The following is a 53,308-nucleotide window of genomic DNA, read 5'->3' on the forward strand; positions in this document are numbered from 1 at the left end:
CGGTCTTTCCAGTCCACCGAGAAATTGTCTGGCATACGCCGAAAAAGTTTCGATATATCTTCGCTGACCTTCCGCAAAAATCGTATCAAAAGCCAACGATGATTTCCCACTTCCTGAAAGCCCGGTGATTACGACCAGTTCATTGCGCGGAATTTTAACATCGATATTTTTTAAATTGTGTTCACGGGCTCCGTAAACTTCTATATATTCTTTAGGATCTTTCATTTTTAAACCTCGAAATTTGAATTTTCGGGATTGGCAAAAATACGGAATTTTTATAGGATAATAAGTTAAGAATTCTAGATTGAATTTTAATTTAGAATTAAAAATAATGAATTAAAGCAGCCTCAAAAAATTAATTTAAGAATTGATTTCCACTCCATTTAACCGAATTAAAAAAACATGATCGAGTTTCCCGGGCGATTTAGAAATTGCAGAATCCGCAGACCTGCATCATATCAAAAATATTACCGAAAAAAAACCTGAACGCACCGCGATGGTTTGGAATACTATGGAAAATTTTAAGCTAAAATCCCTTTATATTGATGGAGAAAAAAAATCAAAACTAATGTTAGTGACTGTTATGATCATTTACCTAGTATTTCTTCAGCAAAAGGAATGCATATCGAAAACAGTGAAAATTTACGGGCTTGAGCTCATCACATTATTAAAACAAAGAAAGTGTCTCAATACTCCAACTAACCCTCAGAGATTCTAATATTTGAACCCTATGCTCGAACAGGAGTCCGTGAGAAAACCATAAAAAAAGCCGTTTCATATAGTTATGAGACGGCTTCTTTTTTGTGGAGGATATCGGGATCGAACCGACCACCTTTAGACTGCCAGTCTAACGCTCTAGCCAGATGAGCTAATCCCCCATTTTAAAATCCAAATTTTACAAAGTAAATTTCGGATTTGCAATGATACAAATTTTTGTGATTTAAAAGCAACATTTCTGTATTTATTTTTTTTCGGCAACCAGGGAATATACGAGCGGAATTCTATTTTCAAATTGTGGGATTTGATATTTTCCTTTTTCGACTTCCTCAATATGCCGGAAACACGGATATGGAGACCAATTGTATTCCTGAAAGCTTTGCAGAAGGAGATCCTCACTTGATAAACTGGTAAAAACTTCTGAAAGGGAATGATTCCAACTCACTTCTTCATTCATCAAATCGGCACGTGGATCGGCATATGTTCCCTGATTGGTTTCAATAATCTGTTCATTATTAAAATAACTGTGTTTGACAAAAGTGAAGTCGTCATCATACATCCAAACCACGGGATGAAATTCTACGAAGATCAATTTACCCCCAGGTTTTAGAAAATGAGCAATCACTTCGGCCCACTTCTGCAAATCGGGAAGCCAGCCAATTGTGCCATAAGTCGCATAAACAATATCGAATTTTTGATGTAAAACATTTGGCAAATCATAGACATCTGAAACTAAAAACTGAGTATCTGTTTCACACTGTTGCGCTAATTTCTTTGCTGCCTCAATCGATTTATCCGACAGATCGATTCCTGTAACTTTTGCTCCTAAACGGGAAAGTGAAATAGAATCCTGTCCGAAATGACATTGCAGATGAAGAATGTTTTTGTCTTTGATATCGCCTAAAAGCTCCAGTTCAATGGAGTTTAAAGAAGTTCGTCCTTTTACAAACTCATCTACGAAATAGAAATCAGATTTTAAATGCGAATCTACTTTTGCATTCCATAATTTACGATTGATATCGAGATAATTTTCCATTATTTCCAGATTAAAAATAAAGTTCCGGCGATAATTAAAGAAGCGCCGACTGCTGTTTTCCAGGTTAATGTTTCGCCTAAAAATATGATGGCAAAAATTATAGTCAACGCCAAACTGAGTTTATCAATCCCGGCTACTTTTGAGACTTCGCCCATTTGCAAAGCTTTAAAATAAAAAATCCAGGAAAAACCGGTTGCAAATCCCGATATGATGAGGAAAATCCAGTTTCGTGACGAAAGTTCTCCGAGCGCTTTATATTCATTTCGGAAGAAAACGATCATCCAAATCATGATTAAAACAACGACTGTTCGGATAGCAGTCGCCAGATTAGAGTTTACATTTTCTACACCGACTTTAGCAAAAATCGCTGTCGCTGCTGCAAATAAGGCAGAAAGTAAAGCGTAGATCCACCACATTTTTTGAGTTATTAATTCTGTAACCGTGACAAGATTCTGAATCTTGTGGTTACCTTTGTTTAATCTAAAAATTCTTCTACCGACTGAATAATCTGTTCACCCGTTTTTAAATTCTTAATGGTTATTTCCCTGTCTGAAATTTCCTGTTCTCCGTAGAAAACCAAATTGGGAATTCCCTTTTTCTCAGCGTATGTAAATTGTTTTTTCAGTTTTGCAGATTCCGGATATAATTCTGCAGAAATGCCTTTTGACCGAAGTTGACCAATCACTTTCATGGCCGCTAAAGATTCGTTTTCGCCATAGTTGGCAAAAAGATATTGCACCACGTTTATAGAATCCTCAGGAAATAAACCAAGTTCTTCCATGACCAGATAAATTCGGTCTAGACCGAAAGAAATCCCAATTCCGGGAATGTTTTTCACACCGAAAACTTCGGTTAAATTATCATATCTGCCACCGCCGCCGATGGACCCCATCGCAACATCAGTCGCTTTCACTTCGAAAATTGCGCCGGTATAATAATCGAGCCCACGTGCTAAAGTAATATCGAATTTTAAACTTTCTTCAGAAATCCCCAATTCAAAAGATTTCGTCAATACAAATTCCAACTCCTCTACGCCAGCCGTTCCGATTTCATTTCCCTGAAATTTCTCTTTTAACTGTGCTAAATTCTCCAGTGCTTTTTCACTTTGATTAAAAAGAAAATCCAGTTTATCTATAGAGTCCTGACTGATGTTTTTTTCTAAAAGCTCTTTAACAACTCCCTCTTTTCCAATTTTATCGAGTTTGTCGAGCGCCACCGTAAAGTCGATCAGCTGATCTGAAATCCCGGCAAATTCTGCCAGACCAGAAAGAATTTTTCGGTTGTTCAAATGAAGAACAACATTCACTTTAAGTTCAGCAAATGACTTTAAATACAGTTGAACCAACTCTATTTCCTGCCATAAGCTCACGCTTCCCACCACATCCGCATCGCATTGGTAGAATTCGCGGAAACGTCCTTTCTGAGGACGGTCTGCGCGCCACACCGGTTGAATCTGATACCGCTTAAAAGGAAAAGTCATTTGACCGTGATTCATGGCAACATATCTGGCGAAGGGCACCGTTAAATCATAACGCAATGCTTTTTCGGAAATTTGCGAAATTAACTTTTGCGAGTTTTTGGCCAACCAGTCTTCGTCTTTTGTTTTCGACGCAAAGTCACCGGAATTCAGAATTTTGAAAATCAAACGGTCGCCTTCTTCGCCGTATTTTCCGGTTAAAGTGGAAAGGTTTTCGAAACTTGGTGTTTCTAAAGGCTGAAAACCAAACAGTTCAAAATTCTTTTGTAAAATATTGATAATAAACTTTCTCCGGTAAACTTCTTCGGCGGAAAAATCTCTGGTTCCTTTGGCTAAACTGGGTTTCATAGGTATCGTAATGAATAATAGGTGTTGATTAATTATGCTGGCAATATACTTGCATCAGTCTGCAAAAATACGGAAATATTAATCTAAATCCCTAAAAATGCCTGATCATCCAAAGGTTGCAGCCGCTATGTCCCGAATTGCCCAATGGTTTTTCTAAGTAAGTGAAACCCTGCTTTTCATAGATGGAAACTGCGGTAGAAAATTCGGGTAAACTTTCAATATAAATGGATTGATAACCCGATTTTTTTGCAAACTCAATACTTTTTTCCATTAATTTTTTGCCCAATCCTTTTCCACGACAATCTTGATGGATATAAAACTTAACGAGTTCACCACATTTTTCCGGTAAACCTTCGGTAGGGAAAATCCCGCAACAACCGCATAATTTGCCGTCTAATTCTGCGACAAACAATGCTGAGTTTTCTTTGCTGAACAACTCGTATAAATGATCTGTCGCTGCATCTTCATAAACAGTTCCCGGTGTAGGAACTTCAAAATCATGAAAGCAACTTCGTATTATTATTGCCAAAGCGCCATTATCTGATTTCTGAATTTTTCTAATAATTGTTTCCATTTTATAAATTTAATAAAACTTGCTGATTTAGTACCCTAAAAAAGAGTCTCGATCTGAGGAATTTACAAATCAAAAAAACCGAAGAAAATTTCTCCGGTTTTTGAAAATATATAGTTTTTGTGTTTTTAAACGGTTTCTAAAATCTCAATAATTTCCTGGCCGTAGTTTTCGATTTTATGTTTACCGAAACCTTTGATTTCGAGCAACTCTTCTTTTTTGGCAGGCTTGTATTTCGCAATTGAGAAGAGTTCTTTATTGGTTGCGATAAAATAAACCGGCAGTTTTTGATCTTTTGCTTTTTCCGACCGCCATAATTTGAGCGAGTCGAGAATTTTTATTTCATCTATGGAGAGTTCTACTTCCTTTTCTACACTGTATTTTTCAGATTTCGGTTCATTGATCTGCAATTCCAATTCTTCGAAATAAAGAACAACAGACCAATAACTTTCTTCGTCTTTTACAAAAGCGGTTTCGTACTTCAGAATGGTGTTTTGCTGGAGAAAACGGTCGAGCCTTTTTTGATCATTGTAAATGAATTCATCTGATAATCTGATTTTAAATATTTGAATTTTCATGGTATTTGTGTTTTTAATATTAATTTTCAAAAGGGAAAGCAAGCCGGATTTCCAGATTTCATGGGGAAAATCCGGTTTTGCTTATCCCTTCTATCTACTGCCCAAAAGCAAAAGTTCTAAAACCCGAACTTCCGTAATGTAGCGTTTCTGGCCATCTTTATCATCATAGTTTCGGTATACGATTTTTCCTTCCACGGCGATTTCCTTTCCTTTTTCGACGTATTTTTCCATAATATCTGCTGTTTTTCCGCTGCAGACCAAGTTGTGCCATTGTGTTTCTTCTACTTTTTCACCCATGGCATTGGTGTAATGATCGGTAGTTGCCAAACTTACTCTGGCCAACTTTCCGTTTTCAAATTGTACAATTTCTACGTCTTTTCCTGTTCTACCCACTAGGGTAATTTTGTTTCTTAGTGACATGGCATTAGATTTATATAATTAAACATTAGAAACGAGTCTCACTGTCTTTCCCGAATCTCTACTGCAAAGGTTCACAAGCTTTCAAAAATTAGTCGGTACGGAACCGCTTACTATCGTTTGTATCCATTTGCATCGGATAAAACACTATTTACCAATATTATACAAAAAGTATTTTTTGAGGAAAAAGCTCAAATGTTTTTTAAGAATTCAAAAGACCAAAAAATTGGCTCACCAATTCCAAATGGAGATTTTAATATTCTAAATGCGTTAAATGTTTAAAAAAGGAGAAGAATTTAAAGTTTAAAACCACAAAATTTCCAATCTGCGAAACCGAAATTGCGTTTTAAGTAGAATTTTACAGGAAATTTTATGTCTTTGCGTTTGTCTGTAATTTTAATTTTAAAAAAAATATTCAGCTCAAAATTTAATTTTCCGTACAAAATCAAGAGCCCAATTTTTAATTATAAGAAAACTGATTCTCCGGGAAAATGTCGAATTCGGTTGAAGCGTTTGCTGTCGAACGGTACTTTTTACGAAGAATTTTATTGATATTTTTAAGTGCGCCTGTGGTTCCTATTTTGATGGAATTTTCTGCAGAACCCAGAAGGCGACCGTTCTTTCTGTAGGTATCATAAGAAGTCTCTGCGAGTAATTCACCAGTCGAACTGTAAATTTTCATGCTTACAATCACCTGATTAGAAAAAACATACTTCCCAAATCCTACTTTAAAATATTTTACTTTCGGAACTACCGCATATTGGGCATTATTATTTTCACAAAACTCACTAATCAGCTTCGTTTCTGCATCGTCATAAGGAATATTATAATCTACCCGCAGCAATTTGCTGTTTTTAGAAGAACTTAACTGATCAGACAGTGCTGAGAAAAAAGCGGAATAAGTAGGTTCTTTTATTTCTTCAATATCAGGGAAAACTTCAGGATTGAAATAAAGTATCTGATGAATTTTGGTATCTCTACTCAACAAACCAATCTGGGCAGAAACTACACAGCAAGAAGTTAACAGTAAGAAGACTGTAAAATGTGTTTTAATTAAGTAAAGATTTTTCATGTGTTTTGTACTGCAAAGATACTGCCATCCAATCATATAGACAATAGAATTTTAAGATTTATTTAACATTTGTTATTAAATTTCTGATTTACAAAAGCGATAATGCTTTCAAGATTAAATAATTAGTTGTACTTTTGCACCCGTTACATAATAATCATTAAAACAATATTGGAATGTACTTAACAACTGACAAGAAGAAAGAAATCTTCGGAAAACATGGAAAGTCTGACACAGACACTGGAAGCGCAGAGGGACAGGTTGCCCTTTTTACTTACAGAATTAACCACCTTTCAGGTCACCTGAAAAGAAACCACAAAGACTACGCAACAGAGCGTTCTTTAGTACTTTTAGTAGGAAAAAGAAAAGCACTTTTAGATTATCTTAAGAAAAAAGATATTAATCGTTACAGAGCTATTATTGCAGAACTTGGTTTAAGAAAATAATCATTTTCCAGACAAAATTAAAGCAACTCGAATTCGGGTTGCTTTTTTTATGCTTAAGAGCCAGTAGATTTGCTTTAAAAACCACAAAAGGCACAAAAGTGATATTTTTTTAAATCTTTCAAAAGATCAAAAAAGGAAACTATCGTAAGAAATTTCCTTTTTTGCTCTTTTGGAGACTGTCCTTTTTGGGATTTTCTTTTATGACATCCGGTTTAAAGATTTATCATTTTTAAACCGGTGCTAAGTTTTTAAAAATAAATTTTTAAAGGATTATTTCTTTTTTTTCGCTTTTGATTTTGCTTTTTCCTGTGCTCGGTTGGCTCCAATTTTTTTCGGAATCTTTCTGGCATGAGGACCACCCCAGTTTTCTTTTTTGTTTTTGTCTTTCTTCTCGTGAAATGCGCCACCACCATCTTCCAGCTTTACCGTATGGGCATTTTTCATCACCACTTCATCTTTTTCAGAAGCGATTTTCACCGGATTGATTTTAACTTCAGCCGGAAAATCTTTGATGATTACCGCTTTATCCATTAAAATTTCTATATCTAATAAGTGGCTGTCTTCATTTTTAGTCACAAAAGAAACAGCTATACCATTTTTATCTGCACGACCGGTTCTACCAATTCTGTGGATATACTGCTCTGGAACTTCTGGAATTTCAAAATTAATAACGTGGGTAATATCTGAAATATCTAAACCACGCGCCATAATATCGGTAGTAATCAATCCGCGGACTTCCTGGGATTCGAAACTTTTCATCGCATTCAAACGGTAATTCTGTGATTTATTAGAGTGAATTACATCGAACTGATCCGGGAAAAGTTCTTCGATTTTGGTATAAAGTAAATCGGCATGCTTCTTATTATTACAGAAAATAAGAACTTTCGAAAAGTCTTTATCTGTTTGTAAAAGATGTTGCAGCAAATTGATTTTGGTATTAAAGTTTTCCACTTTATAACCAACCTGTTCAATTTTCTCCAGCGGCGTTCCTGATTTCGCCAATGAAATTTCCATCGGACCGGAAAAATATTCGTAGAGCAAAGCATCTACTGCTTCGGTCATGGTCGCAGAAAAAAGAATATTCTGTCTTTTATCTTTCATCATCTGGAAAATGTGTGTCAACTGCGCTTTGAAACCAAGATTCAGCATTTCATCAAATTCATCGATGATTAATTTATTCACTTCTTTTAATGAAATTGCATTATCAATCGCCAAATCCATTACTCTTCCGGGCGTTCCTACGAGGATATCGCAACCGTCTGCGAAAAGTAACTTTTGAGTTTTAATATTTTTTCCACCATAAATCCCGATGACTCTGGCCGTAATATTTTGGGTTAAATGCTCAACAATTCCAGCAACCTGAACGACCAGTTCACGGGTTGGTACAAGGATAAGCACTGTTGGGTTGCCCGTTTTATTGTATTTCCAGGTTTTAAGAACCGGGAGGAGATACGCCAAAGTTTTTCCGGTACCAGTTTGCGCAATTCCCATCACGTCCCGTCCTGAAAGAATCGGGCTCAGGGTTTTCTGTTGAATCGGTGTCGGTTCAAATAAATTAGAATCCGCTAAAACATCAAGAATTTTTTCGGGAAGATCGAAATCGGCAAAGGTCATTTTTTCCATTTTGCAAAGATAGTTTTTTTGAGAGGATTAGAATATATCTAATTTTTTTATAAAGCATTAAAAATTTTTATATATGTCTGCTCTCAATCATAATGCAAAGTTTTAACACAAAGTTCGCAAAGATTTTATTTACATACCTTGTGTTTTACTTGTGTTTTTAAGATTCACAAAGGCGTTTCATTTAGCAAGGGAGAAGAAGTTTTAACAATATTACTAATTACGGATATGCATAAAAGTTTTAAAATAAAAAATTGGGTGTTCTTATGTTTTCTTTGTGTTTTTTATCTGACATAAGTCTTTTTTATTTCAATATTTATTAGAATAAAACAGAGTAAAAAGTTTTTTTACTCTAAAAACTATCTTTTTAGTACTCTTAAAAAAATGACAATCATTAGAACAATTGAAAGTATAGAATTCAAGACAATCAAAAGCGGGATATCTCCAACATTATAAGCACTTGCTGAATTCCAGAGAATCGCCGCAGCAATTATATTGGCACACAATATCATGGCTAAAATAAGATTGACAATACTGGATTTTATGAGTTGATGCGTTTTGTCAATATTTTTAATTTCGCTGGTAATGGTAAATTTATTTTCATCTAACTTTTGTAGAAGTGAGCGCAATTCTTTTGGGATTTCTTCTAAATTTTCACTGAGCTCCAAGAGTTTCTCAGAGCCGGATTTCACGAGTTTTTTCGGTGAGATTTTATTAAAAATTATTTTTTTAGTAAAAGGTTTCAGGCTCTTTACAATATCTAAATCCGGATTAATGCTTCTGCCAACTCCTTCTATTAAACTAATCCCTTTCAAAAGCAGGTATAAATAATCCGGCATATTGATTCGGTTATTCTTTAATGTATGGATCATTTTACCGACCAATTTCGGAACATCAATGTTTTTCAGAGAACCGCTGTGTACAAAATTGAGAACCTCTTCCACATCATTTTGAAAAGCTTTGTCATCCGGAATCTCATAACTCACCGCCATTTTTTTCAAATATTTAACAATCTTCGCGGCATTCTTCGACACAAAAGCCACAATTAATTGTTCCAGAATTTCTTTATCATTGGGCTGAATTTTTCCGACGGCACCGAAATCAATGAAAACTATTTTACCGTCTTTCTTCACCAAAACATTGCCCGCATGAGGATCTGCGTGAAAAAATCCGTAATCTAAAATCTGGGAAACAAAGACGCGCAAACCAACTTCCGAAATTTTCACCGGATCAATTCCATTCTCTAAAAGCTCTTGTTTATTGGTGATCTTTATTCCATCAATAAATTCCATGCAGAGGATATTGTTACTGCAAAACTCCTCATAAATTTTCGGGACATACGTTTCTTTATTATTTTTAAAATTGAGCGCAAACTGTTGGATATTATTCTTTTCATTGGTTAAAGAAATTTCTTCCAACAAAGATTTTTCGAAGGTAGAAACGGCGCTCTTTAAATTGAGTCTCGCTCCAATGTCGGAATAGGTTGTAATTACTTTTATCAAATCGTAAATCAGCAATAGATCATCCTGAATATTTTCCTGAACATTTGGCTTTTTAACTTTTAGAATTACTTCTGAACCGTCATTTAAAACCGCTTTATAGACTTGCGCAATCGAGGCCGTGGCCATAGGTTTTTTCTGAATTTTCCGAAAATATTCGTCCGGTGAAATATTGAATTCAAGTTCTAAAATCTCTTCCAGATTCAGATCGACTTCTTCGACTTTGTCCTGAAGTTTCTGCAATTCTACAATTAGTTCGGGAGGCAACAAATCTTCGCGGCTAGAAAACGTTTGACCCAATTTCACAAAAGTAGGTCCCAATTCCTCCAAAGCCATTCTTATTCTTTCATAAACGGAATTGGTCAGCACGATTTCATTTTCATCGACAGAAGGTTCATTGTTTTTCACAAGATTCATTCTGGCTAAAATATCTTTGAACCCATATTTGCTAAAAATAGAAATTAATTTTGCGGATCGCCTCAATTTTCTTTGCTGTTTATCGAACATAAAAATGTTTTACAATTACTTTCAAAAAGTATTCCCCAATTATTAAAAAAAGGGGAATAGTTATACGATATTATTTCAGTAAAATTGTCAAATTACTCCCACTCGATCGTCGCTGGTGGTTTGCTTGAAATATCGTAAGCAACGCGGTTTATCCCACGAACTTCATTGATAATTCTATTGGAAATGGTATCCAAAAATTCGTACGGAAGTCTGCTCCAGGTTGCGGTCATAAAATCGGTGGTATTGGCAGAACGAACAACCGCGGTATATTCGTAAGTTCTTTCGTCGCCCATTACTCCGACAGATTTTACAGGAAGTAAAACTACAAATGCCTGGGAAACTTTATCGTATAAATCATTCTTGTATAATTCCCCGATAAAAATATCATCAGCTTCCTGAAGAATTCTTACTTTATCTTCATCCACTTCGCCTAAAATTCTGATTCCCAATCCGGGGCCTGGAAAAGGATGACGGTGAACCAAATGATGAGGGATACCGAGCTCCTCGCCTACTTTACGAACCTCATCTTTGAAGAGTTCGCGCAAAGGTTCAAGCAATTCAAAATCCATTTCTTCGGGAAGCCCGCCGACATTATGGTGAGATTTAATTACAGAAGACGGTCCTTTTACACTCTGGCTTTCGATGACATCCGGATAAATCGTTCCCTGGGCCAGAAACTTCGCTCCTTCAATTTTATGTGATTCTTCATCAAAAACCGCGACAAATTCGTTTCCGATTACTTTTCGTTTTTGCTCAGGATCAGAGACCCCTTTAAGTTTAGACAGGAATCTTTCTGAAGCATCGATCATTTTAATTTTTAAATTGAAATGTTCGCCGTAATTTTCCATTACTTTTTTGCCTTCGTCTTTTCTCAAAAGTCCGGTATCAACGAAGATACATTGCAGCTGATCGCCGATCGCTTTATGAATTAAAACAGCAGCCACCGATGAATCTACCCCTCCGGAAAGTCCGAGAATTACTTTTTGATCACCTACTTTTTCTTTAATTTCCGCAATAGTTGTGTCGATATAATTGGTCAGCTTCCAGTTTTTTGGTGATTTACAAATATTGAAAACAAAGTTCTCCATCATTCTGGTACCTTCTTCGGTATGAGAAACTTCGGGGTGAAACTGCACACAATAGATTTTCTTCGATTCGTCGGAAATTGCAGAAATAACATCGGTCATTCCGTTGATGACAAAACCTTCGGGCAAGGTTTCCACTTCGTCGAAATGGCTCATCCAAACGGTAGAGAAGCGACTTACGCCAGAAAGTAAAGCGTTTGATTTTTGAATTTGAAGTTTGGCTTTTCCATATTCTCCTTTTTCTCCTTTTTTCACTTTTCCACCCAATAAATGAGTCGTTAATTGCATTCCATAGCAAATTCCAAGAACAGGGATATTTTGTTCGAAGAGTGCTTTATCTACTAGACTGGCATTTTCAGCGTTTACTGAACTTGGTCCACCGGAAAGAATTATTCCTGAAGGCTCCCGTTCTAAGATTTCTGCTAAAGGGGTATTAAAAGGAAGGACTTCTGAATAAACGCCCATTTCGCGGATTCTCCGTCCGATGAGTTGATTGTATTGTGATCCAAAATCGAGGATGATGATTCCGTTTTGCATATATGAATTTTTTGATGATAGATGATAGATGATAGATAATAGACAGATAGATTATAGATAATAGACTTTGATGTCGTTATAAAATGATTATCTGTTATAATTTCTAAACTGCTTTAAATTAGTTTTTTTACTTGGCTCTTTTTACTTTTTACTTGGCTCTTTTTACCTGGTGCGAAATAAGGAATTGTAATGAAAAGCAGGAAACAGCTTTAAAAAAATAGAAAAAAAGACGTGGAAAAACCACGCCTTATGAGTTAAAACTTACCGATGTCGTCTCTGTAATATTCGTAATCGTAGTGAATGATGTCTGCATCCTGGTACACTTTTTTACGGGCTTCGTCGAAAGTATCACCTGTTGCAACCAGACTTAGAACGCGTCCGCCAGTCGTCAGAATCTGGCTGCCTTTCACCCTGGCTCCGGCAAAAAGAAGTTGACTCGTCACTTTCTCGGTATTCCGAATTTCAAAACCTGTTTCAATTTGTCTTGGATAGCCGCCGGAACACATTACCAAACACACTGCTTTTTTGTCGCTGAATTTCAGTTCGATATCATTTCCTTCCAGGCAATCCATGATTACATCGTAGAGATTGTTTTCCATCAGCGCCATAATTACCTGCGTTTCCGGATCACCCAATCTCATGTTATATTCCAGCAAATAAGTTCCGTTTTCTGTAACCATTAAACCGAAAAAGATAAAACCTTTGAAACGGATATTTGAAGCATGAAGTCCTGCTAGTGTCGGTTTCAGGATATTTTCGTTAAAATCTTTCTGATGAGCTTCTGTAAATTCCGGACTTGGGGCAACGCTTCCCATACCACCGGTGTTGGGTCCTGTATCACCCGATCCGGCTTTTTTATAATCCTTTACCGGAATACATGGGAACAATTTATCCCCGTTTGAAAAGGCGATAATCGAAGCTTCAAAACCTCTCAAATATTCTTCGATCACCAACTGAATACCGGCATCACCAAAAATTCTTTCGATCATAAACTGGTGAATGGTCGTTTCGGCTTCAGCCAGGTCGTCAGCAATTACAACACCTTTTCCTCCGGCAAGACCACTGGCTTTAATGACCAAAGGAAACTTTTGTGTTCTTACGTAATCAATGGCATCCTGATACGCTTCAAACACCTTCGCTTTCGCCGTTTTGATATTGTGAGTCTGCATGAATTTTTTAGAAAACGCCTTGCTTCCTTCCAGTTCTGCAGTTCTTTTTCTCGGACCGAAAATCTTAAGATTATGTTTTTTAAATTCGTCTACAATGCCTGCAACTAAAGGAGCTTCCGGACCTACGACCGTTAAATCTATTCTTTCTTTGATCACGAAATCCCGCAACCCTTCGATGCTGTCTTCATATACATTTTGCCCCAGCGATTCTGTGGTTGCATTTCCTTTGGCGAAATACATTTTCGTAATCCTTTTATCGCTGCTAAGCTTTAAAGCTACCGCAGATTCTCTGGCGCCATTTCCTACTATTAAAATTTTCATTTGTAGTTTATTTATTAATGTTTAACGGTCAAATGGAATCGCTAACTTGATCCATTATTGAATCAAATTTTATTTAAAGCGATTTCACAGTTTATTATTTGTTTGCTTTTTACAAAATTACTCAATTGAAAGTGGATTTCAAATCGAGATGGAAAAAATTTCCATTCTAAATGTAGAATAGCAAAATTAATGCAAAAAGTGTCTCATTCCGGAAAACATCATTGGAATACCGTGTTCGTTTGCTGCTTCGATGCTATCTTCATCGCGCATACTTCCCCCGGGTTGAATGATTGCTTTGATGCCTTCTTTCGCACAAAAGTCAACAACATCTCTGAATGGGAAAAATGCATCGGAAGCTAAAACCAAATCTCCTTCAAATTTTAGTTTTGCTCTTTCTACAGCATGTTCGGTTGCCCAAATTCTGTTCACCTGCCCACCGCCGATTCCCAATGCCTGCACGCCGTTGGACACAACAATCGCATTTGATTTTACATATTTCACAACCCTTTGTGCGAATAATAACGCTTTTTCCTGCTCGGCTGTGGGTTTAAAAACAGTAACGGTTTTAATGTCTTCAGAAAATTGATTGTCATTATCCTGAACCAACATTCCACCATCGATTTTCACCCAGGTTTGCTGATCAGAAACCGGATTTTTAATTTTAATGATACGCAGATTTTTTTTCTTTTTCAAAAGCTCAACCGCATCTTCATCAAAATCCGAAGCCATCACAATCTCTAAAAATGTTTTACTGAGTTCTTCAGCCGTAGCGAAATCAACTTTAAAATTCATTCCGATAATTCCACCGAAAATTGAAACAGGATCGCATTCAAATGTTTTTTTATAGGTTTCTACCGCTGTTGTTCCGATGGCAACTCCGCATGGCGTGGAATGTTTCACCGCACAACAGGCCATTTCATCTTTAAATTCATTGACGACTTTCCAGCACAAATCCATATCGCGAAGATTATTGAAAGACAGTTCTTTGCCGCCTAAAATTTCAAAATCCTTCATCGCCCCGTTTTCCGTTGTTGAAACATAATATGCAGCCGTCTGATGCGGATTTTCGCCATATCTTAAATCGGAAACTTTCTGATAAGAAGCATTTAAGTACTGTGGATAGTCTTCTTCTAAAAGCATTTGCGCAATTGCAGCATCATAAGCGGAAGTCAGATTAAATACTTTACCGGCTAATTTTTTTCTTGTTTCTAAAGTGGTATTGCCGTTTTCTTCGATTTGTTTTTGAATAACAGCATAATCTTCAACATTAGTAATTACGGTAACAGACTGAAAATTCTTGGCGCCGGACCGCAACATTGACGGCCCGCCAATATCAATGAATTCAACTTTTTCTTCTAAAGAAATATCGGTATTCGCATGGGCAAAAAACGGATAAAGGTTAACCACAACCATATCGATCAGGATAATTTCATGCTCGGTCACCGTGTTCATATGGTCCTCATTTGATCGGATGGCAAGCAGTCCGCCATGAACTTTTGGGTGTAAAGTTTTTACCCTGCCATCTAACATTTCGGGAAAACTGGTGACTTCATCAATTTGAATCGGATTTAAACCTGCTTCTTTTAAATGTTTAAAAGTTCCGCCCGTAGAAATCAATTCGTAATTGTTTGCTTCTAAAAACTTTGCAAAATCTACGAGTCCGGATTTATCGGAAACGGAGATAAGCGCTCTTTTTTTTGACATTTTTCTTTTTTTACTTTTTATTAGATTATTTTCTTTTTCAATTCTCCTTTTTCTAGCTGGGAATTCTGAGTATTCTATTGATCGCTTTTGGAAAAATCTCATATTCTATCTTATGAATTTTTTCCGACAGACTTTCTAAGGTTTCGTTATCTGAAATTTCAAATGATTTTTGAAGGATGATTTCACCTTCATCAATTCCAGAAGTTACATAATGAACCGTTGCTCCACTTTCTTTTTCCTCAGCGGCTAAAACTGCTTTATGAACGTGATGTCCCCACATTCCTTTGCCGCCAAATTTCGGCAGTAAAGCAGGATGAATGTTGATGATTTTTCCCGGAAATGATTCGCAGAATTCTTTATTTAAAATAGATAAAAATCCAGCGAGCACAATTAAATCTGTGTTTTCTGGAAGAATCTTTTTTAATTCCGCAGAGAACGTTTTGCCTCTCTGAATCAACTGCGTTGGAATACCCTGATTTTGAGCCCGGTCCAAACCGAAACATTCCCGGTCTGCAACGACCATCGCAATCTTTGCATTCGGAATTTCTCCGCTTTTAATGCAGTCTATAATTCTTTGCAAATTGGTTCCGCCGCCGGAGACCAAAACAACGATATTCTTCATTTACATTAATAATAAGTAATGGATAATGAGTAATTCATTTCAACCTTCTATTTATCGATTCTTTAAAATATTAAATTAACTGTATTTTCTCCAAACCTTCCGTGATTTCACCGATTTCGTAAGCATCATCAATGAGATTCAAAACTTTATCTGCATGCTTTTCATCAACAACCACAACCATGCCGACTCCCATATTGAAGGTTCCGTACATTTCCAGACGGTCGATGTTTCCGCGTTTTTCCAGTTCGAGCATCACGGACGGGATTTTAATCTTTGAAGTATCAATTGTAGCACACAAATTTTCCGGAATTATTCTCGGAATATTTTCGATAATTCCGCCGCCGGTAATATGGGCAATTCCGCACAGCGCAATTTCTTCTAAAATCTGATGAATCGGTTGGTAATATAATCTTGTCGGGACAAGAAGTGTTTCATACAAAGGTTTTCCTTCAAACTCTTCGTTAAAATCCGTAAATACTTTTCTTACCAGTGAAAAACCATTCGAGTGAAATCCCGAACTTGGTAAAGCGATAATTTTGCAGCCCGCTTTAATTTTCGAACCATCGATGATCTGATCTTTTTCTACGATCCCAACGCAGAATCCAGCGACATCATAATCGCCCGGTTTATACATTCCCGGCATTTCGGCAGTTTCGCCACCGATCAGTGCGCAGTTATTGTCTTTACATGCCTTCACCATTCCCATGACAATTTCGGCAGCAATATCTGCATCCAGTTTTCCGCAGGCTAAATAATCGAGGAAAAATAATGGTTTGGCACCGTGACAAATAATATCATTCGCACACATTGCAAAGCAATCGACGCCGATAGAATCGTATTTTTTAGAATCTAACGCCACTTTCAGTTTGGTTCCTACTCCATCGGTTCCGCTTACGAGAACAGGGTTTTTATAGCCTGCGATTTCATAAAAAGCACCGAAACTTCCGAGATTATTCAAAACATTTTTGTTGTGCGTTTCTGCAACGGCCGTTTTGATTTTATCAACGGTTTTGTAACCTTCTTCTTTATCCACGCCAGCGGATTTATAGGTATTGCTCATTTTTATTTCTTTAATATATGATGATTCTAAAAATATCTGTAATTAATCAAAATAAAAAAGCCGACAGTCTGTCTGACCATCGGCTTTTAATTATTTTTCAGCGTCGATTGCATTTCCCAATTCTTGGAATCTTTCATTTGGTGAATGTAATAGATGCAGTTTCACTTTCTAAAAATTTAGTTCTGCGAAAATAACAATTTTTAAGCTGACTTTAAAATTATAAATGCTAATTTTTCCATAATTTTAACTCCATAAAATGTCGCATTGTAAAATTATTAATGAAAACATCTTCCAGAATTCTCTATTTTTGTCACAAAACAAAAAAGAAATGGCTTCAGGATTTTTCGCAGTATTGGATGATATTGCTGCCTTAATGGACGATGTTGCAGCAGCTTCGAAAGTTGCGACCAAACAAACCGCCGGTATCCTTGGTGATGATCTGGCCGTGAATGCGGAAAAAGCCACCGGGTTTTTATCCTCCCGCGAAATCCCTGTTCTTTGGGCGATTACGAAAGGTTCATTTATTAATAAATTAATCATTATCCCGGTTGCCTTTTTACTACAGGTTATTTTTCCGCCGGCGATTAAGATTATTTTGATATTGGGTGGACTTTATCTGGCTTATGAAGGGGTGGAGAAAATCATTGAATATTTCTTTCATAAAGAAGATAAACACGTAGAACTTGCCGCAGAAACTGAAAATGGTGAAAATGCGGAAAAAATAAAAGTTAAATCAGCCATCACCACCGATTTTATTCTGTCTTTGGAAATCGTGATTATCGCTTTAGGATCTGTACTCGAAAAGAGTTTACCGATACAGATTATCACCGTTTCTGTGGTCGCATTTCTAGCAACGGTTGGGGTTTACGGAATTGTCGCCTTAATTGTGAGGATGGATGATGCGGGCTATAAACTCATCCGCAAATCAAACAACAAAGGCTTTCTTACTTTCTTTGGAAACCTTTTGGTAAAAGCACTTCCCCTTATTATCAAAGCATTATCAATTATCGGCACCATCGCTTTATTATTGGTTTCAGGCGGAATTTTTGATCATAACATTGAGTGGGTTCATCAGTTTTTACCTCACTTTACAGAGATGGTGAAACATCTGCTTTATGGAATTATTGCAGGTTTATTAGTATTTTTCATCATTTCCGGAATTAAGAAAGGAATTTCCCTGATCCAAAAACAATAGAAATCCAGCATTGAAAATCAATAGAAAGCGGGCATTTTTTTGTTCGCTTTTTTTATTTAATCGTTTTGTGGAATTAAATGTTGAAAATTTCAAAGAGTTAAATTCGATGATTTAAAGTTCAATAAATAAACAATAAATCATTTTCATTAACTTTAATAAAATTTAAAAAGATGAAAATTTTAGAAAAAAGAATCTACGACAAGCCTGAAAAGGAAGATGGTTTTAGGATTCTTGCCGACCGTCTCTGGCCAAGAGGAATGAAAAAAGAAAATGCCCATATCGATTTATGGGCAAAGGAAATTGCACCTTCCACAGAATTGCGGAAATCCTATCACGGAAAAGAAATTGATTTCAAGGAATTCAGCAAAAAATATTTAAAGGAACTGGATGAGAATCCCAAAACGGAATCCTTTCTAAATCAAATAAAAAAACAGGAAACAATCACTTTGATGACTTCTGTAAAGGAAATTGAAACGAGTGAAACTCCGGTTCTAAAAGCTTTTATCGAGCAAAGAATAAAGCGACATTCTTAATGATAAAAAACTTTCCACTTAAGTTTTGGCTAAAGCCCATTAAACGTAAATAAAAAAACGGGCTAAAGCCCGTTCCAATTGATATTTTCTGATTGAAAAAATTTTAAAAATGAACCTGCTGAATTTCTTCTTCAATTTCTTCCGCAGTTTCTTTTCCTTCTCCTTTAATTAAAAACATTGTTACAGCAGCTGCGATCAGCATACAAACTCCACCGACCACCACATAATCCATCGCCATATTTCCGAACAAACTTTTTACAATCGGACCACCAAAAATTCCATTGATAATTTGTGGCATTACGATAAAGAAATTGAAAATCCCCATGTAAACACCCATTTTTCTTTGTGGAATCGCATCGATCAACATTGCATAAGGCATTGCTAAAATACTCGCCCAGGCAAAACCTAGTCCAACCATCGACATCCAAAGCATATTAACATCTTTAATAAAGAACATCGAAATTAATCCCAAACCTCCACAAAATAAGGCTAAAGCATGGGTTTGTTTTTTTCCGATTGCTTTAGCAATTGGCGTTAAAAGAAAAGCAAACGGAATGGCAAATAAATTATACAGTCCGAATAAATGACCTGTTAAATCCCCCGCCTGATTATATTCTAAAGATTTCGTATCCTGCGGAGAGAGTCCGAAATGATGCGTTGCTAAAGCGCTGGTGGTAAAAACCCACATCGTAAATAGTGCAAACCAGGAAAAGAACTGAACAGCACCCAATTTTTTCATCAATGGGGGAATCTTCGCAAAATCTTTAAAAATATCTGAAAACTTAGACTTCCCGGTACTTGGTTCTTCATCTGAAAAATCGGCAAATTCCTGAGGAGAATATTCTTTGGTCATTACAATGGTATAAACAATCGATAAAATGAGTACAGCGGCCCCCACATAGAAAGCGTAAATCACACTATCTGCGACAAAACCATCTGGTGCGACATTAGAAACGCCCATTTTGGTCAGCCAGTTCGGCATTTCGGAACCGATTACCGCACCGATTCCAATTAAAATAGTCTGAACACCAAATCCCAAAGTCCCCTGATGCTTCGGCAACATATCGCCCACCAAAGCACGGAAAGGTTCCATAGCAACATTAATGGAAGCATCCATCATCGCAAGGAAAATCACAGCCAAGAGCAAAACACTTGCACCCATCATCATCGTAACCGAAGCAGCATTGGGCAGGAAAACCAATCCAACAGCGCACAAAACCGCACCAATTAAAAAATACGGTTTTCTGCGGCCGAGCGGACTCCACGTATTGTCACCCATGTGTCCGATAATCGGCTGTACAAGTAATCCCGTGATAGGCGCGACGAGCCAGAACCAGGAAAGTTCATGAACATCAGCGCCGAAATTGGCAAGAATTCTACTGGCGTTTCCGTTCTGTAATCCAAAGGCCATTTGAATTCCGAGAAATCCCATACTCATGTTGATAATCTGAGCGATGGAGAGATTTGGTTTTATTTTTTTAGGCATGTATTTTTAAGTGTTTGAGTGTTTGAGTGTTTGAGTTTATAAAAATAACTTATTTATTTTTTAAATCCGAAATTACCTGATTTTCAAAAGGTGATTTTATTTTGACAACCTCGTTGGTTACCTCATTGGGAATTGTTATTGACAGCACATACTGTTTTATTTTCCACTGTGATCCTATTTTTTCAAGAACACCACTTCCGCGACAAAATTTCATTTGGGTATCGAGTAATTCATCGAACCATGCGTATTTTCCGTCGGTGCTGAAAGAGATGTTCCTTTTTAAAGAAGTGAAATTCCATGCTTTTCCTTTGTCGAAATGGGGTTTGGCATAATCCATAAATTCTTTTTTATTCCAGACTTCGTTGGCATCGGTTCCAATGAAAGTAGATGCTTCAGCGTAGAGATTAAAGTAATTTTTAAAGTCTGCTTTTGTTGCATATAAATTCAGATCGTCTAAAACTTTACTCACATTTTTTTTCTGAACATTTTCATAAAAGCTTTTTTTCTGAGAGAAAAGTGAGTTGGAGCAAATCAATAGAAAGGTGATCACCGTAAAAACAATACTCTTTTTCATTACTAAATTATTTAAAATTAAAGATGCTTCGACAAGCTCAGCATGACAACTGTAATCTTAACCGAATTATTTTTTATTGAAGTTCTAAAATTAGTGAAGATTTTCCTGAAACCGTGATTTTATTTTGTGGGGAAACAGAAAATTCTTTTCCGGAAATTACGTCTTTTCCTTTTGAAATTCCGTCCAAAGATTCTGCGAAACGGCTTAAATTTAAATTTTGCTCTTTTTCATTGTTATTAATAATGACCATTACTTTTTCATGATCATTGTATCTGAAATAAACATAAACCTTATCAACAGGCATATAATGCGTGGTTTTCCCGCTGTGAATGACGTCTTTTCCTTTTCTCCAGTTCAGCAGTTTCTGGGTAAAACCGTGAAATTCTTTCTGTTCCGGAGTTTGGGTTTTTGCATTGAACGCATTTTGAGCATCCTCTTTCCAGCCGCCTGGAAAATCTTTCCGGATTTCTGCATCACCACCGTTGTTTTTATCACCGCGCATTCCGATTTCAGAACCATAATAGATCTGTGGAATTCCGCGAACGGTTGACATTAAAGTCAATGCCATTTTATAATAACGGATATCGCCTTTGAAAATCTCATTAAACCTTTCTGTATCATGGTTTTCGAAAAAGACCAAAATATTATTAATGTCCGGATACAGGAAATCGTTGCCAAAGGAATTATAGATTTTAATCATTCCTTTGTCCCAGCCGTCCTCTTCTTTCAAAGCAGATGGCAAATCTGAAAACAGGGTAAAATCCATCACAGAAGGGAGATTGGAGTTGTAATTTTCAATCTCTGCAATCTTGGAGTTTTTTTGCCAGAAAGAAACATGAGCCGGATTGTACATCCACGCTTCTCCTACAATATTGAATTTCGGATATTCATCGGTAATCGCTTTTGCCCATTCTGCCATCGCAGTTTTATCGTTGTAAGGATAAGTGTCAACGCGCAAACCGCCCAATTCCGCATACTCGATCCACCAGATTGCATTTTGGGTTAAATATTTCAATACGAGCGGATTTTTCTGATTCAAATCCGGCATCGTCGTATCAAACCAACCATTCAGCGCAATATCTTTGTCAATTTGCGCCACATTGGTATCAAACTGAGAAGTTGTTCTGTAATTGGATCTTTTGAAACCGTATTTCCCTTCACCATCTTTAAACTGGTGAATCCAGTCTTTGGTCGGTAAATCCTGAATCAGCCAGTGTGAAATCCCCCAGTGATTGGTCACATAGTCCTGAATGAGCATCATGCCGCGCTTTTGCAGTTCACGGGAAAGTTCCAGATACTCTGCGTTGGTTCCATACCGGCCATCGATTTTGTAAAGATCAGTTTGGGCGTAGCCGTGATAAGAAGTCTGTTTTTCATTGTCTTCATTTGCCGGAGTAAGCCATAATGCGGTGACTCCCAAATTTTGTAAATAATCTAAATTATTGATGATGCCACGTAAATCTCCGCCGTGTCTTCCACTTGGTAAATTGCGGTTTACTTTTTCAATTAAACTGGGTTGCGAATCGTTGGATGGATCGCCGTTGGCAAATCGGTCCGGCATAATGAGATACATCACATCTTTTGAAGAAAAAGAGTTTCTTTCGGCAGAACCCGGTTTTCTGTTTTTGAGTTCGTAGGTGTAAGAATCAACTGTTTTCTTTCCTTTTTTAAAATTAATTTTAAAGGAAGAATTTTTAATCTCATCAGTATTTACAGTGACGAAAACATAGTTTGGATTTTCTGTTTTCGTCACTTCTTTTATTTTGATATGATCCGAAAGTTCGATTTGATAACCTGAAATATTTTTTCCATACACTAAGATTTGAAGTTCTGGATTTTTCATGCCGTGCCACCAGAATGCGGGTTCTACTTTTTGAATCTGGGCAAAAGAGAAAACGGAAAAGAGTAAAAATAACAGTATTTTTTTCATTTTTATTTAATATTATTTTAAAGGATATTCAATGGTGATTTGTAATTCTATCTGATTTCTGAATGAGAAACATGAATAAAATTGTTTTTTCCTCATCTTTTATTTTAGGAAACCTTATAGGTTTGCAAACCTATAAGGTTTTGATTTAATTTACTTTATGAAACTGTATCAGGTCTTGCGTATTTTCAAAAAATTCCATCATGAAATTTCTGCTGACTTTAGTAGGTTTATTTTGATCTAAATAGGCCTTAAATGAGGAATATTTCCATTCCTCAGAACTTTTCGCTAACCGGTGCTGTAAAGGAATCTGATGAATTCCTTTGAAAATATCTTTAAGTTGCTCCTCATCATCTACTTTTTCTCTTTTAATATAGTCAATAAATAACGCACCTTTTCTTTGAAACATTTTGTTGTATGCTTTTGAATAAGAATTGAGCAAATTACTTACCGGCTGCATTAAAAATTTATGCTCTTCTTCCGCTGAAAGTTCTCTTTCAGGTAAGTCGAGATTATTAAAAATCTCATTTTGCGGCCGAAAACGAACCAATAAACTAAGACGCTGTGAAACCAAACAATAGGCATAAATCTCTAAGTAGGGAAGCAAATATTTTGAAATTTGCTTCAGAAAATAAACATAATTATCCTCTTTACGAAAAATAAGCTCATTCCCATTCACTCTTGTAAACAGATGATAAATCTGTCCAAATTTAAAATTTTCGTAAAAAGGAGCTTTTATTTCCATTACTGAAATTGTATTGAAACCTTTAAGGTTTAAAAAACCTCAAAGGTTTGTGGAGTTTCCTATTTCAAAAGTTTCACCGAAATCGCATAACCGCCACTTCTCGCCAATTTCATCGGAAGCTTTGATTTGTTGGTTACGGTTTTCCTGTAGATTTTATAAGACTGTGGATTTTTGATGTAATCCGCGTCGTCTCCGTCAGCATAAACAGTAGCTTCGTATTTTTTACCTTTTGGCAGGAAAGAGAAATCTACGGTGAAATTTCTGGCATTTTCATCGGTGATTCCGCCAACAAACCATTCATCTTTTCCTTTGGTTTTACGGGCAGTGTGAATATAATCACCAGGTTCTGCAGATAAAATTTTGGTATCATCCCAGTCGAGGGCAACGTCTTTGATGAACTGAAAAGCGTCCATGTGTTTGGCGTAATTTTCAGGTAAATCTGCGGCCATCTGAAGCGGGGAATACATCACGACATAAAGAGCCAACTGTTTCGCCAAAGTGGTTTTCACAAATCGGGTATCGCCAGGGAAATAATAATCGAGTTTGGTTTGGAAAATTCCCGGTGTGTAGTCCATCGGTCCGCCCATAAATCTGGTAAATGGCAAGATGGTTTGGTGATCGGGATTATTTCCGCCGAACGCTTCGAATTCTGTTCCACGCGCAGCTTCTGCGGCAATCCAGTTTGGATATGTACGGTTTAAACCTGTCGGCCGAACGGATTCATGGGAATTGACCATGATTTTGTAATCGTTGGCTTTTTCGGCAATTCTTAAATAATGATTAATAGTCCACTGTGAATAGTGATGCTCACCTCGTGGAATAATATTTCCAACGTAACCTGTTTTTACGGCTTCGTAACCATATTTATTCATTAATTTAAATGCATCGTCTGCCCATCTTTCATAGTTCGTCGCTGAACCTGAAGTTTCGTGGTGCATCATCAGTTTTAAATTTTTAGAATGAGCATAATCGTTCAGCATTTTGATATCAAAATCCGGATATGGCGTGATGAAATCAAAAACAAATTCTTTGCTGTGACCGAACCAGTCTTCCCAACCGGTATTCCAACCTTCGATGAGCAAAGCGTCGAAACCGTTTGCAGAAGCGAAGTCGATATATTCTTTTACTTTGGTATTGTTGGCCGCATGTTTTCCGTTGGGTGTTAATTTAGAAAAATCGGTTTTGCCAATATGAACATTGTTGGCGGTGGAGTACGCCCACTGCGATTTGCCGATAATCATTTCCCACCAAACGCCCATGTATTTTGTAGGCTTGATGTAAGAAGTGTCTTTATATTGCGTAGGCTCATTAAGATTAAAAATCATTTTTGAAGCGAGAACTTCTTCGGCTTTTGGTGACACGATAATCGTTCTCCAGGGAGAAACAGCCGGCGTCTGGATATAGCCTTTTGCACCTTGACCGTCTGGCGTTAAATGCGTTTTAAATTTAAAATTCGTAGCATCGAGCTCTAAATTCGATGCCGGATAATTGATGACCGCTGCTTCTGAAATATTAACATACAACTGATCTTTTCCTTCTTTTTTTAGCATTAAAGGAGTTTGGACTGCATTTTTAATTAAAGTTTGGGAGGCATTTCCGTCGTAAGATGTTGGCCATTTTGCCGGAATTTCTGAAAGGTTGGTGGTCTGGGTTTGATATTCCTGAGAGTCGTAATCACCGGCAAGCCACCAGGCTTTCATATCGGTTGGCAAATCGATTTCTGAATCTTCTTCTTTAATAATGAAATAATTCAGGTTTTTCTGCTCCGGAAACTCATATCTGAAACCCAGACCATCATTAAACAAACGGAATTTCACAATAATGTGTCGATCATTTGCGTCTTGATTTAAAGTAACCGCTAATTCATTATAATGATTGATATAGGATTTCTTCTCGCCCATGATCGGATCCCAGGTTTCGTTCTTGGAATCGCGTTTTTCTGCAGTTTTGGTAAAACCGTTATCGAGATCTTTTCCTTTCTGATCTTTATTTTCAATTTCTGAAGCGAACTGAATATTACCGTCCCGCAAAAGTCTTAATCCTAATTTCGAATCTTCAACGACTGTTTTGCCCTGATACTTAAGGTCATAATAGGGAACTCCGGCTTTTAACTGAAAATTCATTTCAAACTTTCCATCGGGAGATTTTAAGGATTGTGCGTTGAGGGAAAAACTTCCTAACAGAAGGAAAAGGACGGATATTTTTATATTTTTCATAAATAGATATTTAATTTTTCAAGATCATATGGAATAGTCTGCGTTCATTTCAGCGGGTTTAAAACAGTTTATTACTGGCGATTTCATCATGATTTTTTCGAATCAATAAATTTAGAGAAAATGCCATTAATAAACAATTATTTACGGCTTCTTTATCCTAAAAAACAAAAAAAACTGCTGCTAAAAAGCAACAGTTTCAATTTTTAAAACAGGTTTTTTTTAAAGTGGAGTCACTTTATAAGTTCCCATTTTGATGTTGGCTGTAATTTTGTACAAACCGCCAGTTCCTGCATACTTGATATTGTTGTTATCACCATTTGGACCGAGGTAACCAGAATTTCCACCAGCGTGAATATTCCCCCATTCCAAACCGGACCAATCCTGCTGACCAAGAAATTTAAATTCGCCATCAGCGGGAATTGCGATGGTGTATTCAAACTCACCGTCACCAACCTGATCCATTGCTATCGCTGCACCAGCGTTCCAACCTTGAATTGATCCTACCAAGTAAACGTTTGTTGGTAAGGCAGGATTTGCAGAAGGAGTCACCGTGATAGATTTCGTGTTCTGATCGATAGTGATTTTATACATTCCGGAGTTTCCAAGGAATTTAATATTCTCGTCACCCGATTTTTCTAAATTACTTGACCATGTGGCAAAATATTTATAGCCATCCTTGATTCCATCAGCATTTAAACTGTAGTTGATTGGATTCCAATCCTGTTGTCCCAAGAATCTAAACTCGCCGTTGTTTTCTAAGTAAGTATAGATTTCGGAGATGTTTTGATTTTGATATAAAAGTTGTGCTTTAGAAGCATCCCAGCCCACAGCAGTACCACCACCAACAAGGTATAATGCTTTAAAGTCTGGCTTGTAAGGAGTCAGCTTAAAGGTAACCACATCTGAAGTCTTGGTAATTACACCGCCTAAAGATTCTGAGGTTGCACTTACCCGGACATCAACATTGGAAGCTACATTCACCGGCAAAGAAAGTTTTGAGGCCAACTCATTCAAATCAAAGTTAGACACAGCCAATTCCTTAGAGTTCTGTACATTTCCTACCAGTAAAAAAGCGGTTGATCCCGATGCTGCAATTTCCACATTATAGCTGACATTAACTCCATAGGTATAATCACTCCACTTGAAAGTGGTTGCCGTAACAGTGGGTTTGGTTGCATCTAAAACAAGAGCAGAACCCGCAGTTGGATTAGTAATCACCGGTTTGCCTGTCGGATAAGCAGTTACCGAGAATGAAACAGCATTTGAAACCTGGGTTCCTCTTTCAATTCTTATATACGCGTTCTGCGCTAAATAAGGACTAAGTCCTGCCTGAAGCATTGCTGTATTCAAAGCACCAATCGTTGTTTTCAACGTGTTGGTTTCTGATTTTGCAAGTTCTACTTTATTTTTAAAGTCTGACGTTGCAGAGATCACCACCGAATAACTTCCGGATCCTGTAGTAGCATTATCCCAGGTTAAAATAAACGGATTATTTTCCATCGACGGATAAAGCGTGTTGGCACCCAACGTAGTGTCGTAGAGTTTGAAAGACGGTTCCGGAGAAGTCCAGTCCCGATCTGCCTCGTCTCTACAGGCGTTGATTAAAAGCAATGGCAACAAAAACACCATTAATAATTTTAAAATATTTTTCATTTTGTTTTAATTAATAATTAAAAAAAGTTTTGGATTATAAAATTATATTTTGATAATTTTATAAGTTCCAGCTTTAAGGTTCACTGTGATTTTGTATGAACTGCCATCACCTGCAAATTTGATGTTTCCGTTATCTCCTTTCGGACCAACGAATCCAGTGTTTCCATCTCCGGAGATATTCCCCCAATCCAGGTTACCCCAGGATTTTTGTCCTAAGATTTTGAATTCCGTATCACCTGCAAGTGTTGATGTGAATTCATAAACGCCGTCCCCAATGGTAGTCATTGGTATTGCATTAGTTTCATTCCAACCGTTACCTGCGATATTTCCAACCAAATAAATTTCCGGGAAATCATAAGTTGCAATTGGTGATTGTTTTAATTCAATAGTTTGAACACCCAGTGTTGCATTGATTGTAATTTTGTAAACTCCAGTGGCTCCGGTGAATTTAATATTTTCTTCATCACCATCTGGTTTTGTTAAAACATCACTCCATTGCTTGAAATATTGGTTACCCGCTTTTGTACCTGGTGTATTCAAAGCATAGTTTTTTCCATCCCAAGCCAACTGCCCTAAGAATCTGAAATTTTCACCACTCTGTAAATTGGTATAGATGTAAGAAAGATTCTCTTTTTTGTATAAAATCTGAGCTTTTTCCGGAGTCCATCCAACATATGTAGCTCCTCCTACCAGATAAAAATCAGGATAAGTTAAAACATAAGGAGTAACCATCAACGAGGTAACATTAGAGGTTGCTGCTAAAGAGTGTCCTGATCCTAAGAAAGAAATTACTCTCATAAACATTTTCGCCGATACATTAGGTACCAAACCGATTGCCGCAGCTGCATCATTCATCTGCAACATGGTAAAAGCAGCTGCTCTCTGTGACCCGGCAACGGTCGCTAAAGTATAAGGTTTTGCGAAATCTTTATCTACGGCTATTTCAATTCTATATGAAATTTCTGTGGGCACAGAGTATGCCGCAGATTGCCATGTTACGGTAAGCGCAGGATTTCCGGGAAAATTTTTGTCTAAAACCAAACTGTTCGCAGAGAGATCCATCACGATTGGCGACGATACATTATCTATGGTAATAATTTCACGATTGTCACATGATATCAAACCTAAGATGAGGGTAACCGCCAAAAAAATATGTTTAAATATATTATTTTTCATTGTTTCTTTTATTAATAATTAATAACCAGGATTTTGTACAAGATTCTTGTTTACAACCAAATCATTGTTCGGGATTGGGAACAAATTACGGTACTCGCTAACAGCAATACCATCTTTTGCATTTCCTTTCCAAGGCCATAAATAAGTTGCCGAGGTGAATTTACCGAAACGGATTAAATCGGTTCTTCTGGTATTTTCCCAAGACAGTTCTCTTGATCTTTCGTCTAAAATAAAGTTAAGATCGATAAATGTAACCGTAGATGCATTTGCTCTTTTTCTTAAGTCGTTTATATATCCCACCGCTGTGCTCATGCTGCCACCGCCTCCTCTAAGGACTGCTTCGGCATACATTAGATAAACATCGGCCAACCGGTAAACAGGCATATCTGCTTCTACCCAGTTGTCGTGGGCTCCGACAGCTCCGTTGCTTTTTACGTTTTTATATTTGATAAAAGCGTATCCATCATTGAAGTTACCAAGATTATTAATTTCTAAAGACTGGCCGCTTGTATAAAAACGTCCTCTTAGATCGGTAGGCTCAAATTTCTGCACGAAAGCTTTAGTAGTTCTGATACCACCCCAACCTCCATTGATACCAAAAGCCGCAGGATCCATAGTTCCACCAACTGCAGCGTGAACCATAAATGTTGTTCCACCATTGGTTTGGGTCTTTAATCCATCATACACAATCGAAAAGATGTTTTCAGGATTATTAAGGTTGTTGTCTGCCAGAAATAAATTTTCATACTTTGGGTGCAAAGTATACCCTGCACTGATTACTTTTTCAGTATTGGCGATCACATCTGCATTTCTTTCAGCTCCCGTATATACTTTCGCATTCAAATACAATCTGGAAAGAAGAGTCCACGCAGCTGCTTTGTCTACCCTGCCATATTCGTTGGCTTTCGGTGCTTTCAAATCGTTTGCGGCAGAAATTAATTCTGATTCAACATATTTGAAAAGTTCAGCTCTGGAAATTTGTTTTGGCAAAGTACCAAAAGTAGTTTCATCTACGAAAGGAACATTCCCGTATAGATCCAGCAAATGATAGTAAGCCTGCGCTCTAATGAATTTCGCTTCAGCCCTCATTACTTTTGCTTCATCAGCACTGGCTCCTGAAATACCATTCTGACTCAACATTTCATCAGTGGTGTTTTTAATAAATTCATTACAGAAAGCAACTTCTGTATACAGTCTGTAATACATTGCATTGTTGAATTCATTGGCTGGAGTCCAGGTCATTTTATGAAATTCAGGCAGCGTACCGTCATTCCATCCAATCACGGCTTCATCAGTTGTAATTTCCTGCATGATGTACAATAGTCTCATATAGTTGGAGAATCCACCATCGATATCAGCGATATCTCCGTTGCCGTCTCCACCAGTTTGTCCACCTACTGCTAAACCTCCGTATAATTTAGCCAACAGGTTTTTGTAATTTCCAAAATCTTTATAAAGACTTGCAGCGGTAACTTCGGTGATGGGTTCCTGTCTTAAATCATTAATACAAGAGGTCATCGTGACCGAAGCGCCAAAAATGGCTACTGCGATAGAAATATTTTTTATTCTGAAATTTTTCATTGTTCTTAATTATTAAAATTGAAAGTTTAATCCTAATGAATACACTTTTGGTCTTTGATAAAATCCATTATCAATATTTCCAAAAATCTCTGGATCTACGCCGGAATAATCAGTGACTACAAATACATTCTGCGCCATTCCGTAAACTCTAAGATTGCTTCCTTTATTGAAAACATCTCCGAAGTTATAGCCTAACGTTAAATTATCCATTCTTAAGAAGGAAGCATTTTCTACGAAAGCATCGCTCCAGTACTGTGGCGTTCCAAATCCGTAGTTTGCAGTTGTGCTGGAGATATTCTGTAAGTATTCGTTGGTTGCAATACTTTGAACATTCGATTGGGAATCGAAATTATTATAAACATAATTTCCTACCACCGCTCTCAAAGAAGTAGACATATCCCAGTTTTTATATTTGAATTTCGTCGAGAAACCAAAAGTTGCATCTGGTGTAGTTGATTTATAGAAATATTTATCACCATCTGCACTGATTTTACCATCTCCGTTTCTGTCAACATACACCCCTTCCAATGGTTTTCCATTAGAATCATAGGCTTGCTGATACACATAGAAACTAAATGGCGTATATCCTACACTGTGAGCTTGTACCGTATTCCCGACTCCACCGGAAATCCCTCCCTGTTGAATAACGTAACCATCAGCTACATCATCAAAATGGGTAACTTCAGGCTTGTAATGAGCAACATTGAAGCTGAAGTCCCAGGTAAAGTCTTCTGTTTTTACAGGATTCACATTAATCAGGAACTCAATACCATCAGTTTTCATCGTGCCGATATTTTTGATATTGGTATTGCTGAATTCTCCTGCCGGAACCTGAACTCTGGCCTGTAAGTTTCTGGTGTCTTTCTTAAACCAATCGATTGAACCGGTAATTCTGTTTCTCCAGAATCCAAAATCCAATCCTGCATTAACCGTTTCTGTCGTTTCCCAGGTTAAATTAGGATTATACTGAGTCGGACGGTACATTAAATAAAACTGATCTCCGAAACCATACTGTGCAGTTGGATCGGACACATTGTACGAAGCAAAGGAATTATAGTAACCTCCTACTTCCTGTTGTCCCGTTTCTCCCCAACCGGCACGCAGTTTCAAATCTGAAAATACGTTAGAGCTTTTCAGGAAGTTTTCATTTTTGATTTTCCAGGCCCCTGAAGCGGCATAGAATGTTCCCCAGTTATTTTTCAAATCAGTTCCGTTGTAGAATCGGGATGTAGCATCTCTTCTTACAGATCCGGTTAAGATATATTTATTGGCAATGGAAAAAATACCACGGCCATAGAATCCTAATAAAGTTAATTTTCCTTCGTAAGCATTGCTTGGAGTCGCAACCCTTGTTGGATTTCCGTAATAAGTTGTTGCAGATGGTACTTTATCATGAAACTGCTGATAAGAATAACCCGCCATTAAATCTACCTTCGTATCAATTGCAGTAATTGTCTTTACGTAGTTTAAATAAGTTTCTAATAATTTATTGGTTTTCTCCTGCGTGTAATCTCTTCTTGTACTCACGTCACCAGAAGCAAGCATTCCTGCAAATCCAGGATATTGAGTAATTGCACCATTCCCTTTCTGATAATCATATCCACCCACTACATTAAAATGCAGGTCCGGAAGAAAATGAAGTTTATAATCCAACTGCAGATTTCCGATTCCGCGGAATACGGTCGATACATCTCTTCTTCCATATAAAGAAGCAAGCGGATTTCTCGTTGCATTCACATTAATATTGCCAGGATTCAAAAACCACTCCCAATAGTTATTTACTTTATCACCTTGCGCTGAATAATCATAGACTTCCTGCGTAGGATCAAAAAACTGTGCGGCACCAATCACTCCGGCCGGGAAACGGTTCTCTGTCATCGATCCTTTTACATTAGCGGTAACGCTCAGATGGTTATCAAAGAATTTCGGGGTTAAATTTAAACCCACTGATGTTCTTTTAAACTCATTCGTTCTAACAATACCATTTTGCTCATTATAACCCAAAGACAAACGGTAAGGTAAATCCTTAATCCCACCGGTAATCGCAACGTTATTATCGGTTCCCCAAGCGGTTTGATAAATTAAATCCTGCCAATTGGTATTTGCGTTTCCGAGTTTGTCTATATAATGCTGCGAAGCATTTGCTCTTACAAAATCCCTGAATTCGTCTGCAGTTAATACACTCTGATTTCCCATTTTGGTAGATACCGATCCTGAAGTAGAGAAATTCACTCTCACTCTTCCGGAAGAACCTTTTTTGGTGGTAATCAAAATCACCCCATTCGAAGCTCTGTTACCATAAATGGCGGCTGCAGAAGCATCTTTTAAAACGTCGAAAGATTCGATGTCATTTGGATTAATCAATGCTAACGCATTTGAAGCCCCACTGATACCACCAAAATCCATTGGGATTCCGTCAATCACTATTAATGGATCATTACTTGCTGTCAAAGATGCCCCACCTCGAATACGAATGGTAGCTCCTGAACCTGGATTACCACCGTTTCCGGTAACCGTAACACCTGGCGCCTTGCCAATAATCAATTGATCTGCAGATGTAGATCCGGGATTAAAGTCTTTCGACGAAATCGAAGCAATCGATCCCGTAAGATCTTCCTTCTTCTGCTTTCCATAACCTATCAAAACCACCTGCTCGATCTCGGCAGTTTTTATGGAATCTTTGGTTTGCGCATGTAACATTGTTCCGGCCAATAAAAAAGCTGGAGCAATTTTTAATACTTTAGTATAGTTTCTCACAAAAATAAAATTTAAGGATTAATATTCTTAACATCTCTGCCCCGTAAAAGAAGCAATGCAATTTAACCAATTTTTTAGTTATCATAATTTTTTTAATCCTAATGTTAATTATTTGTGACAAGTATCAGTATTTTGAATCATAAAAATAATACAAACAACTATTTATCAAAACTTTACAGAAAATACATTTTTTTGGAACCTTCTTAAAAATTAACAAAAAATTAAACAAATGTTTCGCAAATTTTAACACTTAAAATCACTAAATTAAACTACAGCACAAACCCCCACCGTAAATTTTCAGGATTCTACATTTTAAATTCCATCGCAGAACCCTTATCTTTGCAAAAAATTAATCTCAAAATATGTCAGATAGAAAGATGATTACGGCTGCCTTGCCGTACGCAAACGGACCGGTGCACATCGGTCATTTAGCTGGAGTTTATATTCCCGCAGACGTTTATGCGAGATTTCAGAGAAGACTGGGAAAAGACGTCGCTTTTATCTGTGGCTCCGATGAACACGGTATTCCCATTACAATCCGTGCAAAAAAAGAAGGGGTTACGCCACAGGATATTGTCGATAAATACCACGGAATCATCAAAAAATCTTTCGAGGATTTGGGGATTTCTTTTGATGAATATTCCCGAACCACTTCTGAAAGACACCGTGATGTGAGTCAGGATTTCTTCAAAACCCTATATAATAAAGGAAAGTTTATCGAAGAAGTTTCCGAACAATACTTTGATGAACAGGCCAATGAGTTTCTTGCCGACCGCTATATCGTAGGAACCTGCCCGAATTGCGGCAACGAAAACGCGTATGGTGACCAGTGTGAAAAATGTGGCTCTACCCTTTCTCCGTCTGAACTGATCAATCCAAAATCAATGCTGAGCGGAAATATTCCCATTTTAAAGGAAACCAAAAACTGGTATCTTCCTTTAAACGAATACGAAGATTTTCTTAATGAATGGATTATCGAAGGCCATAAAGACGACTGGAAACCTAACGTTTACGGTCAGGTAAAATCATGGTTAACCGATGGTTTGAAACCGAGAGCCATGACCAGAGATCTGAACTGGGGCGTTCCTGTTCCTCTTCCAAATGCAGAAGGGAAAGTGCTTTACGTTTGGTTTGATGCACCAATTGGTTATATTTCCTTCACCCAGGAATGGGCAGAAAAAAACGGAAAAGACTGGAAAGATTACTGGCAAAATGAAAATACAGATTTGGTTCATTTTATCGGAAAAGACAATATCGTTTTCCACTGTATTATTTTCCCGGCGATGATGAAAGCCCATGGCGATTACATAATGCCGGCCAATGTACCTGCTTTTGAATTTTTAAATTTAGAAAACGACAAAATCTCAACTTCCCGAAACTGGGCGGTTTGGGCACATGAATATGTTCAGGAATTCCCGGGACAGCAGGATGTTTTGCGTTATTCGCTTCTTTCTTCAGCACCGGAAACCAAAGACAATAATTTTACGTGGAAAGATTTCCAAACCAAAAACAATTCAGAATTGGTGGGAATTTTCGGAAACTTCATCAACAGAGTTGCCGTTCTTATTCATAAATATTACGACGGAGTTGTTCCAGCAGGAAATGAAAATGCGGAAGAACTCAATGAAATTACAAAAGCCGCGACGGAAGTTGAAAATTTCCTGGAACATTACGAATTCAGAAATGCTTTGACAGCCATGATGAATCTCGCCCGTTTCGGAAATCAATATCTTCAGATTGAAGAACCCTGGAAAACCATTAAAGATAATCCTGAAAAAGCAGCAGCTTCTTTATTTGTTGCAGCACAAATCGCAGTTGGATTAGCACAGATCTGTGAACCATTCCTTCCTTTCAGTGCAGAGAAATTACAGAAAATGTTCAATGTTTCTCAATTAAACTGGAGCGAAATTAAAAATGAAAAAGTACTCATCAAGACCGGGCACCAAATTAATCCAGCGGAATTATTATTCTCGAAAATTGAAGATGAAACGATTGAATTCCAGATTCAGAAATTAGAAAACACAAAACAATCCAACAAAAAAACCAACCCTAAAGCTAATCCTATGAAAGAAGAAATTCAATTCGATGATTTCACGAAAATAGATTTAAGAACCGCTACCATTTTGACCGCTGAAAAAGTGGAAAAAGCAGATAAACTATTGAAATTCTCCGTAGATACAGGAGTTGATGTAAGAACGGTAGTTTCCGGTGTTGCCGAAAGTTTTACTCCGGAAGAATGTGTAGGAAAACAGGTAATGATTTTATTGAATCTCGCACCCCGTAAAATCCGCGGAATCGAATCTCAGGGAATGTTGCTTTTAACGAATAATGCTGAAGGGAAATTAGTATTTGTAACTCCTGATGTACCGGTTGAAAACGGCATAGAAATCGGATAATTAATTTACGGTTTCCATTTTTAAATATTGAAGACCTGAAATTAATTCAGGTCTTTTTTCGTTAGCCTTGCCAAATAAGAATCTTCTTCCTGCAGTATTTTTTCAATCTTAAATCCGTTATTTTCGACGGCTCTTTTCAAAGTTTCAAAATCCAGATAAAGCCATTTGATTGGTTTTTCGGTATCGAGTTTATAATGAACAAAATAATCGACTTCGCCGTAATAATGTTCGGTCGGCACCAGAACTCCGCCATCATCGGCACGGTCGTACATGTAGAGAATATCGGTGCTGTCAATTAGAATCTGTCCGTTTTCATTTAATAATGAATGCAATTTCTCTAAATAAATATCGATTTTATCAAGTGACTGAAAAATTCCCGTGCCGTTCATTAACAATAATACCGTATCGAATGTTTCACCGGAAAACTGAAGCATATCTGAACATACCGTTTTTTTAACGCCGCGCAGTTGGCAAACTTCAATTGATTTGGGAGAAAAATCCAACGCCAAAACATCCAGACCCTTTTCATTCTGGAGGTATAAACTGTGAGAACCTGCGCCTGCTCCGATATCGAGAACTTTACCTTTCGATAATTCCAGGGCTTTTTGTTCCACCAAATTCATTTCATCAAAGTCCCGGAACAGATAATCAACCGGCAAATCGTCCATTTCCGAAATGGAAGTTTCCGTTAATAAATTCTCAGAACTGTTATCGTGATAAAAATCCCAAATCGCCTGCCCCATTAAATCTTTCATTGAAATAAATTTTTGTCAAAAATAAGAAAATATTGAGCAGCAGTCAATTGTAAAATGTTTTATTAAAAATAAAATCCTTTATTAAAAGAATCATTAATTTAGTACAATAAAAATTCTAAAACCTATGAGAAAAATTGATCAACTCTTTGCCGAATATGGTGAAAGTCATAAGAATCAAACCAACAAATTAATCCACTGGATTTGCGTTCCTTTAATTTTCTGGTCGATTCTTGGGCTTATCTCACTGATTCCGGCGCCGCATTTTTGTTTTATTTATTTCGGATGTATCAGTATTGTGAGCTGTATCGCATTGCTCTTAGTGACCGTTTTTTATGTCAGATTATCGTGGCGGATTGCTTTACTGATGATTCTCATCATGGCATTACTGGAGCATCCCGTTTACTTTATCAATGTGAAATTTGAACATCAATCATGGATGGTCTTCGTTTCAATATTCGTTCTTTCCTGGATCGGGCAGTTTTACGGGCATAAAATCGAAGGCAAAAAACCCAGTTTCTTAAAAGATTTACAGTTTCTTTTAATTGGACCTATTTGGTTACTTCATTTTATTTTACAAAAACTAAAAATTAAATATTAAAATGACTTGTCTCATATTTCGAATCTCAATCGACTGAAAATCATTTAAACATAGGTAAAAACCTTAAATTTGAGGAATATTAATTTCTAAAAAAAAACATAATGATCAAAAGAATCATACTTCTTACTGCGTTTTTATTCCTTCTTTTTTCCTGTGGAACAAGAGAAGACGAAACGGATAACGAACAATATGTAGGCGTCTGGAACTGGGTTTCAACCGATGGCGGATTGGCAAACGTTCACCAAACACCTTCAAATACAGGAGTTACAAGAACCTTAACCTTAACTGCAGAATCATTTTATACCATAAAAGAAAATACAGAAGTGGTGAGCGAAGGAACTTATTATTTGGCCAGAGAAGTCACAAACACTGATCATTTGGAAAAACTTTTCTTGCACTTCAGTAATCAGCCGAACTTAATTATTGAAAGCATAAACGCCAATGATTTGTATTTAGCCCAGGATGCAAATGATGGTTTCAAGTACCATTATTCCAAATAAAAAAAGGTCAGAAATTTCTGACCTTTTTGCTTGGGAAAATTAATTATTCACCAAAGTGCTTTTTAACTTTTTCTAAAAACTGCTGGTCACTCATTTTCTGATCTGTATCAAGAGTCACTTTCAAATTCTTAAATTGCGCTGTTTCCGCCAAGTGATTTTTGAACTGTTCCTGAACCGTTCCGGTTCCGGTTAAATAAAGTTCTTCTGTATTGGTGATGAGATGCTCTAGATCCTTAAAAAACTTCGCCATATTGGTTTGCTCTACATTATTTGCATTTTTCTCGCTTGAATTACCGTGTTGAACATCTTTTTTCACCGGATTACAAACAAAAAATTTATAAGCACTTTCGATATCGTGATTTTTAACTACCGTTGCACTTTCGGAATCCATCCAAATTCCCGCTAACTTTCTTTCTGACATAATAATTTATTTGTGTCGATAGGATCAAAAATGATGCAAGTATCCTGTTAATGGTTGTTAAAGTTTATTTCCCCAACACAAAAACCGCAGGGATTTTATGAAGTTCCGGCTTGTTTTTCTGCCATTCTTTAATGGTTAAGGTCTTAATAAACTCCTCTTTTGGATCGTTGATATTGGCAGCGATACACAGCTTTGAACTTGGCGCCAACACTTTGCACAAATCATCAAAAAGCGGATTATTACGGTAAGGCGTTTCCATGAAAATCTGAGAATAGCCCGTGGTCAACACCTGATTTTCAAGCCATTTGATCTTCGCTTTTTTCTCTGATTTCTCGATCGGCAAATAACCGTGAAAAGTAAATTCCTGACCATTAAACCCACTGGAAATCAAAGCCATAATAATGGAAGACGGTCCATTGACCGGAACTACTTTTACGCCATTTTCATGACACCACATCACCATTACATTTCCGGGATCGGCAATACAGGGCAACCCCGCTTCTGAAAGCAAACCGAAATCCTGACCTTTTTTCATCAGCATTTGGGCTTCCTGTAAATCTTTTCTTTCGGTATTTTTATCCAGCAGAAACAACTTTAAATCGGCCTGCTTTTTTTCGGGCGCGAAAAACTTAATGACTTTTCTGGCGGTTTTTTCATTTTCCACAAAGAAATAATCGGTCTTTAAAATATATTCTTTTACGGCCGGCGCAAAATAATCGATGGGTGAGTTTTCTGATAAATAAGCAGGTATGAGAAATAGCATAAAAATAAAATTTTGTTGGATCGTTTTTTTTCGACTGACATAATGAATCCGGCAGCGATAAGCTGATTATTTCAGGACTTTACCAGTCGCGTCAAATATATTGATTTGTTTTCGATTCTCTTTCCATTGCCTGCATTATTTTACCAAAAATGAGCGATAATATCTCAACAGACAATTCAATAGCTTACCGAAAAGTCACCGAAGGCGTAGCCAGTCCGAGAGAGAAGTTGTAGGATTCACCGAGCTTTCATTTCTTATCTTGCAGACAAAACGACCCGAGGCGGAGCCTAACTGAGCGAAGCTAAAGCTTAGTTATTGTACGTTATTTCTGCTTTTTCGACAAGATTTCCAACAGCTTATATGTTACAGGGCTTGGTGAGTCTAAAGGCGGATCTGCTGAGTACTTCTTTTCAAGTTTAAGTTCATACACAAAATTTTCTTCGAAAGTAAATCCATCAATTCCGGTTATTGTAACCCATTCAGTAGAAGTGGATTCTTTAATTTTTATACCCTTTATTACATCAAAGTCCGGCGGAACAGATAAATCAACATATTGATGATGTACAGTTGCTACAACGGTTGTTATTCTATCCCTATCTTCTCTCTCACAACTTATTGCCAATATTGCAATCATCAAGAATAAATAAAATACTATTACTTTTTTCATTAGATATATTTTATAATTTTAATTTTAGGTTAATGTCGTACAACGTTTAGTATTTCTGCAGGCGGGCTAAAAATACGAAAACTTTCTACTTGCTGAAAATTGAATTAATTGCTAAAATCCTCGATAAAAACTTCATACCCTCTTGTAGAAATACCGTATTAACAGAAGTGTTATTAATAATCTAATTTTTGGTCGGTCCAATTCAATTGGATTATTGTTATTGCGGATTCTTTCTTGTATAGATTCAGTCATTCTTTTTAAGTCAGTTTCAACGATATTTCCTGCTTCATCATAATTTGTTACATCAGATTTATTAAGTACTGCAAACGGATTATTATAAAAATTCATTTGCAATTTTTTGAAATCTTCCCAAGAAATTTCGTTCTGTGAAGTTTCAAGATAGAATTCTTTCCATAAAAAATGACGTACTTCTCCAAGCTTAAAATAATAATCTGAATTTTCATCAGAAATATCAACAATTAAACCTGGCAATCCACGAAAAACATAAGGTCCATCTTGTATAGGAATTTCATTTGTAAACCAAGCAAACCATTTTCTTCCACCATAATTTGTTTCTGCTTTTTGACAGTCATATTGTCCAATTTTCCTTTTTTCATTAGTAATTTTCCAAATTAAATTCTTTTTTACTTTTATTGTATATTTTGGCTCAATAAAGGGAATAAAAACATATTTATTAACTACATTTTTATCGTATTTTTTGTAAACATACAATTGCTTATTATTGAACTGCATATCTGCGCTATTTCCATATCCGCGTTTGATTCTCAAAGAGTCGGAAGTTCGAAACTTTTCGGAACGAAAAATTGACTCTTGATTTTTTACGTCCAAAAAATAGATTATTTTTTCAGTTTTTGTGCTGTCAGAATTTGGTTTAAACTTCATCTCATAAATAAAACTCGAATTCTGCGAAAAAATTAGAGTTGGAAATAAAGTTAAAATGAAGAATTTCAGTTTCACGACATATTTTTATAAATATTCTGACTAAGGTTAAATTTAGACATTCATAATCACATTTTTGTGATTTCAATATCCTTGTCAGTCAACCCAAATTTAGTGATTTGTTTTTGAATTCTTTTGGCTGCAGCAATTTTTCTTTTCTCATCCAAAAAATAGATATTGTGAAGGTGGTTCAACACAAAAACAAAAATATCATTTGGATCAGGTTTCCAAATGATTCTTTGCTTATTGCAATGCTCAAATCTCCAACAAAACCCCGATGGCAGCAAACCCAAAAATCATGGTCACCGATCATTCTTTTAACTAAGCGCGAACTTTTCGGCCTTGACCAAAAAAGAGTCGGCAAAGAAGTTTTGTTCAGATTACCGGGAATCCGAAACGCAAACTCATCCTCAAGTGTTACGGAATGGGACTCCGCGTAAGTGATATGGCAACGTCGTAGTGCGCAGTCAGTTTCACGGGATCAGTTGGGGTCATCCTCCCACAATGCTCGCACATTGCTTCCAATCTCCTGCCAGTGTCCTTCTTTATAACTGCAATATCACTCCAATATAAGTCCAATAAAACTCCAATAAACTATTGGAGAAACAATGCTTTTATAATGGTTTTTAATTGTATCTTCATCGAACTTAATGCGTTGAGGATCAGTAGAAATAAGATCTTCTGCTGACGGGCGGTTGATGACAACCTAATCCCCACGGAAATCGTTATGGCAAATTTAAAGAAAAATGGCAACCTGAGCGGTGCAACCGGCAATATTGTTTTTGTAAATGATGGCGAACGCATATTCGTACGGGCAGGACCCGACCGCGTGAAAAAATGGCCCCCAAACCAAAGCGGCTGCAGGAATTTTCGGACTGGTAAGCGCCAGGAAAAAGACCTTCCGCCGGAAACTGTTGAGGGAGTTGGGCACTCTCGCGGAAACATCAAAATTGGGGAGACGAGCATTCGTATTCGCAAACCATTTAATGATAAAAAGCGATTCAAAAGTCTTTGGCGTTGCCTTTCATCCAGCTTTCCTTCAAATTGAAGTTTCCTTTTAAAAATGGTTTTTCCATCGTCTTCAATGAGTTCAGTTTCAATATGTACGTTGGTAAGCTCCCATTCTTTACGGTCGGAATACATCCCTACTGTGGCACTGGTACAGGCTGCCAAAGCAGAAACCAGCAATTCTTTTGGCGAGAATCCTTTGTCCTGGCCACCTTTTTCTTTTGGTTCACCCGCCAATACCCTATTTCCTGTAGGCGACTGTATTTCTATTAATTCTCTTTAGCTGAATTGGGCAATGAAAGCGCCGTTGCCACAGATATCCGCTCTCTTAATCCCGCCCAGATAAGGATGGTAAGATTGTTGAAATTCAATTTATGCAGCACAAAAACAGCGGGAAGCATTTAGACGTTTAAAAATATTTTATTTACATGTAAACTCAATTATTGCGCATTAATGCAAACCTCAACACCTTCCAACCAAAAGCTTGTCAGCACCTATTCCAATTGTAACGTAAGTCGCTTTGCACTGTCCGCTGCACAAATCAGTCCGGCTGCTAACATGATTATGTCTTTCAGTACCAAACGCCCTGCACCCGACAAATAAGGAAATCCGTACTCCGGGGTCGGAAAATCGCCGCCCAGATTTGGAACATATACTTCAGGCGTCGTGATTAAAAACGTCAACGTAACGATCGACATACCAAATGTTAACAGTCCGCCGATTAAGCCAATTTTATCATACCAGATTCCCAGTAAAGTAAAAATTCCAATAATGATGATCAAGGTTCCTAATCCGTAGGCGAAAATATAAGTACCATTGACCTCGTGCCAGTCAACATTTTTCTGAACGGTTTTCCCTTCCGGATTTTTATATTCAGTATATTCAGGTGCTTCTTTGGTATAAAAAAATGACATCACAGGACTGTTCGCCACAAACGGAACAATGCCATCCGCTTCATACTGAAAGGCTTTTAAACCGCCAATCCAGGCCATGACCACAAATATAGAAATTCGGCTTACGTTTATAAATTGAGATTGACTACCCGCCAATAATTCGATTAGTTTTTTCATATTGAATAATAATTAATGATTTTTTATTTTAGGTCAGATGCAATTTAGCATTAACTGACCGTTAATCTGCCCTTGAAAACACCTATAACCTTTATGAATCAATACTACGAATGTATGCTGTATTTCTTTTTGGCAAGGCGGATGATGGCATCGATATGGTCGGAATTAAACTCATTGGCCGCAATATATTTCCACAAGCCATCAATAATAAACAGCAGTATTTCTGCTTCTAAATCTGGTTCTTCATAGCCTAATAACGCAAAAGCCTTCACCAGCAATTCGTGACTCGATTTCATAAACAGCTGATGATGCGTCATTGCCATCACATTCAGCGGCGTGATTTTATATTGCATCTGCCAGAAGTTTTTGTTTGACAAGACGAGTATTTTTGGTAAATCGAGTAAGTTTGAAATGTAATTTTCGGGGGTTTTGTATTCCAAATGTTCCGCAACCAACTTGGTGGCTTCCCGGTATCCCGATTTTACAATTTCTTCAATAAGGTTGTCTTTATTTTTAAAGTGTTTAAAAATAAGCGCTTCAGACACATTTGCCTCAACGGCAATAGATTTCGTTGACGCAGCTGATGTCCCTACCTCTGTAAAAATATTTAATGCGGCATCCAAGATGTCCTGTTTCTTACTCATTTTCTAATTCTATCGTATTAAGAAATAAATTACTTAGTCCACTTTTTCCAAAATAACAGCATATCCTTGACCTACCCCTACACACATCGTGGCTAATGCATACCTTACATTTTTCTTGTGAAGCTCCAGCGCAGCAGAATACGTTATCCGTGTACCGGACATGCCTAATGGATGTCCTAAAGCAATAGCGCCACCATTGGGATTTATTCTTGGGTCATCATCTTTTAGTCCTAATGCTCTCGTACAAGCCAATGCTTGTGCTGCAAAGGCTTCGTTAAATTCCATAACTCCAATATCATCTAAAGTAAGTTCCGCTTTTTTCAATGCTTTTTGAACAGCAGTCACAGGTCCGATTCCCATAATTCGCGGTTCAACACCTGTAACTGCGGAGGAAACAATTCTGGCCAAAGGTTTTAAGCCATACTTTTCGACAGCTTCTCCTGATGCCACATACACTGCCGCGGCACCGTCATTTAAACCCGAAGCATTGCCGGCCGTTACTGTACCGTCTTTTTTAAAGGCTGGTTTCAGTTTCGAAAGCGATTCTAACGTAGAATTTTCTCTAACAAATTCATCTTTATCAAAAACTATTGGCTGTCCTTTGCGCTGAGGTATAGTTATGGGAAATATTTCTTCTGCCAATCGTCCATTTTTAGTGGCAGCAGAAGCTTTTAATTGAGAGGCTAAAGAAAATTTGTCCTGATCTTCTCTTGAAATGCCATACAAATCTACCAGATTCTCAGCGGTAATTCCCATAGGATCTACGCCGTACATTTCTTTCATTTTCGGGTTTACAAAACGCCATCCAAAAGAAGAATCTTCCATTTTAGAATCGGTTCCAAAGGCTTTTGATGGTTTTGAAATTACTAATGGTCCACGGGTCATGTTTTCCACACCGCCAGCAATAAAAATGTCACCGTCGCCTGCTTTGATTGCTCTGTTAGCATGGATAATGGCCGACATTCCGGACGCGCAAAGCCTATTTACCGTTTCGCCAGGAACAGTTACCGGTAGTCCGGCTAGTAATGCAGCCATTCTTGCCACATTTCTGTTGTCTTCACCTGCCTGATTATGACATCCTAAAACAACTTCATCAATGGCGTCTTTCGGAATAGCCGGATTTCTTTTTACCAATTCTTCAATGACCATTGCGGCAAGATCATCGGTACGTACTGCGCCTAAAGTACCGCCAAAATTTCCAATTGAGGTACGGATTCCATCTATAATATAGGCTTCTGTTTTCATAATTTTTCTTTTTATAATTTGATGCAAAACCATTAGGACGCCTTAAAGTACCGTCAGCATGTTACGATAATCGTTCTATAAATTTTGCAGTAGTATTTTCTCGCACTTCTTCTAAAGTTGCGCCTGGCATAACTTCGGTTAATATAAGTTTGCCGTCTATAAATTCAAATACTGCTTTATCGGTAATCACTATATCAACAGCTTTTAGTGCCGTTAGCGGAAGATCGCATAAAGGAACTACTTTTGCATCGCCGTTTTTCTCATTATGCATCATGGTAATGATAAGCTTTTTCGCTCCAGAAGCTAGATCCATAGCGCCGCCAACTCCCAATAATGGTTGTCCAGGAACTGCCCAATTTGCTAAATTTGCGGCTTCATCTACTTGCAATCCTCCCATTATGGCCACATCTACATGTTTTCCACGGATCATGGCAAAAGAATCTGCAGAATCAAAATAAGAAGAACCATTCAGCGCTGTCACTGGAACTTTCCCTGCATTTACAGGATAATCCATAGCACCGCCACCATCTACTGGAGCTGGACCAACGCCAAGCATTCCGTTTTCTGTATGAAGAATAATTCCTTCATCTCCTGAAATTAAATCGGCAACGAGTGTCGGAATTCCAATTCCTAAATTCACGACATCTCCTTTTTTAAGTTCTTTTAAAGCTCTTTTCGCCATATTTAAACGGGTTTCAGAAACTTTTTTGCTTGATGAAACCGTTGCCGAACTTCCAAGATCGTCTAAAGTTAAAGTCGCCTTTACCAGAAAATCTACATAAGAACCTGGAGTATGAATGCTTTCTGGGGAAATTTCTCCAACAGGAACAATTTCTTCGACTTCTGCAATGACTAAATCTGCAGCAGTAGCCATGGCTCTGTTGAAATTTTGTTCGGTCATTCTATACTGAAGATTTCCGGCAGTATCAGCTTTCCAAGCACGGATAAAGGCTACGTTTCCTCTAATTCCCGGAATAAAAACCTGTTCGACATCATTCAATATTTTTGTTTCTCTTCCTTTTGCTAACTCAGTTCCAGCCGAAGTTGGGGTGAAAAAACCGCCAATACCTGCGCCACCAGCTCTGATTGCTTCGGCTAAAGTTCCTTGCGGTAATAATTCATATTCCACAACGCCATCCTGTGCTGCTTTTACTGCTTCAGGATTAGAAGTAAAGAAAGAACCTATCATTTTTTTGAGTTGACCGTTTCTAAGAAGTCTTCCGCCACCAATTCCTGCTTCACCTACATTATTTCCAATAAAAGTTAAGTTTTTGGTTTTTGTTTCAGCTAAAGCATGCATCAAATGAACTGGGTTTCCCGTCATTCCAAATCCGCCCTGCAATAAAGTATCTCCGTCCTTTACCATTGCAACTGCTTCCTGTAAAGATATTTGTGGTATCGTTTTCATTAGAATTTTTTTTAATGTTGTGTGAAATGAATAATGTGTTTCGCAAACTCTTCCGGATGTTCCATATTCGATAAATGAGCTGCATCAAGTGTAACTAAACTTTCTATTGGTGTACGTTTTTGAATGAATTTTCCGTCCTCAACCGTGGTCACCTCATCATTTGTACCTGCGATGATTAAAGTAGGAACTTCTAAATGATGAAGCTGTTCCCTAAAATCTGCACCAGCAACGGCATAGCAACAAGCAGTATATCCTTGTAAAGAAGTCGCTTTAAAACTATTTAAAATTTCCTGAACTTTATCAGGATTTTTAGCTCTATAATCAGGAGTAAACCAACGTTCTGCCGTTCCGGTTAATATACTTTCCAGTCCATTTTCTGTAACTTGTTTTATGCGAATTTGCCATCCTTCTTCTGTTCCAATCTTTGCCGCAGTATTGCTGATGATTATTTTTTCGAAACGAGCAGAATGATTAATTCCTAACCATTGACCAATTAAACCTCCAATAGAAAGTCCACAGAAATAAACTTGATCTAATTTTAAATAGTTCAATAATTCAATAACATCGTTTCCTAAGTCTGCAATTGAAACTTGATCTTGGCTAATTGTACTATCGCCATGACCCCGTTTATCGTATCTTAAAATATTAAAATGATGACTTAAAACAGCGATATTATCTTCCCACATAGATAAATTGGTTCCCAATGAATTGGAAAAAATCAATGTTTTTTCATGTCCGAAATTTTCTAATTTATAATGACAAATGAAATCTGTTAATTGAATTTTTGACATTTTTTTTATGTTTAATAAATTATCCTAAATCGCCGCCAGCAACTGGAATTGTTACGCCTGTAATATATTGGGCTTCATCAGATGCCGCAAATAATATGGTGCTCACCTGATCTTCAATGGTTCCATATTTTTTCTGCAAGGATGATTCTTTGGTTTGGTCTATAATTTCCTGGTGCCACAATTTTTCATCTTCTGTTTGTGGATTTTCATTTCTCGGTATAATACGTTGAGGAGCTTCCGTTCCGCCAGGTGCTACACCGATAATTCGTATATTATTTGCTGCTTGTTCAAACGCTAAAGATGCTGTAATTGCATTCACGCCACCTTTCGCAGCCGCATAAGGCACACGATTTACAGAACGTGTTGCCACCGATGAAACATTAATAATTACGCCACCACCATTGGCAATCATACTGGGTAAAACGCTTCTGCATCCCCATAAAGTAGGAAATAATGATCGGTTTACTTCCTTTAAAATTTCTTCTTCTGTGTAATGTTGAAAAGGTTTTGCCCAAATGGTTCCGCCCACATTATTGATTAAAATATCAATCTTACCAAAGGTTTCTATCGTGCTATTTACTACTTTTTCAAAACCTTCAAAAGTTTCTAAATCGGCTTGTACTGCAATAACATCGTATCCTTCTTTTTTTAAATCTTCTGTTACTTCTAAAACTACATCAGAACGATCAACTAAAACTGTTTTAGCTCCTTCTTTAGCAATACGTTTGGCAACACCTTTGCCGATACCTTGTGCAGCACCGGTAACGATGGCAATTTTATTTTTAAATCTATCTTGAAATATCATAAGTTTAGATTAAATGGTTGCCATTCCTGTTGGAATAAATTTTTCAGTATAGAAATTTTCGTAATGTATTTGATTGTCTTCTAAAGAAGATTTAACCGCATCAACCATCGTATTGGGACCACAGATATAAATATCGTAAACAGCTGCAGATAATTCCTCTTTATTAATCCATTGCGTCACATATCCTGATGGATAAGCATCGCAGTTTTCATTGGAGACACAAGGATAGTTTTCTATAGTAAGATTTGTATAGGTTTTGAGACGATCTAATTCAACAATATTTTCTGCCGTTGTAGCGCCGTAAAACAATTTAATCGTTTGGCTATTTTCTTCTTTATTTAGTTTTTCTAACATGGCAATAAAAGGAGCAATTCCGGTTCCTCCGGCAAAAAACAACGTTTCACGGTTTATTTCACGACTGTAAAAACTACCAACTGGTCCCGTTATACTTAAAGTTTCGCCCACTTTTGCCTGTCTTAAATAATCACTCATCAAACCTGTATTTGGAATGAGTCGAATGATAAATTCCATTTCATCGCTATCTGATAAACAGGAGAATGAATAAGAGCGTGTTTCTGTTGAGCCAGGAACTAATATATTGGCATATTGACCTGGCAAAAACGTGATAGTAGAGCCGTCTTTTATTTTAGTTTTTAGTTTTACAATTTCAGAGGATAGAAAAGTCAGTTCGGTAATTTCCGTTTCATAAGTGGTTACTTCTACTTTACAGGCAACCGAACTCGCTAAAATATCTACGATCATATCCGATTCTGGACGCATTTGACAAGCCAGACCGTAACCGTTTTCTGCTTCTTCATCAGATAAAGCCTCTTCAATATAATCTCCAGAATCAAATGAACCCGATTTTGATAAGCATTTACACGTTCCGCAAGCACCATCGGCACAATCTAAAGGAATATTTACACCTACTCGATAGGCTGCTTCTGCAATGGTTTCATTACCTGCAGTCTCAATAAAATGGGTTACGCCGTCTTCAAAATTTAATGCAACTTTTGCCATAACTATTATTTTAAATATGATATACGTCTAAAACCTGACGGATGTAGTCGTTTTTAATGATTACTTTTTTATTTGAAATCAAGAATGAATCTTGATTTTTTTTCAGGGTGTAAAAACTAAGGCCGAAATACGTATCGGTTGTTTTGTATCGGAAGGATAAAGTATTCCAATTAAAACGAATTTTTACTTCGTGTTCATTTTCTTCCAGAATTTCCACATTATTGATGTAATGACAAGTTCTTGGTTCGGGCATCGAAGCTGATGAACGTTCGGTTTTTATACGGAACACCCGATCTTCTAATCCGCCTTTATTTGGATAATAAATTAATGAAATTTCAGTTTGCGGATCTTTGGTTAATTCATCTTCGTCATCCCATCCTGGCATCCAAAAAACACAATCGTCATCATAAAATTTCAACCATTCATCCCATTGTTTATCGTCTAATTGGCGAACTTCTTTGTATAAGAATTGTAGTATATCTTGATAATTTGTCATGATCTATAGTTTTAAACGGCTAAATTTTCTTTAGAAAGACCATCTTTTAAAGAGTTTTTCCAAAATTCGTGTTGGGTGATAAATAAACCTTCATCTTCCGATTTAATTCCAGAAATGAGTGGCTGAATGCCCATCTTTTCTGCCTGTTCGTCTTGTCCGTAAATCCAATGGGTAGCACCACGACTCATATCATTGTATTTTAAAGCAGAAGATTGGTAGGCAATTTGGCAAGATCTAAATTCTTCTAAATCATCTGGAGTTCCCATACCTGTTACGTTGAAAAAATCTTCATATTGACGGATTCTTGTGGCACGCTCTTCTGCACTTTCACATTTTGGTGCAAAACAGTAAATGGTAATCTCTGATTCATTGACAGAAATAGGTTTTATTACTCTAATTTGTGTAGAGAATTGATCCATTAAAAATACGTTTGGATACAAACCTAAATTACGCGTCATATTCACCATAAAATCTGCTTTTTCTTCTCCAAATTCAGAAATAAGACGTTCTTTTTGTTGATAAATTGGACTTACTTCAGGGTTTAGTTTATTCGTCCATAGTAAGATATGCCCGTTTTCAAAACCATACACTCCAGCTACCGATTTCGACCAATTATTGGCATCTACCGCTTTAGTTCCTTCCTTTTCGTAGTCACGACTTCCCATTGTTGCAACATAATTCCAGTGTACCGATGAAACGTGATAACCATCGGCTCCATTTTCCATTTGTAATTTCCAATTTCCGTTGTAAACATAAGAAGACGAACCATTTAACACTTCTAAACCTTCTGGCGCCTGATCTACAATATGATCGATAATAATTTTTGAATCTCCTAAATAGTCTTCCAAAGAAAGTACATCGGGCTTAAGCGATCCGAATAAGAAACCTTTGTACGACTCAAATTTTGCAACCTTCACTAAATCATGAGAACCTTCGCAATTGAACTGTTCTGGATAGCCACCCGTTTTCCCATCTTTTACTTTTAATAATTTTCCTGCATTGCTAAAAGTCCATCCGTGAAACGGACACGTAAAAGTAGATTTGTTTCCTTTTTTATAGCGGCACAATTGTGCGCCTTTATGGGTACAAGAGTTAATTAAAGCATTTAATTTTCCCTGCTTGTCTTTTGTAATGACTACCGATTGTCTTCCTATCGAAGTAGTATAATAATCATTCACATTTGGGATTTGAGACTCGTGAGCAAGGTAAACCCAATTGCCTTCGAAAATGTGTTTCATTTCCAATTCAAATAATTCTTCGTTGGTAAAAGATTCACGGTTATGACGGTAGAGACCTTGTTCTTTATCGTGAACAATAAGGCTATCCAGATATTCGGAAGTAACTTTTTTCATAATTTAAAATTTTAAGGCAATAAAATTCCTGTTCGAATTATAAAATTCAAATTTTCAGTATCTATTATAAATTTTTTGAAAATATGGAATTGCAGTTTTTCTTCCTACAGATCCATTGGGTTGTACAAGTGAATTATATACTACAATTCTGCAGCAGCACGCAATCTATGGTTTTCACCAGGAGCGGCATTTGTTATTTCATGAACCATATTGAAGTCGAAATTAATTTTAGCGAAAGCTTCATTTTTTCCGTACTTGGCAGCATCTTCAGCTGAAACTCTTTCGATATGAGGAACCAATTCAGGACGGGTTGCAAAAGCAAAATCATCATAAGTTAAAGGATCTCCTTCGATATTGATCTGAGTGGTTAATTTTCTAAAACCTGGTGCTGTCACAAAAAAGTGAATGTGTGCCGGACGCGCTCCGTGACGGCCTAACAACTGCATCAACGTATCTGTAGAACCGTTTGGAGGACAAGCATAACCTACAGGAACGAAAGATTTGAATTCGTATTTTCCATCTTCAACCACATTGATTGCACGTCGTAAATTGAATTCTGGTTGCGAAGAATCAAAGTGAGAATACAATCCTTTTAAATTGCAATGCCATATTTCCACTTTTGCATTAGGTATAGGATTTCCGTTTTCATCACGAACCACTCCGCTCATGAATAAACGCTCTGCATCGGGTTCAATTTCTGTTTCTAATTCTGCATATGAAGTAGATTCTGGTGAACCTGCAACATATAAAGGACCTTCAATGGTGCGAGGCGTTTTGTTTTCGATTCCTGCCTGTTCGTCTTCCCAATCCATTTGAACGTCCATGAATTTTTCAATTCCCAATCCAGCAAATACCAACCCATATTCGTTGTTTTTTCCTGTTTGCGTGAGCCAATCACAAGCTTTCCACATTTCTTCGGAGGTAATGTCTAAATCGGCCATTGCGTTAAACAAATCTTTAAGAAGACGGTTAACAATGGTTTTGATTCTTTCATTTCCAGCGCCATCTTTTTCTGAAGATTTTATTAACTCTAATGTTTCGTCAATTAGTTTTTGATCTATTCTTTTCATAATATCAGTTGTTTGTTGTTACTATTTAAAATTACAAGATTGTTTCTCTTAAAGCATTTGGATGTTTGCAAATACTCGTTACTTTTATTGTCATGTACGGAAATAAAGGCAAAGAGCTGATTATTTGATGTAGTTCATCCGGGCTTTCTACTTCCAAAACAGAAATATTAGAAAACTTGCCGGCAACACGCCATAAATATTTCCATTTTCCGGAAGACTGCCATTTTTGAGAGCATTCTTTTTCTCTTGCGATGATATCAGCTATTTTTTTTTCGCTCCAGGTTTCTGGGAGGTGAACCTCCATTTCTACTACGTAAACCATATTATTTTCTTTTATATTTTTCTACTTGATTCATATCCAGTTCAACTCCGAGTCCTATTCCTTTAGGAATTTCAAGACTGAAATTTTGATAGGTAATTGGTTTTTTAACAATATCATCCGTAAGTAAAAGAGGACCGAAAAGTTCTGTTCCCCAATCCAAATTAGTCAGTGTGGAAAAAATATGCGCCGACGCAACTGTTCCGATTGTTCCTTCAAGCATTGTACCTCCGTAAAGCGAAATGCCAGCTCCTTGTGCGATCGCTGCTTGTCTTGCAATATTTGTGAGTCCGCCTGATTTTGAGATTTTGAGTGCAAAAACACTGGCTGCATTCAGTTTAGCCAATTTAAAAGCATCCTGAACGGTAGCTACGGCTTCGTCTGCCATAATAGGAACTTCAAAATAAGAAGTTAGTCTTGCCAATCCTTCAAAATTATGCTTTGCAAGAGGTTGTTCTATAAGATCAACACCGGCATCCTGAAGTTTTTGTATCGCTCTTTTAGCGACCTGTTCACTCCACGCCTGATTGACATCTACGGTTATTTTTATATCCGCACCCAAAGCATTTTTTATGGCGGCAACGTGTTTGATGTCTTCTTCAGGTTTTTTACTTCCTATTTTTAGTTTGAAAACTTGGTGTTTTTTATCGCTAATTGATTTTTTAGCCTCTTCAATGTCTTTATCGGTGTCGCCACTCGCAAGTGTCCATAAAACGGGAAGATTTTCTGAAATTGCTCCTCCAAACAGATTGTGCAAAGGAACACCAAGTCTTTTGGAATGAGCATCTAGCAAAGCGGTTTCAATTCCTGATTTGGCAAAATTATTTCCAGAAATGTTTTTATCAAGAAGTTTCATCAGAAAATTGATGTTTGTAGAATCCTGATTTAAAAGTAATGGGGTAAAATAAGTATCGACTGCGAGTTTTATTCCTTCAGGAAATTCATCCGCATACGAAATCCCACCGATGGTTGTCGCTTCTCCTATCCCTTCAATTCCATCTGAAGAAAAAAGGCGGATTATTACCATAGACTGATTTCTCATGACCGCCATGGAAAGATGATGTGGTCTAATCGTTGGTAAATCTACAATAAAAGTCTCTATTCTCGTAATTTTTATCTTTGACATCATTTCTTATAATAGTAAGCGTTTCATCACGTTAGTAAGCACTTGCTTACCTGAAAAACAAAATTACCTTGAAATCAAGTTTCGGGAATAGGACTTTTAATTTATTACTATCACAAATGATGCAAGGGTGTTATTTAATTTTTAACACCTATGTTTTTTCGGAATTCATTAGGTGTATACCCAGTCTTCTTTTTAAACAGTCTGGAAAAATAACTTGGGTCGTCAAAACCGAGACTGTATCCAACCTCATTAATGCTTTTTTCTATGTCTGAAAGCAGCGTTTTTGATTCGTTAATAAAGTAATCTATGATTACTTCCTTGGAATTTTGCTGGGCTATAATACTGCAAATTCTGTTTAAATGACCAGGAGTAATATTAAGCTCGGCGGCATACTGTTCAATTGTTTTTTTATAGGTACGGCTTTCACGAATAAGTTGAGAAAATCTTCTGAAATAAATAATGGACGAATTGTCTTTGTTGAAAATTCGCAGTGGGGTGCTTTTCGGGATTCGGCTCAGCTGTACGATCATTTTTCCAATCATACTTTCAAGCATCAGCAATTTGCCGAAGTTTTCCTGATGGTATTCTTCTACACACTCCAGCATGTTTTTAAAAACCGTTTCTGAAAAGCTATCCGCTGTTACTGCGGTCAGCTGGAAAGTTTCAATCGCAATCACGGCTTCGGTTTCTCTCTTAATCATGTGCTCCAATACAGCATCTGAAAGGCTGATAATCCAACCTTTCATTTCCGTTTGATGTTCAAAACCGTGTTCAGTATTTTTCGGAATGGTTATAAATGAAGGAGCCGATATCGGAATTTTTTCGTCATTATGAAGCAATACCGTGCTGCCTTGAATCACTAAAAAAATCTGAAACTGATTGTTGTGAATATGTGGTTTTACGTTGTTGTTATTTTCTTTTCCGATCACTCCAAACGGATAGATATACACCAAACCTTTTACAAATTCGATAGAACTTTTCCCATATAATCCTTCAAAAAAAGTGCGGTCGGTATTTTTCATAATCAATGATATTTATTCTTAGTACATGACAAAAAAGTTAACCACACAAGGCACAAAAGTTTTTACTATTTTGAAGATTAAAAAATTTCGTGTAAAAGTTTAAAAAAGGTTGATGCAAAAGCGCTCTACTTATTTGAACTTTAAAAGGAGTTGTAATCTTCCCTTGTTTAGGCACACTCAAAAGTAGAGTTTTTTGTTAATATTTTATTGTTGTCGTTGTTGAAATTTTGTTGGAATGTGGGAAAC

At 37.0% G+C, this 53,308-nt stretch carries 50 protein-coding genes and 1 tRNA gene (1 of these 51 cut by a window edge); 7 read left to right on the top strand and 44 right to left on the bottom strand.

Going from position 1 to position 53,308, the window contains the following annotated elements:
- From uvrA to QF004_RS08450, 9 genes are all read right to left on the bottom strand, one after another.
- Positions 1 to 225: the beginning of an excinuclease ABC subunit UvrA gene (uvrA, locus tag QF004_RS08410; RefSeq protein ID WP_307424983.1), read on the bottom strand. 2,610 nt of this gene lie to the left of the window's left edge; the window shows 225 of its 2,835 coding nt (coding positions 1-225); it begins with the start codon at positions 223 to 225; the stop codon falls past the left edge of the window.
- A 579-nt stretch (positions 226 to 804) separates the two neighbouring features.
- A tRNA-Ala gene (locus QF004_RS08415) sits at positions 805 to 878 on the bottom strand.
- 83 nt (positions 879 to 961) lie between these two features.
- Positions 962 to 1,753 (bottom strand): bifunctional 2-polyprenyl-6-hydroxyphenol methylase/3-demethylubiquinol 3-O-methyltransferase UbiG, encoded by a 792-nt coding sequence (locus QF004_RS08420; RefSeq protein ID WP_307424986.1) that lies wholly within the window; start codon positions 1,751 to 1,753, stop codon positions 962 to 964.
- Positions 1,753 to 2,169, bottom strand: a complete 417-nt coding sequence (locus QF004_RS08425; RefSeq protein WP_282905051.1) for an EamA family transporter — start codon at positions 2,167 to 2,169, stop codon at positions 1,753 to 1,755. The genes QF004_RS08420 and QF004_RS08425 overlap by 1 nt, the downstream gene beginning before the upstream one ends.
- Positions 2,170 to 2,228: 59 nt before the next feature.
- Positions 2,229 to 3,578 (bottom strand): histidine--tRNA ligase, encoded by a 1,350-nt coding sequence (hisS, locus tag QF004_RS08430; protein WP_307424989.1) that lies wholly within the window; start codon positions 3,576 to 3,578, stop codon positions 2,229 to 2,231.
- Between the two features lie 91 nt (positions 3,579 to 3,669).
- Positions 3,670 to 4,152: a GNAT family N-acetyltransferase gene (locus tag QF004_RS08435; RefSeq protein WP_307424994.1), complete on the bottom strand. Its 483-nt coding sequence runs from the start codon at positions 4,150 to 4,152 to the stop codon at positions 3,670 to 3,672.
- A gap of 125 nt (positions 4,153 to 4,277) precedes the next feature.
- Complete coding sequence (locus QF004_RS08440; protein ID WP_307424997.1) at positions 4,278 to 4,727, bottom strand: HRDC domain-containing protein; 450 nt, start codon at positions 4,725 to 4,727, stop codon at positions 4,278 to 4,280.
- A 90-nt stretch (positions 4,728 to 4,817) separates the two neighbouring features.
- Positions 4,818 to 5,147: a single-stranded DNA-binding protein gene (locus QF004_RS08445; protein ID WP_307425000.1), complete on the bottom strand. Its 330-nt coding sequence runs from the start codon at positions 5,145 to 5,147 to the stop codon at positions 4,818 to 4,820.
- Between the two features lie 457 nt (positions 5,148 to 5,604).
- Positions 5,605 to 6,216, bottom strand: coding sequence for a pyruvate decarboxylase (locus QF004_RS08450; protein WP_307425002.1), 612 nt, complete (start codon positions 6,214 to 6,216; stop codon positions 5,605 to 5,607).
- A gap of 173 nt (positions 6,217 to 6,389) precedes the next feature.
- Between QF004_RS08450 and rpsO the strand changes: the two genes are divergently transcribed.
- Positions 6,390 to 6,659: a 30S ribosomal protein S15 gene (rpsO, locus tag QF004_RS08455; RefSeq protein WP_133440087.1), complete on the top strand. Its 270-nt coding sequence runs from the start codon at positions 6,390 to 6,392 to the stop codon at positions 6,657 to 6,659.
- A 270-nt stretch (positions 6,660 to 6,929) separates the two neighbouring features.
- Here the strand turns inward: rpsO and QF004_RS08460 are convergent, their stop codons facing one another.
- From QF004_RS08460 to purM, 7 genes are all read right to left on the bottom strand, one after another.
- Positions 6,930 to 8,282 carry a DEAD/DEAH box helicase gene (locus QF004_RS08460; RefSeq protein WP_307425007.1) on the bottom strand — a complete coding sequence of 451 codons (1,353 nt, stop codon included), beginning with the start codon at positions 8,280 to 8,282 and terminating at the stop codon, positions 6,930 to 6,932.
- A gap of 356 nt (positions 8,283 to 8,638) precedes the next feature.
- Positions 8,639 to 10,285, bottom strand: a complete 1,647-nt coding sequence (locus QF004_RS08465; RefSeq protein WP_307425009.1) for an AarF/UbiB family protein — start codon at positions 10,283 to 10,285, stop codon at positions 8,639 to 8,641.
- A 92-nt stretch (positions 10,286 to 10,377) separates the two neighbouring features.
- On the bottom strand, positions 10,378 to 11,907 hold the full coding sequence (gene guaA, locus QF004_RS08470) for a glutamine-hydrolyzing GMP synthase (RefSeq protein ID WP_307425012.1): 1,530 nt from the start codon (positions 11,905 to 11,907) through the stop codon (positions 10,378 to 10,380).
- Positions 11,908 to 12,161: 254 nt separating this feature from the next.
- Entirely contained in the window at positions 12,162 to 13,397 is a 1,236-nt protein-coding gene (gene purD / locus QF004_RS08475) for a phosphoribosylamine--glycine ligase (RefSeq protein ID WP_307425015.1), read from the bottom strand.
- Positions 13,398 to 13,583: 186 nt separating this feature from the next.
- On the bottom strand, positions 13,584 to 15,101 hold the full coding sequence (gene purH, locus QF004_RS08480; protein ID WP_307425017.1) for a bifunctional phosphoribosylaminoimidazolecarboxamide formyltransferase/IMP cyclohydrolase: 1,518 nt from the start codon (positions 15,099 to 15,101) through the stop codon (positions 13,584 to 13,586).
- A gap of 52 nt (positions 15,102 to 15,153) precedes the next feature.
- The gene (gene purN / locus QF004_RS08485; RefSeq protein WP_307425020.1) at positions 15,154 to 15,723 is read right to left on the bottom strand and encodes a phosphoribosylglycinamide formyltransferase; all 570 of its coding nucleotides are present in this window, start codon (positions 15,721 to 15,723) and stop codon (positions 15,154 to 15,156) included.
- 70 nt (positions 15,724 to 15,793) lie between these two features.
- A complete protein-coding gene (purM, locus tag QF004_RS08490) occupies positions 15,794 to 16,783 on the bottom strand; it encodes a phosphoribosylformylglycinamidine cyclo-ligase (RefSeq protein WP_133440080.1) in 990 nt (329 codons plus the stop codon).
- A 328-nt stretch (positions 16,784 to 17,111) separates the two neighbouring features.
- On the opposite strand from purM, the gene QF004_RS08495 reads away from it, so the two are divergent.
- The gene (locus tag QF004_RS08495; protein WP_307425106.1) at positions 17,112 to 17,978 is read left to right on the top strand and encodes a DUF808 domain-containing protein; all 867 of its coding nucleotides are present in this window, start codon (positions 17,112 to 17,114) and stop codon (positions 17,976 to 17,978) included.
- A gap of 170 nt (positions 17,979 to 18,148) precedes the next feature.
- On the top strand, positions 18,149 to 18,511 hold the full coding sequence (locus tag QF004_RS08500) for a DUF488 domain-containing protein (protein WP_133440079.1): 363 nt from the start codon (positions 18,149 to 18,151) through the stop codon (positions 18,509 to 18,511).
- A gap of 103 nt (positions 18,512 to 18,614) precedes the next feature.
- On the opposite strand, the gene QF004_RS08505 is transcribed toward QF004_RS08500, so the two are convergent.
- The 9 genes from QF004_RS08505 to QF004_RS08545 all read right to left on the bottom strand — a co-directional run bounded on the left by QF004_RS08505 (position 18,615) and on the right by QF004_RS08545 (position 32,626).
- Positions 18,615 to 19,997, bottom strand: coding sequence for an MFS transporter (locus QF004_RS08505; RefSeq protein WP_307425023.1), 1,383 nt, complete (start codon positions 19,995 to 19,997; stop codon positions 18,615 to 18,617).
- Positions 19,998 to 20,046: 49 nt separating this feature from the next.
- Positions 20,047 to 20,571 (bottom strand): nuclear transport factor 2 family protein, encoded by a 525-nt coding sequence (locus QF004_RS08510; RefSeq protein ID WP_307425024.1) that lies wholly within the window; start codon positions 20,569 to 20,571, stop codon positions 20,047 to 20,049.
- A 73-nt stretch (positions 20,572 to 20,644) separates the two neighbouring features.
- The gene (locus QF004_RS08515; RefSeq protein ID WP_307425027.1) at positions 20,645 to 22,501 is read right to left on the bottom strand and encodes a glycoside hydrolase family 13 protein; all 1,857 of its coding nucleotides are present in this window, start codon (positions 22,499 to 22,501) and stop codon (positions 20,645 to 20,647) included.
- A 145-nt stretch (positions 22,502 to 22,646) separates the two neighbouring features.
- Positions 22,647 to 23,243 carry a transposase gene (locus QF004_RS08520; RefSeq protein ID WP_307425029.1) on the bottom strand — a complete coding sequence of 199 codons (597 nt, stop codon included), beginning with the start codon at positions 23,241 to 23,243 and terminating at the stop codon, positions 22,647 to 22,649.
- Positions 23,244 to 23,302: 59 nt separating this feature from the next.
- Positions 23,303 to 25,459, bottom strand: a complete 2,157-nt coding sequence (locus QF004_RS08525) for a glycoside hydrolase family 97 protein (RefSeq protein ID WP_307425030.1) — start codon at positions 25,457 to 25,459, stop codon at positions 23,303 to 23,305.
- A gap of 219 nt (positions 25,460 to 25,678) precedes the next feature.
- Positions 25,679 to 27,112, bottom strand: coding sequence for a SusE domain-containing protein (locus QF004_RS08530; RefSeq protein WP_307425033.1), 1,434 nt, complete (start codon positions 27,110 to 27,112; stop codon positions 25,679 to 25,681).
- Positions 27,113 to 27,154: 42 nt separating this feature from the next.
- On the bottom strand, positions 27,155 to 28,288 hold the full coding sequence (locus tag QF004_RS08535) for a SusE domain-containing protein (RefSeq protein WP_133440070.1): 1,134 nt from the start codon (positions 28,286 to 28,288) through the stop codon (positions 27,155 to 27,157).
- An 18-nt stretch (positions 28,289 to 28,306) separates the two neighbouring features.
- Complete coding sequence (locus QF004_RS08540) at positions 28,307 to 29,869, bottom strand: RagB/SusD family nutrient uptake outer membrane protein (protein WP_307425037.1); 1,563 nt, start codon at positions 29,867 to 29,869, stop codon at positions 28,307 to 28,309.
- Between the two features lie 12 nt (positions 29,870 to 29,881).
- The gene (locus QF004_RS08545; RefSeq protein ID WP_133440068.1) at positions 29,882 to 32,626 is read right to left on the bottom strand and encodes a SusC/RagA family TonB-linked outer membrane protein; all 2,745 of its coding nucleotides are present in this window, start codon (positions 32,624 to 32,626) and stop codon (positions 29,882 to 29,884) included.
- A gap of 362 nt (positions 32,627 to 32,988) precedes the next feature.
- Here QF004_RS08545 and metG point away from each other — a divergent pair, with 362 nt between their 5' ends.
- On the top strand, positions 32,989 to 35,022 hold the full coding sequence (gene metG / locus QF004_RS08550) for a methionine--tRNA ligase (RefSeq protein WP_307425042.1): 2,034 nt from the start codon (positions 32,989 to 32,991) through the stop codon (positions 35,020 to 35,022).
- Positions 35,023 to 35,063: 41 nt separating this feature from the next.
- Here the strand turns inward: metG and QF004_RS08555 are convergent, their stop codons facing one another.
- The gene (locus QF004_RS08555; protein WP_307425045.1) at positions 35,064 to 35,777 is read right to left on the bottom strand and encodes a bifunctional 2-polyprenyl-6-hydroxyphenol methylase/3-demethylubiquinol 3-O-methyltransferase UbiG; all 714 of its coding nucleotides are present in this window, start codon (positions 35,775 to 35,777) and stop codon (positions 35,064 to 35,066) included.
- 124 nt (positions 35,778 to 35,901) lie between these two features.
- Between QF004_RS08555 and QF004_RS08560 the strand changes: the two genes are divergently transcribed.
- Both QF004_RS08560 and QF004_RS08565 read left to right on the top strand, forming a co-directional pair.
- On the top strand, positions 35,902 to 36,375 hold the full coding sequence (locus QF004_RS08560) for a DUF962 domain-containing protein (RefSeq protein WP_307425048.1): 474 nt from the start codon (positions 35,902 to 35,904) through the stop codon (positions 36,373 to 36,375).
- A 101-nt stretch (positions 36,376 to 36,476) separates the two neighbouring features.
- Positions 36,477 to 36,875, top strand: a complete 399-nt coding sequence (locus QF004_RS08565; protein ID WP_307425051.1) for a hypothetical protein — start codon at positions 36,477 to 36,479, stop codon at positions 36,873 to 36,875.
- A gap of 43 nt (positions 36,876 to 36,918) precedes the next feature.
- On the opposite strand, the gene QF004_RS08570 is transcribed toward QF004_RS08565, so the two are convergent.
- The 4 genes from QF004_RS08570 to QF004_RS08585 all read right to left on the bottom strand — a co-directional run bounded on the left by QF004_RS08570 (position 36,919) and on the right by QF004_RS08585 (position 39,704).
- Positions 36,919 to 37,296 (bottom strand): hypothetical protein, encoded by a 378-nt coding sequence (locus QF004_RS08570; protein WP_133440061.1) that lies wholly within the window; start codon positions 37,294 to 37,296, stop codon positions 36,919 to 36,921.
- 64 nt (positions 37,297 to 37,360) lie between these two features.
- Positions 37,361 to 38,059, bottom strand: coding sequence for an SAM-dependent methyltransferase (locus QF004_RS08575; RefSeq protein WP_133440060.1), 699 nt, complete (start codon positions 38,057 to 38,059; stop codon positions 37,361 to 37,363).
- Positions 38,060 to 38,381: 322 nt separating this feature from the next.
- Entirely contained in the window at positions 38,382 to 38,726 is a 345-nt protein-coding gene (locus tag QF004_RS08580) for a DUF4377 domain-containing protein (protein ID WP_133440058.1), read from the bottom strand.
- Positions 38,727 to 38,858: 132 nt separating this feature from the next.
- A complete protein-coding gene (locus QF004_RS08585; protein ID WP_307425057.1) occupies positions 38,859 to 39,704 on the bottom strand; it encodes a GLPGLI family protein in 846 nt (281 codons plus the stop codon).
- A gap of 161 nt (positions 39,705 to 39,865) precedes the next feature.
- Between QF004_RS08585 and QF004_RS08590 the strand changes: the two genes are divergently transcribed.
- Positions 39,866 to 40,126, top strand: a complete 261-nt coding sequence (locus QF004_RS08590; RefSeq protein WP_307425061.1) for a hypothetical protein — start codon at positions 39,866 to 39,868, stop codon at positions 40,124 to 40,126.
- A gap of 154 nt (positions 40,127 to 40,280) precedes the next feature.
- Here the strand turns inward: QF004_RS08590 and QF004_RS08595 are convergent, their stop codons facing one another.
- From QF004_RS08595 to QF004_RS08660, 14 genes are all read right to left on the bottom strand, one after another.
- Entirely contained in the window at positions 40,281 to 40,931 is a 651-nt protein-coding gene (locus QF004_RS08595) for an OsmC family protein (protein ID WP_307425063.1), read from the bottom strand.
- A 257-nt stretch (positions 40,932 to 41,188) separates the two neighbouring features.
- Complete coding sequence (locus tag QF004_RS08600; RefSeq protein WP_307425066.1) at positions 41,189 to 41,764, bottom strand: DUF417 family protein; 576 nt, start codon at positions 41,762 to 41,764, stop codon at positions 41,189 to 41,191.
- Positions 41,765 to 41,868: 104 nt separating this feature from the next.
- A complete protein-coding gene (locus QF004_RS08605) occupies positions 41,869 to 42,408 on the bottom strand; it encodes a TetR/AcrR family transcriptional regulator (protein ID WP_133440054.1) in 540 nt (179 codons plus the stop codon).
- 33 nt (positions 42,409 to 42,441) lie between these two features.
- Positions 42,442 to 43,653, bottom strand: a complete 1,212-nt coding sequence (gene pcaF / locus QF004_RS08610) for a 3-oxoadipyl-CoA thiolase (protein ID WP_307425072.1) — start codon at positions 43,651 to 43,653, stop codon at positions 42,442 to 42,444.
- A gap of 61 nt (positions 43,654 to 43,714) precedes the next feature.
- Complete coding sequence (locus QF004_RS08615) at positions 43,715 to 45,061, bottom strand: 3-oxoacid CoA-transferase (RefSeq protein ID WP_307425075.1); 1,347 nt, start codon at positions 45,059 to 45,061, stop codon at positions 43,715 to 43,717.
- An 11-nt stretch (positions 45,062 to 45,072) separates the two neighbouring features.
- Positions 45,073 to 45,852, bottom strand: coding sequence for a 3-oxoadipate enol-lactonase (pcaD, locus tag QF004_RS08620; protein ID WP_307425078.1), 780 nt, complete (start codon positions 45,850 to 45,852; stop codon positions 45,073 to 45,075).
- Between the two features lie 19 nt (positions 45,853 to 45,871).
- The gene (locus QF004_RS08625; protein WP_307425080.1) at positions 45,872 to 46,657 is read right to left on the bottom strand and encodes a 1,6-dihydroxycyclohexa-2,4-diene-1-carboxylate dehydrogenase; all 786 of its coding nucleotides are present in this window, start codon (positions 46,655 to 46,657) and stop codon (positions 45,872 to 45,874) included.
- A 9-nt stretch (positions 46,658 to 46,666) separates the two neighbouring features.
- A complete protein-coding gene (gene benC / locus QF004_RS08630) occupies positions 46,667 to 47,677 on the bottom strand; it encodes a benzoate 1,2-dioxygenase electron transfer component BenC (RefSeq protein ID WP_307425083.1) in 1,011 nt (336 codons plus the stop codon).
- A gap of 10 nt (positions 47,678 to 47,687) precedes the next feature.
- Positions 47,688 to 48,173 carry a benzoate 1,2-dioxygenase small subunit gene (gene benB, locus QF004_RS08635; RefSeq protein WP_133440049.1) on the bottom strand — a complete coding sequence of 162 codons (486 nt, stop codon included), beginning with the start codon at positions 48,171 to 48,173 and terminating at the stop codon, positions 47,688 to 47,690.
- Between the two features lie 11 nt (positions 48,174 to 48,184).
- Entirely contained in the window at positions 48,185 to 49,525 is a 1,341-nt protein-coding gene (locus tag QF004_RS08640; RefSeq protein ID WP_307425088.1) for a Rieske 2Fe-2S domain-containing protein, read from the bottom strand.
- A gap of 140 nt (positions 49,526 to 49,665) precedes the next feature.
- A complete protein-coding gene (catA, locus tag QF004_RS08645) occupies positions 49,666 to 50,595 on the bottom strand; it encodes a catechol 1,2-dioxygenase (protein WP_307425091.1) in 930 nt (309 codons plus the stop codon).
- 31 nt (positions 50,596 to 50,626) lie between these two features.
- A complete protein-coding gene (locus QF004_RS08650) occupies positions 50,627 to 50,917 on the bottom strand; it encodes a muconolactone Delta-isomerase family protein (protein ID WP_307425094.1) in 291 nt (96 codons plus the stop codon).
- A gap of 1 nt (position 50,918) precedes the next feature.
- Positions 50,919 to 52,043: a muconate/chloromuconate family cycloisomerase gene (locus tag QF004_RS08655; protein ID WP_307425097.1), complete on the bottom strand. Its 1,125-nt coding sequence runs from the start codon at positions 52,041 to 52,043 to the stop codon at positions 50,919 to 50,921.
- 131 nt (positions 52,044 to 52,174) lie between these two features.
- The gene (locus QF004_RS08660) at positions 52,175 to 53,062 is read right to left on the bottom strand and encodes an AraC family transcriptional regulator (RefSeq protein WP_133440045.1); all 888 of its coding nucleotides are present in this window, start codon (positions 53,060 to 53,062) and stop codon (positions 52,175 to 52,177) included.
- Between the last annotated feature and the right edge of the window lie 246 nt (positions 53,063 to 53,308).

The organism is Chryseobacterium sp. MDT2-18 (genome assembly GCF_030815285.1).
In the GTDB taxonomy this organism is placed as follows: Bacteria; Bacteroidota; Bacteroidia; order Flavobacteriales; family Weeksellaceae; genus Kaistella; species Kaistella salivictor.

Excerpts from the sequence above, each read along its gene's own strand:
- QF004_RS08420 (WP_307424986.1), bottom strand. The coding sequence starts at position 1,753 with ATGGAAAATTATCTCGATATCAATCGTAAATTATGGAATGCAAAAGTA.
- QF004_RS08425 (WP_282905051.1), bottom strand. The coding sequence starts at position 2,169 with ATGTGGTGGATCTACGCTTTACTTTCTGCCTTATTTGCAGCAGCGACA.
- hisS (WP_307424989.1), bottom strand. The coding sequence starts at position 3,578 with ATGAAACCCAGTTTAGCCAAAGGAACCAGAGATTTTTCCGCCGAAGAA.
- QF004_RS08435 (WP_307424994.1), bottom strand. The coding sequence starts at position 4,152 with ATGGAAACAATTATTAGAAAAATTCAGAAATCAGATAATGGCGCTTTG.
- QF004_RS08440 (WP_307424997.1), bottom strand. The coding sequence starts at position 4,727 with ATGAAAATTCAAATATTTAAAATCAGATTATCAGATGAATTCATTTAC.
- QF004_RS08445 (WP_307425000.1), bottom strand. The coding sequence starts at position 5,147 with ATGTCACTAAGAAACAAAATTACCCTAGTGGGTAGAACAGGAAAAGAC.
- QF004_RS08450 (WP_307425002.1), bottom strand. The coding sequence starts at position 6,216 with ATGAAAAATCTTTACTTAATTAAAACACATTTTACAGTCTTCTTACTG.
- rpsO (WP_133440087.1), top strand. The coding sequence starts at position 6,390 with ATGTACTTAACAACTGACAAGAAGAAAGAAATCTTCGGAAAACATGGA.
- QF004_RS08460 (WP_307425007.1), bottom strand. The coding sequence starts at position 8,282 with ATGGAAAAAATGACCTTTGCCGATTTCGATCTTCCCGAAAAAATTCTT.
- QF004_RS08465 (WP_307425009.1), bottom strand. The coding sequence starts at position 10,285 with ATGTTCGATAAACAGCAAAGAAAATTGAGGCGATCCGCAAAATTAATT.
- guaA (WP_307425012.1), bottom strand. The coding sequence starts at position 11,907 with ATGCAAAACGGAATCATCATCCTCGATTTTGGATCACAATACAATCAA.
- purD (WP_307425015.1), bottom strand. The coding sequence starts at position 13,397 with ATGAAAATTTTAATAGTAGGAAATGGCGCCAGAGAATCTGCGGTAGCT.
- purH (WP_307425017.1), bottom strand. The coding sequence starts at position 15,101 with ATGTCAAAAAAAAGAGCGCTTATCTCCGTTTCCGATAAATCCGGACTC.
- purN (WP_307425020.1), bottom strand. The coding sequence starts at position 15,723 with ATGAAGAATATCGTTGTTTTGGTCTCCGGCGGCGGAACCAATTTGCAA.
- purM (WP_133440080.1), bottom strand. The coding sequence starts at position 16,783 with ATGAGCAATACCTATAAATCCGCTGGCGTGGATAAAGAAGAAGGTTAC.
- QF004_RS08495 (WP_307425106.1), top strand. The coding sequence starts at position 17,112 with ATGGCTTCAGGATTTTTCGCAGTATTGGATGATATTGCTGCCTTAATG.
- QF004_RS08500 (WP_133440079.1), top strand. The coding sequence starts at position 18,149 with ATGAAAATTTTAGAAAAAAGAATCTACGACAAGCCTGAAAAGGAAGAT.
- QF004_RS08505 (WP_307425023.1), bottom strand. The coding sequence starts at position 19,997 with ATGCCTAAAAAAATAAAACCAAATCTCTCCATCGCTCAGATTATCAAC.
- QF004_RS08510 (WP_307425024.1), bottom strand. The coding sequence starts at position 20,571 with ATGAAAAAGAGTATTGTTTTTACGGTGATCACCTTTCTATTGATTTGC.
- QF004_RS08515 (WP_307425027.1), bottom strand. The coding sequence starts at position 22,501 with ATGAAAAAAATACTGTTATTTTTACTCTTTTCCGTTTTCTCTTTTGCC.
- QF004_RS08520 (WP_307425029.1), bottom strand. The coding sequence starts at position 23,243 with ATGGAAATAAAAGCTCCTTTTTACGAAAATTTTAAATTTGGACAGATT.
- QF004_RS08525 (WP_307425030.1), bottom strand. The coding sequence starts at position 25,459 with ATGAAAAATATAAAAATATCCGTCCTTTTCCTTCTGTTAGGAAGTTTT.
- QF004_RS08530 (WP_307425033.1), bottom strand. The coding sequence starts at position 27,112 with ATGAAAAATATTTTAAAATTATTAATGGTGTTTTTGTTGCCATTGCTT.
- QF004_RS08535 (WP_133440070.1), bottom strand. The coding sequence starts at position 28,288 with ATGAAAAATAATATATTTAAACATATTTTTTTGGCGGTTACCCTCATC.
- QF004_RS08540 (WP_307425037.1), bottom strand. The coding sequence starts at position 29,869 with ATGAAAAATTTCAGAATAAAAAATATTTCTATCGCAGTAGCCATTTTT.
- metG (WP_307425042.1), top strand. The coding sequence starts at position 32,989 with ATGTCAGATAGAAAGATGATTACGGCTGCCTTGCCGTACGCAAACGGA.
- QF004_RS08555 (WP_307425045.1), bottom strand. The coding sequence starts at position 35,777 with ATGAAAGATTTAATGGGGCAGGCGATTTGGGATTTTTATCACGATAAC.
- QF004_RS08560 (WP_307425048.1), top strand. The coding sequence starts at position 35,902 with ATGAGAAAAATTGATCAACTCTTTGCCGAATATGGTGAAAGTCATAAG.
- QF004_RS08565 (WP_307425051.1), top strand. The coding sequence starts at position 36,477 with ATGATCAAAAGAATCATACTTCTTACTGCGTTTTTATTCCTTCTTTTT.
- QF004_RS08570 (WP_133440061.1), bottom strand. The coding sequence starts at position 37,296 with ATGTCAGAAAGAAAGTTAGCGGGAATTTGGATGGATTCCGAAAGTGCA.
- QF004_RS08575 (WP_133440060.1), bottom strand. The coding sequence starts at position 38,059 with ATGCTATTTCTCATACCTGCTTATTTATCAGAAAACTCACCCATCGAT.
- QF004_RS08580 (WP_133440058.1), bottom strand. The coding sequence starts at position 38,726 with ATGAAAAAAGTAATAGTATTTTATTTATTCTTGATGATTGCAATATTG.
- QF004_RS08600 (WP_307425066.1), bottom strand. The coding sequence starts at position 41,764 with ATGAAAAAACTAATCGAATTATTGGCGGGTAGTCAATCTCAATTTATA.
- QF004_RS08605 (WP_133440054.1), bottom strand. The coding sequence starts at position 42,408 with ATGAGTAAGAAACAGGACATCTTGGATGCCGCATTAAATATTTTTACA.
- pcaF (WP_307425072.1), bottom strand. The coding sequence starts at position 43,653 with ATGAAAACAGAAGCCTATATTATAGATGGAATCCGTACCTCAATTGGA.
- QF004_RS08615 (WP_307425075.1), bottom strand. The coding sequence starts at position 45,061 with ATGAAAACGATACCACAAATATCTTTACAGGAAGCAGTTGCAATGGTA.
- pcaD (WP_307425078.1), bottom strand. The coding sequence starts at position 45,852 with ATGTCAAAAATTCAATTAACAGATTTCATTTGTCATTATAAATTAGAA.
- QF004_RS08625 (WP_307425080.1), bottom strand. The coding sequence starts at position 46,657 with ATGATATTTCAAGATAGATTTAAAAATAAAATTGCCATCGTTACCGGT.
- benC (WP_307425083.1), bottom strand. The coding sequence starts at position 47,677 with ATGGCAAAAGTTGCATTAAATTTTGAAGACGGCGTAACCCATTTTATT.
- benB (WP_133440049.1), bottom strand. The coding sequence starts at position 48,173 with ATGACAAATTATCAAGATATACTACAATTCTTATACAAAGAAGTTCGC.
- QF004_RS08640 (WP_307425088.1), bottom strand. The coding sequence starts at position 49,525 with ATGAAAAAAGTTACTTCCGAATATCTGGATAGCCTTATTGTTCACGAT.
- catA (WP_307425091.1), bottom strand. The coding sequence starts at position 50,595 with ATGAAAAGAATAGATCAAAAACTAATTGACGAAACATTAGAGTTAATA.
- QF004_RS08650 (WP_307425094.1), bottom strand. The coding sequence starts at position 50,917 with ATGGTTTACGTAGTAGAAATGGAGGTTCACCTCCCAGAAACCTGGAGC.
- QF004_RS08655 (WP_307425097.1), bottom strand. The coding sequence starts at position 52,043 with ATGATGTCAAAGATAAAAATTACGAGAATAGAGACTTTTATTGTAGAT.
- QF004_RS08660 (WP_133440045.1), bottom strand. The coding sequence starts at position 53,062 with ATGAAAAATACCGACCGCACTTTTTTTGAAGGATTATATGGGAAAAGT.